This window comes from Paraburkholderia sp. OAS925, assembly GCF_040543975.1.
Lineage (GTDB): Bacteria > Pseudomonadota > Gammaproteobacteria > Burkholderiales > Burkholderiaceae > Paraburkholderia > Paraburkholderia graminis.
Genome location: NZ_JBEUNO010000001.1, coordinates 920,599 through 976,601, shown reverse-complemented (window position 1 = coordinate 976,601; position 56,003 = coordinate 920,599). Strand labels below are relative to the sequence as shown.

Below are 56,003 nucleotides of genomic sequence, written 5' to 3'. Positions count from 1 at the left end.
GAAACCGCACGACACCAGCATCATGCGCTTCACGCGATGCGCCGGCGTCGAGAATTCGCCGACGAGCGCCATCGCGTTCGGCATGATGCAGCCGAGGCCAAGACCCGTGATGAAGCGCAGCGCGATCAACGCGGGGATCGTCGCGACGAAGGGCGTGGCGAGCATCGACAGCGCGAAGAAAAAGGTCGCGCCGATCAGCACCGGACGACGCCCGATGCGGTCGGCCAGCACCGACAACCCCAATGCGCCGAGCAGCATGCCGAACAGGCTCGCGCTGAAAACCGGACCGAGCGCCGCCTTCGACACATGCCATTCGCCGATCACGCTCGGCGCGACATAGCCCATGGCCTGCGCGTCGAAGCCGTCGATGACGAGGCACAGTCCGCACAACGCGAGCAACATCAATTGAAATGCCGGGTGATGCGTTTCGCCGAGCACCTGCTCGACTTCGATCACGTTGGCGGCGGCTGCGGCCGGCTTGGCGCTCATGAGGGTTGTCTCCGGATAGGGTCTTCGAACGCTTACGCGAGAATTTACGCATAGTAAAACGAATTACGTTAAGTGAAATTAACGTATACCCTGGAGCTTGCGTGACACACGCGCCGCGGCCCGCGCAGACAGGCATCCGCGGGATATGGTTATCAGCATTTTGTTCATGTGACGGCGGTGCGGACTGCTACCATCGGAAGATGCGGTGTACGCGCGTTGTCCCGGCGCCGACACGCCACCAAGTGATCCATTCGCCTAAATGATTCCGCCGACCATCCCCACTCTCGTTGCGCGCGCCAGTGACCATCCCTTTCTCGGCAAACATCTGGCGATGGGCTCCGGCAGCCACGGAGACTTCGCGCTCGCGCGCTTTAACGACCTCGAACTGACGAGCGGCTACGAGCCGATCTTCGACATCAGCGTGCATGCGTTGGCGCAGTCGCTGTCGTCGGATGTGGAAAACGTGGATCGTTTCGGCGATGAGCTCGGCTTCCAGGCGGTCACGCAGCGGCTCGACGCCGCGCCGTTCGATATGTTCGACGCGTTCGACCGCATCGGCGACGACCAGCAACTGGTCTCGCTGGATCGCATGTCGCGCGCGCTGCATGCGATCAATTTCTTCGGCGCACAGCGGCACGGCCTGCTATTTCTGCGCGTGCACGAGCGGCTGTTGAAGAGCGTGAAGTACGACCACGGGCGGCATTTTTCGAGCGTGCTGACGTCGTTCGGGCTGAATCCGGCGAGGATCGTGATCGAGCTGCCCGCGGCGGCCGTCGCGCATAAGACTTTTCTCGGCTATCTGACCAAGAGCTATCAGCACTACGGCTTCAAGGTCGCGGGCAATCTGTCAAACGCGGGGCAGATTCTGTCGGTCTCCGATACGGCGCGGCTCGACTTCCTCAAGATGGATGCGGCAGTGGCGTTGCGCGACGCGACGGTCAAGCCGTTAGTCGGCTACGCGGGCCGGCTGCGGATTCCGCTGATTTTTAATCGCGTGATGGACGAAGCACAGTTCGAAGCGTTGCAGCAATACGATGTGCGCTTTGTGCAGGGGCCGCTGTTTAATGCGCATTATCATGATCGGGCGGCTTGAGCGTGGCCTGATCCCGGCTTGATTTGCGCCACGGACTGCTAGCCCACGTCTCCCAGACGCCGCGCAAGCGCCTTCAATCTCGGCGCTACTTTCTCGCGAAACACATCTTCTCCCATCGACGAAGCCGGCCCGCTGCAACTCAGCACGAGCCAGCGTCCTTCGCGCGGCTCGCGAAACGGCACCGCAACGGCGTTCACGTCGTCGTGCCACGCGCGAAACGAATAACAGCAGCGCTCCTCGGCGAACGCCGCGATCTCCTTCACGGCCTCGGCCACCAGCGCCGCGCCGCCCTTGCCCGCCGCTTTCTTCAGCTCGGCGAGCAGCGCGTGGCGCACGTCGGCAGGCTGCACGGCGAGATACGCGCGGCCCATTGAGCTCGTCAGCATCGACAGTTTCGAGCCGGGCGCGAGGCCGAGCGTGAGCGCCGTTTCGCTGCGAATCGTGTCGAGATAGATCATGTCGAGTCCGTCGCGGCAGCCGAGCGACACCGCCGCGCCGACTTCGCGCGCGAACGCGCGCATATGCGGGCGCGCGAGTTCCAATGTGTCCGTGCCGGACAGCAACGCGAAACCGAGCGACAACACGCCGGCATCGAGCGCATATTTGCCTAGCGCCTCGTCGAGCCGCAGATAACCGAGCACGGTCAGCGTGTACGCGAGACGGTTGACGGTCGCCTTCGGCAAACCCGTGCGTTCGACGAAATCGCGGTTGCCGAGCATCGTTTCGCCCGGCTTGAAAGCGCGCAGTAGCTCGAGCCCGCGCGCAAGGGCGACGACGAATTTGCGCTCGTCGAGCGGCTCGGTGAAAGTGGCTGCGGGCGTCATCGGGTGATACACTCGGGTGTCGTTTGCAAAACATTGTTTCGCATAGCGGAACTCAAGTCAAGCTTGGATTACGCAAGAATCAGGAGATATGTCATGGCCGAGGCCGCGCAGTTTCACTGGGAAGACCCGTTGCTGCTGGATCAGCAGCTCACCGAAGACGAACGCATGGTGCGCGACGCCGCCGCCGCGTATGCACAGGACAAGCTCCAGCCGCGCGTGCTCGAAGCGTTCCGTCACGAGAAGACGGACATCGAGATCTTCCGCGAAATGGGCGAGCTCGGCCTGCTCGGCCCGACCATCCCCGAGCAATACGGCGGGCCGGGGCTCAACTATGTGGCGTATGGGCTGATCGCGCGTGAAGTGGAGCGCGTGGATTCCGGCTACCGGTCGATGATGTCGGTGCAGTCGTCGCTCGTGATGGTGCCGATCTACGAATTCGGCTCGGAGGCGCAGAAGCAGAAGTATCTGCCGAAGCTCGCCACCGGCGAATGGATCGGCTGCTTCGGGCTCACCGAGCCGAATCACGGCTCCGATCCGGGCAGCATGGTGACGCGCGCGAAGAAGGTCGACGGCGGCTACTCGCTGTCGGGCTCGAAAATGTGGATCACGAATTCGCCGATCGCGGATGTGTTCGTCGTATGGGCGAAGCTCGAGGAAAACGGCAAGGACGCGATTCGCGGCTTCATTCTCGAGAAGGGCTGGAAGGGACTGTCGGCGCCGACCATCCATAGCAAGGTGGGTTTGCGCGCGTCGATCACCGGCGAAATCGTGCTCGACGAAGTGTTCGTGCCCGAAGAGAACCGCTTTCCCGAAGTGAGCGGGCTGCGCGGTCCGTTCACCTGCCTGAACTCGGCGCGCTATGGCATCGCGTGGGGCGCGCTCGGTGCGGCCGAATCGTGCTGGCATACCGCGCGTCAGTATGTGCTCGATCGCAAGCAGTTCGGCCGGCCGCTCGCGGCCAATCAGTTGATTCAGAAGAAGCTCGCCGACATGCAGACGGAAATCACGCTCGGCCTGCAAGGCGTGCTACGCCTTGGCCGCATGAAGGACGAAGGCACCGCGGCCGTCGAAATCACGTCGATCATGAAGCGCAATTCATGCGGCAAGGCGCTCGACATCGCGCGGCTCGCGCGCGACATGCTGGGCGGCAACGGCATTTCGGACGAATTCGGAATTGCGCGGCATCTGGTGAATCTGGAAGTCGTGAACACCTATGAAGGCACGCACGACATTCACGCGCTGATTCTCGGCCGCGCGCAAACGGGCATTCAGGCGTTTTTCTGAGGCTTGTCTGAGCATGTACGGAGCGCCGCTTGCGTCGATAACGGCGCGCTCTGGCGAGCAATAAAAGAAGGCCGGTTCGCAATGAACCGGCCTTCTTGCATTTGACGACGCGCCGGGGTTTTCCCGACGCACCGAACGCGAGCTTACTTGTTCGGCTGCGGCGTCATGCGCAGATACGGACGCAGTGCCTTGTAGCCCTTCGGGAACTTCTGCTTGATCACTTCTTCGTCCTTCAGCGACGGCACGATCACCACGTCGTCGCCCTGCTTCCAGTTGCCGGGCGTCGCGACCGAGTGGCTGTCCGTAAGCTGCAGCGAATCGATCACGCGCAGAACTTCGTCGAAATTGCGCCCCGTGCTCGCCGGGTACGTGATGATAAGACGCACCTTCTTCTTCGGATCGATCACGAACAGCGAGCGCACGGTGAGCGTTTCGTTCGCGTTCGGGTGAATCATGTCGTACAACTCGGACACCTTGCGGTCGCCGTCGGCCAGAATCGGGAAGCCGACGCTCGCGGCCTGCGTTTCATTGATGTCCTTGATCCACTCCTTATGCGACTCCGCGCTGTCGACCGACAATGCAATGGTCTTGACGTTGCGTTTTGCGAATTCGTCGGCGAGCTTGGCCGTCAGACCGAGTTCAGTGGTGCAGACCGGCGTGAAGTCGGCCGGATGCGAGAACAGGACGCCCCAGCTATCGCCGAGCCATTCATGAAACTTGATGCGGCCGATACTCGACTCCTGCTCGAAATCCGGTGCGATATCGCCAAGACGTAGACTCATTTGCATCTCCTTAAGGTTCTGAAAAACTGGCGTGGGCGTGTGCCCGTGTGGTTCCGCAAAGATAAAGCATACGGCAGCAACCGTACATGGCGAACCAACATCGGCTCAGTACTTTATGCGGTTTTGTAATTTTCGCCGATTTAGTGGAAACTTTGCGGGACAGATCAACTCCATCATGCACTAACATCAACTGCGGAAGTGGCGCAGTGGATGTTCGGGGAGTTTCGCCTCGCCGGGAACGGTTCGTGCATTCGCTCGGTGCAACCGGGCAGTGCGCTCGCCAGTCGCCGTTTCTTTGGTTACGATTCACGCGTGGCGTGAGACGAAGGGGGAGCTGTCAATGTCGGAAGTCAACAAGGAGAGATTGATGTCGGATATCAAAACCGTCCTCGCGGACGCGGAAGACCTGCTGAAACAGGCCGCAAGCGCAACGGGCGAGCGCGCTTCGGAATTGCGCGAAACGGCGCTGTCCCGCCTGAAGCAAGCCAGGGAAAAAGCGGCCGACGTGCAGGTCGTCGTAGTCGAGAAAGGCAAGAAGGCTGCTCGCGCAACCGACGACTACGTTCACGAGCACCCGTGGGCATCCATCGGCATCGCTGCGGGCGCCGGCGTGCTGCTGGGTCTCCTGATCAACCGCAAGTAACACTGCACCGCAGGTGCCGGACACGCGATGTCCGGCATGCCAGCCAATCGAGCGGACCGGCGCACGTCAGGCCGGTCAGCTTATCCCGGCGCGCACGTTTGCCACGCGCCGCTTCGGCCAACCCGCGCAACGCCCACAGCCATGACGATCGACACACAATCGCAGCGCGAACAACATAGTCCGTTACGCCGCATCATCAGTTCGGTGTCGGCGATTCTGCAAACGCGTCTGGAACTGATCGGCATTGAACTCGCCGAAGAAAAGGATCGCCTCCTCGGCGTGCTGTTCCTCGGCCTTGCCGCGATGATGCTGACCACCATGGCCCTGATCGCGCTCACGGCGCTGATCGCGATTGCGTTCTGGGACACCTACCGATGGCAGGCGCTTGCCGGAATCACGCTCGTCTACGCGATTGCCGGACTGGTGTGCGCGCTGAAAGCGCGCAGCGGGCTGCGCAATGCGCCGATGGTGTTCGATGCCACCATCGCCGAATTCGAGAAAGACCGCGACGTGTTTCGCAAACCGTAGCGCGGCGAACGAGTGTGGTGCTTTGCGAGCCGTTCGTTGCACTGTTTGTTGCCCTGTTCGTTGCGCTGTTCCTTGCCCCTCTCACTGCCGACACGCCATGAGCCATAGCTACTCCAGCACCGCCTACCGTAACAAGCGCCAGCCGGCGAGAGACTTGAGCGCACCGCAGTTGCGCGAATTGCGCAAGGAACTGCTGCTCGTGCGCGCGGACGTCGAGCGCATGGAATTCGCTCAGGCCACGCTCGAATTACGCGAGGCCGTCACCCACTTCAGTTGGCTCAAGTTCATCGTGCCAGGCTTCGGCGGGCTGCGCATGGGCAGCGGCGCCAAGGCTAGCCTTCTGAACGCCGGAACCATCGGCGCACTTCTGAAGCAATATCCGGTGATCAGTTCGATCGTGTCGCTCGTGCTCGCGAAACCGTTGCGCGCGACGTTCGCAGCCGGTGCGAAGCCCGCACTCAAGTGGGGCGGTCTCGCATTCGCCGCGTGGGAAGCGTATCGCGTATGGCAGCAGATCAAGGGCGAGTCGCGTGCTTCGGCAAGGTCTGGCGACGAGGGTTGAATTCGTCGCTTATGGCTCCTGGTATCAGACAGCTTCCGGCGCGAGCAGCAGCCCCGTTGCTAGCCTGTGGCCCAACACTGCGCGGTCAGCGGTGCCGAACCGTTTCCCGCAGTCTTATTGCTTCGCATGCCGGTCGCGTCGAGCGTAAAGACGCCGCACGCGTCGTCTCGCATCGGTCCCGATTCGTCGGGCGCCGCTTCGATCGAATAGCCGCCGTTTGCATCGTCCGCCGGCAACACGCGCAACCGATAAACAGCCGAGCCGAATGACGGAGCCTGGTTGAAGCCGGGCGGCAGCGCAAGAACGCTGTCGCTTGCCGCGCCCTCGACGAATTGCGCCGCGCGCAACAGCGCCGATGCCGCGTCCATCCGATACGTGCGCGCAATATGGCTGCGATACGAAGGCACCGCGAACAAAGCCAGCACAGCGACGATCGCGAGCGTGATGATCAGCTCGAGCAAGGTGAATGCGGATAGATGCAGCCTTCTCATTTGCAACCTCGCTAAAAGGGCCGTGCGGCGACACGCCGCCAATGGCGCTCGATCCGCTCGCCGTCGATAACTAGTTGCATCTGCAGCCATACCTGCGACTCGCGCTTGTTGCCGAAGCCGCGCGCCGTCAACAGATACGCGCGTGCATCAGGGCGGCCAGGGAGACGCCACTCTTCGGCCACGCATTGCGGCGCGCGCAGCGAGCCGGGCCATTGCGCCAAAGGTGTCGCAGCGGCGCCTTCGAACGTGGCCTCGACTTTCCATTGCGCGGGCTCATGAGCGGCGGGCTGCGATGCGATCACACCCAGGCCCGTGGATGCAACGGCGCTGCGGGCGCATAAGGTCAATGCCGAATCGGCGGCGTGAAAGGCCTGCAAATAGTCGCGCACGTTTACCGCGCTACGCGCTGCCGCGAGCGATGCCTCGAACCACGCCGCGGACGTCGCGAGCAGCATCGCGGAAATCAGCAGGACGATGGGTAATACGGTGCCGCGCTCCTGCATGCGCGGGGCGTGTCTGCGGAGGCGGCGAGGTCGATCCGATTGCTTTACGGAGCTGCGCCCAGTTTCATTCACGTGACGGCATTCGGTCGTGATTTGTATTTCGCTCACGACAAGCCCCCTGCGTAATTGCGCAACGCAACTCGCCGCCAGAACGCTTGCCGCGGACGCAGATCCGTCGCGATACCGCTTACGCCGTCGCAATCGACATAACGTGAGCGCTGCCCTTGCGGCGCGCCGCGCACTAGCACGCAGAGGTCAACCGCGACCACGTTGGCCCACTGGTCGGCCGTCACCGCCGAGGCGTCGAGTGCGTTCGCCGCGCCGGCAAGCCAGTACTTGAGACGCAGCCGCTCCACACCTTCGACAAGCGGTTGCGCGGACCCTGTCTTGCCGTTGCCTTCGCAGTAAAGTTCCGGCTCGCCGGTCGAGCTGCTCGCCTTCGCGTAAAAGCGATTGACCACCGGCACGCCGCGATCGCCGAGCGCAGCGCTATTGCCCGTAACAGCTTGTCCGAGGCAGTCCGTCGTCTGCCCCGTGGCTGACGGCCAGGTCGACACGCTGTCCCCGACGTATCGCACCGCGACGCCGTCTGATTTGCCGGTCAACGTCTCGCACGTCGGACGGCTGTCGTCCGTGCCTGTCGGATGCCCGCCCGAACAGCCGAACAACGGCGTTGGCGCTCGATATTGCGTGGCGTCGGCCGGCACGAAGCCCGCCATCTGCAACTGCTGCCCAACGACGGTCAACGCGGTCAAGCCGGCATCGCGCATACGCAGCGCATTGTTCGCGCGGTCGAAGGCGGCGCGCTGCGTCGTGTAAAGCGACACGGCGCCCGCGGTCACGATGAGTCCAAGCGCAAGAGCGATCACGAGCTCGATCAGCGTATGGCCGCGCACGTCATGCGCATGCACATGCGGCATCATTTGACGAACGCCAATGCGACGCAGGAAAAGCCCACGGGCGCATCCACTCCGCCGCACGGCTCGGGCTTGTCGATCACGTCGTCGGCGGCGTGCGGCGCGTTGCGCGGAGCCGTCCAAGTGACGCGGGCCGCCGACACACCTCCTATGCCGATCACCGACGCGTCGCCGCCCGGCAGCAGCGTCGCCGCACGCGAGCGCCATGCGTTAAGCGCGGCGTCGTTCGCTGACGGCGCAGACACCGCTTCAGCGACCGAATCGGCGATCCATGCGGCGTGTTCGCGCATCGACATCGCTCGCGCCTCGCGCGCCATCCACAATTGCCCGGCGATGAGACCGAGCGCCGTGACTGCCATCACCGCAACGGCCAGCATCACTTCGATCAACGAACTACCGCCGCGCTTGTTGCAACTGCGGTGAGGCCGTGCCTGCAGCCGCCGCAAAGACCTTCTGACCAGCGGGCTCACGACGCCGCCCCACACGCGCCGTCCGTAATTCGCGTGCGACCACCCGCCGCGATGCGAATGCAGCGCCGCCACTTATCGCCCTGCGTTGCTTTCGATGGCGCTCGCGGCGCAACGTCGAAGCTGCGAAACGTGCCGATCAGTTGTCCGGCGGGCGGTGTGAACGTGAGATTCGTCTGCGTGCCGGCGATGCTCACCGCCGCAACCGAGGCATGCGCGCGCAACAGCGTAGACGTGCCGCCGCGCTCGGCCAATACGGCCCAGCCGCAAGACCAGTCGGCGACGCCATTGCCGCACGGCTGCCCGGCGGCAAGACAGTGACGCGCCGCGTCCGTCCTGCATACGATCACCCGGGCGCCGCGGCGCAATGCCTCACTGCGTGCATACGCAAGCGTGGACACGAGCGCGTTCGCACGTGCGTCGACCTGATCGCGCACCTGCCAGGCTACGAACGATGGCGTCGCCATCATCACGATCACCGCGAGCAGCGCGATCACGACCAGCGTTTCGACAAGCGTAAATGCGCCGCATGGCGACGAAGCGATTGCATGTTGTTTCATCTGCATCCCTGAACGTTTTCAAAGAATGCAGCCAATCTAGCGATTCGCGGACCGCTCAACAATCGGCCGAATGGCCAGGTGGTATTCAGACGCTACCGCACGCGAGAATTCACGCGACGAACCACAATCGGAGCGGCAAATGCAGAAACGTCAAGCCACGCGGCAAAACAGAAACGACAGGAAGTGCCGGGCGGCGGGCTTCCGATCAGCGCTTGCGGGAAGGCTTGGGAGGAGAAGAGGCGCGGCGGAACTCTTCGATCACGTCTTCGAATTCGGAGACGTCTTCAAAGCGCCGGTAGACAGAGGCGAAACGAACGTAGGCAATGGTGTCGAGCGCGCGCAACTCGTTCATGACGAGTTCGCCGAGACGTTCGCTGCGCACTTCGCGCTCGCCGCTGCCCAGCAGTTGATACTCGATACGGGCGACGGCCGCGTCGATCGCGTCCGCTGCAACCGGACGCTTGCGCAGCGCCAGTTGCATGCTCGCGACAATCTTGCGGCGATCGAATTCCGTGCGGCTGCCGTCTTTCTTGACGACCGCCGGCAACGCCAACTCGACCCGCTCATACGTCGTAAAACGCTTGTCGCAGGCCGGGCAGCGGCGGCGCCGGCGAATCGTCGCGCCGTCTTCCGAGACACGCGAGTCGACGACCTGCGTATCGGCGTGACGGCAGAAAGGGCAATGCATGGCGGCTTAGCGGTAGACCGGGAAGCGCTGCGTCAACTCGGCGACCTGACCACGCACGCGTTCGATCGTGGCGGCGTCTTCCGGGTTGTCGAGCACATCGGCAATCAGGTTACCCACCTGCTCCGCTTCCTTGACGCCGAAGCCGCGCGTGGTCATGGCCGGCGAGCCGAGACGGATACCGCTCGTCACGAACGGCTTTTCCGGGTCGTTCGGAATCGCGTTCTTGTTGACCGTGATGTGCGCTGCGCCGAGCGCGGCTTCCGCAGCCTTGCCGGTAATCTTCTTCGCGCGCAGATCGACCAGCATGACGTGGCTTTCGGTGCGGCCCGAGACGATGCGCAGGCCGCGCTTCACCAGCGTTTCCGCCAGCACGCGAGCGTTTTCGACAACGTGCTGCTGATACGTCTTGAACTCCGGCGACAGCGCTTCTTTGAATGCGACAGCCTTGCCGGCGATCACATGCATCAGCGGACCGCCCTGAATGCCCGGGAAGATGGCCGAGTTGATCTGCTTCTCGAATTCGGCCTTCATCAGGATCACGCCGCCGCGCGGGCCGCGCAGGCTCTTGTGCGTGGTGGTCGTGACGAAATCCGCGTGCGGCACCGGGTTCGGATAGACGCCCGCGGCGATGAGGCCGGCGTAATGCGCCATGTCGACCATGAAATACGCGCCGACCGACTTCGCGATCTTCGACAGACGCTCGAAGTCGATGCGCAGCGCGAAAGCGGACGCGCCTGCGACGATCAGCTTGGGCTTGTGTTCCTGGGCGAGCTTTTCGGCAGCGTCGTAGTCGATGTCTTCCGCTTCGTTCAGGCCGTAGCTGACCACGTTGAACCACTTGCCCGACATGTTGACGGGCGAGCCGTGCGTCAGGTGGCCGCCGTGCGCGAGGCTCATGCCCATGATCGTGTCGCCCGGCTTGAGCATCGCGAAGAACACGCCCTGGTTCGCCTGCGAGCCCGAGTTCGGCTGCACGTTGGCGGCTTCGGCGCCGAACAGTTGCTTCACACGGTCGATCGCAAGCTGCTCGGCCACGTCGACATATTCACAGCCGCCGTAGTAGCGCTTGCCCGGATAACCTTCGGCGTATTTGTTGGTGAGTTGCGAGCCTTGCGCAGCCATCACAGCCGGGCTCGTGTAGTTTTCCGACGCGATCAGTTCGATGTGCTCTTCCTGACGGCGGTTTTCCTGCTCGATCACCTTCCACAGTTCAGGGTCGACGTTGGCGATGGTGCTTTGGGCTCTGTCAAACATACGGATTCCGTTGAGTGTTTTCAGGTTGACCGGATCGTGCGCCGAATCTTGCGTAGAGGGTACGCGGCGCTGCTGGCGGCTGGGCTTGGCCTGACGTGGCGGAGGAAGAGTCGCCGCACACGCAAGGCAGGACAGCCACCGTCAGCGCAGATGAATGCGCGCGGATCACGGCTGCCCAGGCGAACGGCAAAACGGCACCCCGCGCTTCACGGTGGGTTTTTCCACCTTGAACCCGATTGTCAAAACCGGTTCTATCGCCAGTCACGCAGGGATGAGCGCGTTAGTTTATTGGAAGAGGATCGAATAGGCAACCGGCTTTCGGCCGCCGCAAAGGGCGCCGAAAAAGACCCGGCAGAAGGCCCGACAGGCAGTGCCGAACCGTGCCGCGAAAGCCTGTCCCGCGGCGGCTGCGCAGTTCTCGCGACGCAACTGCTCCGGCTCGTTGATCCTTGCCGCAGCGCCGCATTGGAAGTAGGCTTGGGGCCTTTCTCTCCTACCGACCAGGGAACTGCAATGATCGTGTTCGTCACCGGGGCGTCCGCAGGATTCGGCGCCGCCATCGCTCGTGCCTTCGTGAAAGGCGGCCACCGCGTCGTCGCCACCGCCCGCCGCAAGGACCGCCTGCAAGCGCTCGCCGACGAACTCGGCGACGCTCTCCTGCCCTACGAGCTGGACGTGCGCGACCGCGCGGCCGTCGAGGCGGTGCCCGCCTCGTTGCCGGCCGACTTCGCCGCCATCGACGTGCTCGTCAACAACGCCGGCCTCGCGCTCGGCGTGGAGCCGGCTCATAAAGCGAGCCTGGACGAATGGCAGACGATGATCGAAACGAACTGCACCGGGCTCGTTCAGGTCACGCATGCACTGTTGCCCGGCATGGTCGAGCGCAACCGCGGCCATGTGTTCAACCTTGGCTCGGTCGCGGGCCACTGGCCTTATCCGGGCGGCAACGTCTACGGCGCGACGAAGGCATTCGTGCGGCAGTTCAGCCTGAATCTGCGTGCCGACCTTGCCGGCACCGCGCTGCGCGTGACCGACATCGAGCCAGGCCTGTGCGGCGGCACGGAGTTCTCGAACGTGCGATACCGCGGTGACGACCAGAAGGCCGGCAAGGTCTACGAGAACGTGCAGCCGCTCACGGCCGAGGACATCGCCGATTCGATCTACTGGATCGCCACGCGCCCGGCGCACGTCAACATCAACACGATCGAACTGATGCCGGTCGCGCAATCGTTCGCCGGTTTGAGCGTTCATCGCGGCTGAGGCCCGCCAGGCCGCGCGCACATCTTGAAACAGACCTCGCGGTGTGCGTTCCGGTAAAATGCGCCGCATGAATATGACGACAAGCCAGCCAGGCGCGGAAATCGGCCACACGTGGGGCATCCGCGTGTATTACGAAGATACCGACGCCGGCGGCATCGTGTTTTACGCGAACTACCTGAAGTTCTTTGAACGGGCGCGCACCGAATGGCTGCGCGCCTGCGGGATCGACCAGAACCGGCTCGCGGACGAAACGGGCGCCATTTTCATCGTCCGTAGCACGGCGGTCGATTATCGGGCGCCGGCACGTCTCGACGACGTGGTGAAAGTCGTCAGCCGCATCGAGCGCCTCGGCAAGGCATCCGTCGACTTCGTGCAGGAAGCGTGGCGCGACGGCACGTTGCTTGCTACCGGCTCGATCCGGGTCGGCTGCGTCGAGCGCACAGCGCTGCGCCCCGCCGCTATTCCTTCGCCGGTGCTGGCCGCTTTGCGGCGCGGACCCGGCGTCAGCGAGGGCGGCGTGTCAACGAACGCAGGCTGACTCCCGTTGTTACGGCGCCAGTGAACTCGCATCGATCAAGCAGCACCAAGCATGGTTCGGCTTGCGTCACCGCCGAAGCTTCCGTTTTGCTCACGGCAAGCTTCGTGTGGCCTTGCAAAGCCGGACGCCCCCTTTCGGGACGATAAAACGAACCTTTATGAACACTACACAAGATCTGTCGATCGTTTCTCTCGTACTCAATGCGAGCCTGCTGGCGCAGGCCGTCATGGCCCTCCTGCTGCTGCTGTCGCTGTTGTCGTGGACTTTCATCTTCCGCAAGTGGTTTGCGATCCGCCGGGCGCGCGCGCAAACTGAGCGTTTCGAACGCGATTTCTGGTCGGGCGGCGACCTGCAGGCGCTGTATCAAAGTGCCGCGAATAACCGTCACACCATCGGCGCGCTAGAGCGAATTTTCGAATCCGGCATGCGCGAATTTCTCAAGGGCAAGGAGAAACGCCTGAACGACCCGGGCGCGATTCTCGACGGCGCGCGCCGTGCAATGCGTGCCGCGTTCCAGCGTGAAATGGACGTGCTTGAGGCCAACCTCGCGTTTCTCGCGTCGGTCGGTTCGGTCAGCCCGTATATCGGTCTGTTCGGCACGGTCTGGGGGATCATGAATGCGTTTCGCGGACTCGCCAACGTGCAGCAGGCCACGCTTGCGAACGTCGCGCCGGGCATCGCCGAGGCATTGACCGCCACCGCGATCGGCCTCTTTGCCGCGATTCCCGCGGTGGTCGCGTATAACCGCTACGCGCACGACATCGACCGTCTGGCGATCCGCTTCGAGACCTTCATCGAAGAGTTCTCGAACATCTTGCAGCGCCAGGCGCACTAAGGAGTCCACGATGGCAGGCTCTCGCTCCTCCAGCATGCGCGGCGGCCGCTCGCGCCGCGCGATGTCCGACATCAACGTCGTGCCGTATATCGACGTGATGCTCGTGCTGCTCGTCATCTTCATGGTGACCGCGCCGCTCGTCGCGCCGTCCATCGTCAATCTGCCGACAGTCGGCGGCGCCGCGCCGCAGCAGCAAACGCCGCCCGTGATCGTCAACATTCGCGCGGACGGCAACATGAGCGTCAAGTACAAGGACGACGCGGGCGCGCAGCAGCAGGAGGACATGACGAAAGCCGGGCTTAACGGCTTCATCGCCGACCGCGCGCAGTCGCATCCCGATCAGCCTGTCGTGATCGCCGCCGACAAGACCGTGAAGTATGAAGTCGTGATGAATGTGATGTCCGAGCTCAAGGCTCGCGGCGTCAAACGCGTTGGATTGCTCGTCAAATCGCAATGATCCGTAAGAACACCGACTATCCGCTCCAGCCACCGCGTGAACGCGGCACCGGGCGAGCCTTTGCGTTCGCGCTGGTGATGCATGCGCTGCTCGGGTTCTTCCTGTATCACGGCATCCAGTGGCAAAACAGCACGCCCGAAGGTGCCGAAGCGGAACTGTGGACCGAGGTGCCGGACAGCGTGATTCCGCGCCCGGTCACGCCGCCGCCCGTACCTGTTGCGCCTGCTCCGCCGGTGCCCGACGAACAGGCCGACATCGCGCTGCAGGAAAAGAAGCGCAAGCAGCAGGAAGCGGCGCGCGAGGCGCAGCTCGCGGAACAGCAGCGTCAGCAGAAGCTCCAGGCTCAGCAGGAAGCCGAGGCTAAGCGCGAGCAGCAACTCGCGGCCGAACAGGCAGCGCAACTGGCTGCGCAGAAGGCCGCGGCGGCGAAGCAGAAACAACTGCAACAGCAGCAACAGGCGGACAAGCTCAAGCAACAGCAACTGGCCGAGCAGAAAAAGCAGCAGCTGAAAGAACAGCAGGACGAGCAGCAGAAACAGGCCGAAGCCGAAGCGCAGAAGAAGGCTGATGCGCAAAAGGCGGCCAAGGCAAAGGCGCAAGCCGAAGCCGCGGCGCAGGCGAAGAAACTCGACGCGGAACGTCGCGCGCGCCTCGCGCAAATGCAGGGCATGGCCGGGCCTCCGGGCTCGACCGGCAATGGCCTCGGCAAGAGCGGCACGGGCAGCGGCTCGGGCGGCAATGCGGCATCGCCCGGTTATGCGGACAAGGTTCGGCGCGTGGTGCGGCCGAACATTTCGTGGGGTGGCGAGACCGAGGGTCTCGAGACCGTGATCGCCGTTCGTTGCTCGCCGACCGGCACGCTGTTGAGCGCGACCATCGCGCACAGCAGCGGCAATGCGGCGTGGGACGATGCCGCGCTGCGAGCCGTTCAGCGTTCCGATCCGATGCCTCAGGACATCGACGGAAAAACGCCGGGGAGTTTCAGGATCACGTTGCGGCCGGCCGGTTGACGGCAGCCTGACAGTGGGTGACAGCAGGCCCCGCGCCCCTTTCGGCGCGGCGCACTCGGGAACGAAATAGTTGTTTTCCGGTCTGTCTGCTGTCGCGAAGCTTTAGTAAAACCGTTTTTGGGGAATCCATACAGCATGAGTTTGATGACCAAGCTAGGCCTGCGGACACTTGTAGCGTCGTGCCTGATCGCCGCCGGCGGCGCCGCGAACGCGCAACTCAACGTGCTCGTCACGGGCGTCGGGTCCACCCAGTTTCCGATCGCAACGGCGAACTTCGCCAATGAAGCGAACTCGCCGCAGCAGGTCAGCACCATCGTGCGTCAGGACCTGCAGCGCAGCGGCAAATTCACCAACATCGACGCGGGTTCTGCGCCCGTTCCCGAAACGGCTTCCGTCGATCTCGGAAGCTGGAAGGCGAAGGGCGCGAATGCGTTCGTGGCCGGCAGCGTGAACCGCCTGCCGAACGGCCAGTACGAAGTGCGCTTCAAGCTGTACGACACGGTCAAGGGCGAAAGTCTCGGCGGCCTCGTGCTGGTGAGCCCGGAAAGCGGCCTGCGCATGAGCGCGCATAAAGTGGCCGACTACATCTACGCCAAGCTGATGGGCGGCCGCGGCGCGTTCGCCACGCGGCTGTCGTATGTCATCAAGAGCGGCAACCGCTATCAGTTGCAGATTTCGGATTCGGACGGCCAGGACGCGCACATCGCGCTGTCGAGCCCCGAGCCGATCATCTCGCCGGCATGGTCGCCTGACGGCACCAAGGTCGCTTACGTTTCGTTCGAGAAGAAGAAGCCGATCGTCTATATTCACGATCTGCCTACGGGCCGCCGCATCGTCGTGTCCGATCAAAAGGGCAATAACAGCGCGCCCGCATGGTCGCCGGACGGCCGCACGCTCGCCGTCGCGCTCTCGCGCACCGGCAACACGCAGATCTTCGCGGTCAATGCGGACGGCAGCGGCCTGCGCCGTCTAACACAGGGCAGCTCGATCGACACCGAGCCGACCTTCTCGCCCGACGGCCAGTCGATCTACTTCACGAGCGACCGCGGCGGCCAACCGCAGATCTACAAGATGTCGGCGCAAGGCGAAAGCGCCGGCGGCGCACAGCGCGTCACGTTCACCGGCAGCTACAACACGAGCCCGCGCGTGAGCCCGGACGGCAAGCAACTCGCGTATATTTCGCGCGTCGGCGGCGGCTTCAAGCTGTATATCCAGGACTTGCAAGGCGGAACCGCCACGGGCCTGACGGACACGACACATGACGAATCGCCGAGCTTCGCGGCGAACGGTCAGTACATTCTTTACGCCACTCAGGTGAACGGCCGTGGCGTATTGGCCGCGGTTTCGACCGACGGTCGCACCCGGCAGGTCCTGTCAGTGCAGGGAGGCAGCGTACGCGAGCCGTCCTGGGGCCCTTTCATGCAATAACGTTGACGCAATAACTGATGCAATAACACAAGGAGAGTACAAAATGATGTCCAAACTTCGCTTCGCATTTGCAGTCCTCATGGTCGGCGCATTGGCCGCGTGTCACTCGGGCGTCAAGCTCGACGAAAACGCTAACAAGGGCGGCGCAGTCTCGACGCAGCCGAACCCGAACGATGTCGCGCAAGTGAACGTCGATCCGTTGAACGACCCGAACAGCCCGCTCGCGAAGCGCAGCATTTACTTCGACTTCGACAGCTACTCGGTGAAGGACGACTACCAGTCGCTGCTGCAGCAACACTCGCAATACCTGAAGAGCCATCCGCAACGCCACGTGCTGATCCAGGGCAATACCGACGAGCGCGGCACGAGCGAGTACAACCTGGCACTCGGCCAGAAACGTGCTGAAGCTGTGCGCCGTTCGCTGTCGCTGATGGGCGTGACGGACTCGCAAATGGAAGCCGTGAGCCTCGGCAAGGAAAAGCCGCAAGCCACGGGTCATGACGAATCGTCGTGGGCACAGAACCGCCGCGCCGACCTCGTGTACCAACAGTAAGTAACGGGTGATGAGCCGAATGACGCATCGTTTCTCCTGGCTGCGATTTGCCGCAGCGGCCTGCGTCGCGGGCACGGTCTTTACGGCTGTGCCCGCGCACGCCGGCATCTTCGACGACGATCAGGCCCGCCAGGCCATTCTCGATCTGCGGGCGAAGACCGATAGTCTGTCGAGCCAGTTGTCGGCAGCGCAGCGCACGATCCTCGATCAGTCCAACCGTCTCGACCAGTTGAATCAGCAGGTCGCGACGCTGCGCGGGCAGAACGAGGACATGGGCAATCAGCTCGCCACGCTGCAAAAACAGCAGAAGGACTACTACACCGACCTTGACACGCGCCTGAAGAAATTCGAGCCGCAGCAGCAAACGGTCGATGGTGTCCAGGGCGAAGTTCAGCCGGGCGAAACCGATGCGTTCAATGCGGCTTCACAGCAGTTCCGCAACGGCGACTTCAAGAACGCGGCGGCGTCGTTCCGTAGCTTCATCGCCAAGTTTCCGAGCAGTCCGTATCAGCCGACCGCGCAGTACTGGCTCGGCAATGCGCTGTATGCGCTGCGCGATTACAAGGGCTCGACGGCGACCTGGCAGGGTGTCGTGAAGAACTATCCGCAGCATCCGCGGGCGCCGGAGGCGTTGCTCGCAATTGCGAACAATCAGCTCGAGCAAGGCCAGAAGGCTGCGGCCAAGAAGACGCTCGAGCAGATCGTCGCGCAATACGGCGGATCGGACGTCGCACAGTCCGCACAGAGCAAGCTGTCGCAGATCAAGTAGGCGGTTTGGTGGTCGTCGCGTTGGCGTAGCCGGTCGTTGAGCAGTTGAGTTTTTGCTTGAGTCGTTGCTTGAGTTGTCGCTTGAGTCGTCGGCTGTAACGCGCAGTGTCTGCAAAGTGTCAGAAAGATAGTCACGCGCGCCTCTCGCTGGAAAGCCCGGGTCTCCACATCGGAAGCCCGGGCTTTTCACTATCCGGATTGCTTCGCACAGTCATTGGCGGATGCGCGGAATGGGTTGACAGCCCCTTCGGGCCGTCGATATAATTTCGCTTCTCTTTTGGGTCGTTAGCTCAGTTGGTAGAGCAGCGGACTTTTAATCCGTTGGTCACAGGTTCGAATCCCGTACGGCCTACCAAAAGATTCAAGGGCTTACACGCGTCAGCGTCGTAAGCCCTTTTCTTTTTGCGTCGCAGTTTCTCTGCTCGCTCCAGAAACGCCCAAGCCCGAACCCAAGTCCAAGCAAAGCCCAAAAAAGCAGAAGCCTCCGCTCAACTCTCTGCACTTTTCCACAGCACCCCAACGCCCGTTCACCAACGCAACTTCGCACATTCCGACAACGCTACGGACTCCGAACGTCAGCATTTATTGAGACATAAAGACGTGCAATGATCGCCGCAGTCTGACTCAGCCGCTGTCAAGCAGCGCAGGCAGACGCTCTCGCAACACCGCAACGTGCGGCGCTTTCATTCCATCGATATGACCAATTTTCTGTTCGATCTCGCCTCGAATCTTGCGTTGCTGGCAATGGTGCTGGTTGCATGCCATCTGTGTAATCGTCTGATACCGGGCGCTGCGCTAAACGGTTCGCGCGTCTTTGCCGCGCTCGTGTTCGTCGCGGTGCTGCTCGACGCGGCCCTCACCTTTCTCGTGTTCGCGGACGCCCGAACCCGTTATGGCCAGTTCAGCACGTCGACGGCGTTTTTTACGCGTAGCGCGGCGTACGCGCTCGCTGTCGTTGCCGCGTTTGTCTGGAGCAGTCGCAGCCGTCGCAACGTGCTCGCGAAAGCAGGCGCGGACAAAGCGCTCGTCATCCCGACATCGCCGTACACGGAATCTCATTTGCCGATGTGAACCGCCGCGTCCTTAACGTGTCGGTGGTCGCGCAAAATAAAAACGGCGTCGCGTAAAATCGCGACGCCGTTTGTTCATGCAGAAACCTGAGCGATGCCGGTTTAGCTCGGCTTCGACGCGTTCTTGCGCGTCATCTTCCACAGCGCGCCGAGCACGACCGGCACAATCGCCGCGCCAATGCCGACCAACACGATCACATTCAGGTATTGGCGGATGAACGGAATGTTGCCGAAGAAATAGCCGAGCAGTACGAGCAGCAACACCCAGAACAGCGCACCGGCGATATTGAAAAGCTGGAACCGGCTGACCGTCATCTCCGACGCACCGGCGACAAACGGCGCAAACGTGCGCACCACCGGAATGAAGCGCGCGAGCACGATCGTCTTGCCGCCGTGCTTTTCATAGAAGTCGTGCGTTTTCTGCAGCGCGCGCCGATCCAGGAAACGCTCGAGCATGGGAATGCGCGAGTTGAAAACCTTGGGACCGATCGATCGTCCGATCATGTAGTTGACGGTATTGCCGGTCGTTGCCGCGACGAACAGCAGCAGAATCAGCAAACCGAGATTCATCTGTCCAGCCGCGCAAAACGCGCCGCCGATGAACAGCAGCGAATCGCCCGGCAGAAACGGCAGAATCACAAGCCCCGTTTCGCAGAACACGATCAGGAAAAGGACCGCATAGACCCAGGCGCCGTACACGTGGATGAATTCCCCAAGGAACTTGTCGATGTGCAGCACGAGGTTGGCGAGATGTAGCAGCGTGTCCAAAAAGCGTCCTTTATCAAGCGAAAATGAGCGTGGCGGGAAAATCCGGCGGAGTTTTACTGGCGATCGCGGCAAGCGTCGCCGACCCCGCAAATTGACCGCGTCATGATACAGAAAGTGCCCGGTCGATCCTGGAAAATCTCCGGCACGTTTACGCCATTCCAGGACGGCCGCGCCGAATCGCTATAATTTCGCCATGTCCGAATTCCCCGAAACGCCCGCCCGCGCCGACGCCTCCGCCGCTGCTGCCAGCACACAGAGCACGCCGAGTGCGCCGGGCACGCCCGCGCCGCGGCCGCTGCGCGCGATCCAGCCGCTGCCCGATCAGCTTATCAGCCAGATTGCCGCCGGCGAGGTGGTCGAGCGGCCGGCATCGGTCGTGAAGGAGTTGCTGGAAAACGCACTCGACGCAGGCGCGCAGACGTTGCGCATCATGCTCGATGAAGGCGGCGTCAAACGTATTTCGATTACCGACGACGGCTGCGGCATTCCCGAGAACGAACTGGCGCTCGCGTTGATGCGCCACGCGACCAGCAAGATCCGCTCGCTCGCCGAACTCGAGGCAGTGGCCACGCTCGGGTTTCGCGGCGAGGCGCTCGCGTCGATTGCATCGGTCGCGCAAATGACGATCACGAGCCGCACGGCCGATGCGCCGCACGCGATGCGCGTCGATGCGCAAACGGGTGTGCTGAGCCCCGCCGCAGGCACGCAAGGCACCACGATCGAAGTGCGCGAGCTGTACTTCAACACGCCGGCGCGCCGCAAATTCCTGAAGAGCGAACAGACCGAACTCGGGCATTGTCTCGAGCAGATTCGACGCGCCGCGCTGGCGCGTCCGGACGTCGCGATTTCGGTGCTGCATAACGGCAAGGCGGTCGAGCATTGGAACGCGAGTGAACCGCCGGTCCGGGTCGCGAAGATACTCGGCGAAACTTTCGCGACTGCTCATCTACCGCTCGACGAGTCGGCCGGCCCGCTCGCCGTCTACGGTTGCGCGGGTCTGCCGACCGCAAGCCGCGGGCGCTCGGATCAGCAGTACTTCTTCGTCAACGGCCGTTTCGTGCGCGACAAGCTGCTCACGCACGCGGTGCGCGCCGCTTATGAAGACGTGCTGCACGGCGATCGTTATCCGTCGTATGTGCTGTTTCTCGATCTGCCGCCCGAAGCGGTCGATGTGAACGTGCATCCGTCGAAGATCGAAGTGCGCTTCCGCGATTCGCGCTCGATTCATCAGTTCGTTTTTCACGCGGTTCAGCGGGCGTTGGCGCGTCATGCGGGCGCGTCGCCCGAAACGACGGCGGGCGGGCATGCGGCGCATTTGCAGGCGTCGGCGGGCGGAGCGGTTTCGTTGGGGACCCCGGCGTTTGGGGCGTCGTCCTTTGGCACGTCGCCGTCTGGCGCGTCGCCCATTAGCGGGGCGGGGTTTGGCGCGTCAGCGTCAGCCGCAACCGGTGCAGGCGGTGCCGCAGGCGGCTTCGGTGGGAACGCACCGAGCGGTGCGGTGGGCAGCGGCTTCAACGCGTCGCAGCCGGGCAACACCTGGATGCGCCAGTCGCGCATGACGCAGGGCACGCTGCCCGTCGCGCAGCCGCTCGCTTTCTACGACGCGCTGTTCGGCCGCAAGGACAACAGCGGGGTCGCGCAGCAAGGCGCGACGCTTTTCGAAGCACGCGATTCCGCCGCCGAAGGCGCGTCGCCGTATAACACGTCGGCGCCCTACGCCTCGCCCACGTTCAATCCCGCCGACGATCAGCCACTCGGCTTCGCGCTCGGCCAGATTCACGGCATCTATGTGCTCGCGCAGAATGCGCACGGGCTCGTGATCGTCGATATGCACGCCGCGCACGAGCGCATTCTGTACGAGCAGTTCAAGAATGCGCTGGCCGATCGCACGATCGCCGTGCAGCCGCTTCTGATTCCGCAGACGATGCAGGCCGATGCGGTTGAAATCGGCACCGTCGATGAAGAGCGCGACACGCTCGATGCACTCGGCTTCGATCTCGCCGTGCTGTCGCCGACCACGCTCGCCATCCGTGCAGTGCCGGCGCTGCTGAAAGACGCCGATTTGCAGGCGCTGGCGCGCGCGGTGCTGTCCGATCTGCACGCGTACGGCGGCTCGCGTGTGTTGACCGAGCGTCAGCACGAACTGCTCGGCACGCTCGCATGCCATCACGCGGTGCGCGCGAACCGGCGTCTGACGCTCGATGAAATGAACGCGCTGCTGCGGCAGATGGAGGCGACCGAACGCGCCGATCAATGCAATCACGGGCGTCCGACGTGGTATCAATTGACGCTGTCCGATCTCGATCGGCTGTTCATGCGCGGGCAGTGACGGTGGGGGTTTTGGTGCGCGTGGTGGGCTCGATGGTCTTGACGCGCGCGACGCCCGCGATGTTCTCGATGCGCCTGATGTTCTCGATGCGCTTTGTACGCTTGGTCCGCTCGATGGTCCTGATGCGCGCGACGCCCGCGATGTTCCCGATGCGCCTCATGCTCTTGATGCGCTCGATGTGCTTTGTGCGCTCGGTCCGCTCGACGGTCTTGATGCGCGTGACGCCCGCGAAGTTCTCGATGCGCCTCAACCCCTCGATGCTCTTGATGCCCGCGACGCGCTCGATGCCCTTGATGCCTTCGATGCTCTTGATGCCCGCGACGCGCTCGATGCCCTTGATGCCTTCCATGCGCCTGGTGTTCTCAATGCGCCTGATGCGCTCGATGCGCTTAACGCCCTTCATGCCTTTGGCGCCCTCGATGCTCCCGACGCCCGCAACACACCTGATGCGCTCCACGCACGCAACCCCCTTAATACGCTCAACGCCCCCAGCGTCCGACTCTCCCCCGCCGGCCCGCCCATGACCGCCCGCCCCCCCACGCCCATCCCCTGCCTACTCGGCCCGACCGCCTCAGGCAAGACCGCAGCCGCGCTAGCACTGGCCACCCGGCGCCCAATCGAAATCGTCAGCGTCGATTCCGCACTCGTCTATCGTCAGATGGACATCGGCACCGCAAAGCCGACCGCCGAAGAACGCGCGATCGCGCCGCATCATCTGATCGATATCGTCGACCCGGCCAACGCCTACTCAGCCGCCGAATTTCGCGCCGACGCGTTGCGCCTCACGGCCGAGATCCAGGCGCGCGGCCGGCTGCCGCTGCTGGTGGGCGGAACGATGCTGTACTACAAGGCGCTCACGCAGGGGCTCAACGACTTGCCCGCCGCCGATCCCAACGTGCGCGCGCAACTGGACGCCGACGCCGCGCGCGACGGCTGGCCGGCGCTGCATGCGCGCCTCGCCGCCGTCGATCCCGCGACAGCCGCGCGCCTCGCACCCAATGACTCGCAGCGCATCCAGCGCGCGCTCGAAGTCTTCATGCTGACCGGCGAGGCGATGTCGACGCTGCTGGCCGCGCCCGCGCGCACCGACGATGCCGCGGCCGATTGGCGCTTCGTGCCGATCGCGCTCGAGCCTTCCGACCGGAGCGTGCTGCACGCGCGCATCGAGCGGCGTTTCGACGCGATGCTGGAAAACGGTTTCGTCGATGAAGTGGTGAAGCTGCGGGAACGCGGCGATCTGTCGCCCGAGATGCCGTCGATGCGTTGCGTCGGCTACCGGCAAGTCTGGGAATATCTGGACGGCGCGGTCGACTATGCAACCATGCGCGACAAAGGCGTGTTCGCGACGCGGCAATTGTGCAAGCGGCAGCTCACATGGCTGCGCAGCATGGACGAGCGCGTGGTGGTGGACTGCTGCGATCGAGAAGCAACGGCGCGCGTGCTCGAGGTGATTGAAGCGTTGACGTAAAGCGTAAAGCGTAAAGCGCGGGATATGAAGCAACGCCGTGAGGCGCGAAAAGCGTGAAAGCAAACCGGCGAAAGCAAACCGGCAAACGCAAGCCGGCAAATCACAGCCCGCGCGGCGCAATCCATCGCAACGCCGCGCGAACCACCGACCTTTTAAACCACAACCGTCTGCGCTTCACCCGCAGCGCTTTCGCGAATCACGCCGATCTTCCACACCTGCTCGCCGGCCGCCGACAACAGACCGATCGCGGCATCTGCGTCCGCAGCCGACACGACGACTGCCATGCCGATCCCGCAATTGAACACGCGATGCATTTCCGCGTCCGCGACGCCGCCGTGCTTTTGCAGCCACGAGAACAGCGGCGGCAGCGGCCAGCCACGATGATCGAGTTCGGCCGTCAGACCTTCGCGCAAAACGCGCGGAATATTTTCGACGAGCCCGCCGCCCGTGATGTGCGCCATGCCCTTCACGGCGATCTGCTGCATCAGCGCGAGGAGCGGCTTCACGTAGATATGCGTGGGCGCCATCAACGCGTCGGCGAGCGAACGGCCGTCGAAATCCGCGTTCAGATCGGGCTGCGCGCGCTCGATGATCTTGCGCACGAGCGAAAAACCATTCGAGTGGATGCCGCTCGAAGCGAGGCCCAGCACGACGTCGCCGGGGGCGATCGTGCTGCCGTCGATAATCTTGCTCTTTTCGACCGCGCCGACCGCGAAGCCCGCCAGATCGTATTCGCCGTCGGGATACATGCCCGGCATTTCAGCGGTTTCGCCGCCGATCAGCGCGCAGCCCGCCAGTTCGCAACCATAAGCGATGCCCTTGACCACGGTCGCCGCCGTGCCCACGTCGAGCTTGCCGCACGCGAAGTAGTCGAGGAAAAAGAGCGGCTCCGCGCCTTGCACGAGAATGTCGTTCACGCTCATCGCGACCAGATCCTGGCCCACGGTGTCGTGCTTGTTCAACTGAAAGGCGAGGCGCAGCTTCGTGCCCACGCCGTCCGTGCCCGACACCAGCACGGGTTCCTTGTACCGCTTCGGCACCTCGAACAGCGCGCCGAATCCGCCGATGCCGCCCAGCACGCCGTCGCGCATCGTCTTTTTGGCAAAGGGCTTGATTGCGTCGACGAGAGCGTCGCCCGCGTCGATGTCCACGCCAGCGTCCCGATACGACAGACCTTGGGCCGAATCAGTGGAATTCGGGGCGGATTTCGGTTGATTCATGGGGGGAGCGCTCGAAGGTCGGTAAAATGCGATTTTACCCGATGCCGATCGAGAGTTGGCGCTTCAGCGCTTACTCCGGTCCCATAGAGAGTTGCCGGCCGGCTGGCTGGAATTTGATCATCCGGTTCCGACGACACCAGGGAAACAACTTTGCAACAGAATTCCTCGATACTGACTCCGGTGCAGCGCCGCGCCTTCATCTGGCTCGCTATTGCGCTCGGCGTCGGCATTCTGCTGTGGCTGCTGAGTCCGGTTCTCACGCCCTTTCTGCTCGGCGCGATTCTCGCCTACATCCTGCAGCCCGGCGTCGCGTGGATGGTGCGCCGGCGCGTGCCGCGCGCACTCGCCGCCTTGCTGATGATGCTGCTTTTCACGTTGCTGATGACGCTGCTGGTGCTGCTCGTGTTCGCCGTCATCCAGAAGGAAGGGCCGCAGTTGCGGCAGCAGGTGCCGCAGCTTTTCGCGCATGTGAATGCGTGGCTGCAACCCAAGCTCGCCATGCTCGGCCTCGCCGATTCGCTCGACTTCGCGAGCGTGCGCGACATGGTGATGGGTCAGCTTGAAGGCAGTGCGCAGACGGTCGCACGGTATGCGTGGACGTCGATCGTGACAAGCGGCAACGTCATGATGACCGTGGTCGGCAATCTCGTGATGGTGCCGCTCGTGCTGTTCTATCTGCTTTACGACTGGAACCGCATGCTGCTGCGCATGCAGAGCGTGGTGCCGCGGCGCTGGCTCGACAAGACGCTGCAACTCGCGCGCGACATGGATCAGATGCTGTCGCAATACCTGCGCGGCCAGTTGCTCGTGATGGGCGTGCTCGCCGTGTTCTACGCGGCCGCGCTCAGCATCGCCGGCTTCGAGATTGCGTTGCCCGTGGGCATTTTCACGGGGCTCGCCGTGTTCATTCCGTATATCGGCTTCGCGACCGGTCTTGCGCTTGCGCTGCTCGCGGCGCTGCTGCAGTTCGGCAACTGGTACGGCTTCGGCGCGGTCGCGCTGATTTACGGCGTCGGGCAGATCGTGGAGAGCTTTTATCTCACGCCGCGTCTCGTCGGCGAGCGAATCGGCCTGCACCCGCTCGCGGTTATCTTCGCGCTGCTCGCGTTCGGGCAGTTGTTCGGCTTTTTCGGCGTGCTGCTCGCGCTGCCGGTCAGCGCGATTCTGTCGGTGGCGATGCGCGAGTTGCGGCAAAGCTATCTGCAAAGCACGCTCTATAACAATTGATGTTCTGCTCCGGCGTCCCGGCTCAGCGGGACACTTCGCGGCTTCAGCCTTACTTTCGGCATTAACCTACTGTGCTTCGTCAACTGACGCTCGATCTCGGCACGCCGCCGCCATCGACATTCGACAATTTTTTCGCCGGCGCGAACGCCGAGCTGGTCACGCGCCTGCGTGAGCTCGATAGCGCGCTCGCCGCCGGGCCGGTCGCCGATCGCACGTTCTACATCTGGGGCGAAGCGGGCAGCGGCCGCACACATCTGCTGCAAGCACTCGTGCACGAAGCGCCGCGCGGACATGCGCGCTTCGCCGGTCCGCAAAGCAGCCTCGCCGCGTTCAGTTTCGATCCGCGCGTCGCGCTGTATGCAATCGACGATTGCGACGGCCTCTCCGCCGCGCAGCAGGTCGCCGTGTTCAATCTCTTCAACGAAGTGCGCGCGCATCCGACCAGCGCGCTCGTCGCCACCGGCAACGCGCCGCCGATCGGCATGACGGTGCGCGAAGATCTGCGCACGCGGCTCGGCTGGGGCCTCGTGTTCCATCTCGCGCCCTTGCCCGACGAAGGCAAAGCCGCCGTGCTGAAGCACGCGGCCCGCGAGCGCGGCATCATGCTCGCCGACGACGTGCCCGCCTATCTGCTCACGCACTTTCGCCGCGACATGCCGAGCCTGATGGCGCTGCTCGACGCGCTCGACCGCTTCTCGCTCGAACAGAAGCGCGCGGTCACGCTGCCGCTCTTGCGCACGATGCTGGCTTCGCCCGGCCAGGACGGCCCCGCCGCGTCGTCCGCCGCTTCAAGTAAAATAGACCCCCATGGCTAATCTCGCACTCTTCGACCTCGATCACACGCTCATTCCCACCGACAGCGACCACGAATGGGGCCGCTTCATGGTGAAACACGGCATGGTCGACGCCGAAAACTTCGCCCGTGACAACGACCGCTTTTACGCCGACTACAAGGCCGGCAAGCTCGACATTCACGCCTATCTGATCGCCATGCTCACGCCGCTCGCCAAGTACACGCGCGCGCAACTCGCGGACTTTCACGCGCAGTACATGCATGAAGTGATCACGCCGGCCATCCTTCCGGCGGCGGTCGAACTGGTCAAGCGGCACCGCGAAGCGGGCGACCTGTGCTGCGTGGTCACGGCCACCAACGAATTCATCACCCGTCCCATTGCGAGCGCGTTCGGCGTCGACACGCTGATCGCCTGCGAAGCGGAAACCGTCGACGGCCAGCCGCATTCGGCCTACACGGGCCGCCCCACCGGCACGCCGAGCTACAAGGAAGGCAAGATCGTGCGCACCGAGGCATGGCTCGCATCGCTCGGCAAAAGCTGGAGCGACTTCGAGCACAGCTATTTCTACAGCGATTCGCACAACGACATTCCGCTGCTCGAAAAGGTCACCGACCCAATCGCGACCAATCCGGACGACACATTGCGTGCTCATGCACAAGCCAAGGGCTGGCGCATCCTCGAACTCTTTCAACCCCAGTGATCAAAAAACTCATTCGCAAGCTATTCGGCCAGGACACAGCATCCGCCGACGACACGCTGCCGGCTGAAGCCGACGCAGACGAAACCGGCAGCGCACCGGCACACCATGCACAAGGCGCCGCGGGCGCGGGCCGCGCGCGCCGCAAGCCGGCTCGCGGCGGCGCGTCCACCAAACCACAGGTGCCGGACCCCGACGTGCCGGTCATCATTCCGCACGACGTGCACGGCATCGACCCCACGCTGATCTCGCGCAACGCGATTCGCGTGACCGAAGGGCTTCAGCAGGCGGGGCACCGGGCGTTTATCGTCGGCGGTGCGGTGCGCGATCTGCTGCTCGGCATCAAGCCGAAAGATTTCGACGTCGCGACCGACGCCACGCCCGAGCAGGTGCAGAAGCTGTTTCGCCGTGCGCGCATCATCGGCCGCCGGTTTCAGATCGTGCATGTGCAGTTCGGCCAGGAAATCATCGAAACGTCGACGTTCCGCGCGCTGGTCGATCCGCCCGCCGCTGACGCTGCGCCGCCGCGGCGCCTGAAGCGCGACGAGCTCGATCGCCGCACGCACGCGGTGGACGCGAGCGGCCGCGTGCTGCGCGACAACGTGTGGGGCGAGCAGCACGAAGACGCCACGCGCCGCGACTTCACGATCAACGCGATGTACTACGATCCGGCCACGGAGACCGTGCTGGATTATCACAACGGCATGGCCGACGTGCGCGCGCGTCTGTTGCGCATGATCGGCGATCCGGCCACGCGTTATCGCGAAGATCCGGTGCGCATGCTGCGCGTCGTGCGTTTCGCGGCCAAGCTCGACTTCGAGATCGAAGACGCGACGCGCGACCCGATCGCGAAAATGGCCGATCTGATCAACAACGTGCCGGCCGCGCGTCTCTTCGACGAGATGCTGAAGCTCATGCTGTCCGGACACGCGCTCGCCTGTCTGAAGCGCTTGCGCCAGGAAGGTCTGCATCACGGACTGTTGCCCTTGCTCGACGTCGTGCTCGAGCAGCCGACCGGCGAAAAATTCATCACGCTCGCGCTCAACAATACCGACGCACGCGTGCGCGCCGGCAAGCCAGTGTCGCCGGGTTTTCTGTTTGCAACACTTTTGTGGCACGACGTACAGCAGCGCTGGCAGAAATTCGAAGCGAACGGCGAGTATCCGGTGCCCGCGCTGCATCGCGCGATGGACGAAGTGCTCGACATGCAGACCGAGAAACTCGCTATCCACAAGCGTTTTTCGTCCGATATGCGCGAGATCTGGGGCTTGCAGTTGCGCCTCGAAAAACGTTCGGGAAGAAGCGCGCTGAAGCTGCTGGAACACCAAAGATTTAGAGCGGGGTATGATTTCCTCCTGTTGCGCTGCGAATCGGGCGAACTCGACGAGTCGGTCGGAGCGTGGTGGACGGAGTTCATCGAAGGAGACATCGCGGCGCGTGAGGCATTGCTCACGCAAGGCGGGAAGGACCGAAGCCCCAGAAAACGACGGCGGCGCGGCGGTGGCGCCAGAAACCGCAAACCGGGCGACGGAATGGAGGGCGGCACGCCAGCCGAACGCACAGACGCCGAAGCGGGCCACGACAGCCCGCACGAAGACTGAAGCAGCGTTCGCTAACGCAGCGCTGGTTCATGCAGCGTCGGCTGAAGCCGTCGAACGATAGTTGCAGGAAGTTATGCCATGACGGTTGCTTATCTCGGCCTCGGCGCGAATCTCGGGGACGCGCGCCAGACCCTGAAAGACGCGGTGGTGTGCCTCGCACAACAGCACACCATCACCGTGCTCGCCAAGTCGAGCCTGTATTGCACTGCCCCGATCGACGCGGGCGGTGACGACTATTTCAACTGTGTCGTGAAGATCGACACGACGCTCCCCGTGCGGCATCTGCTTGCGCTGTGCCACAAGATCGAGCATCAGTTCGGCCGTGAACGGCCCTTTCGCAATGCACCGCGCACGCTCGATCTGGACATCCTGCTCTTCGGCGATCAATCCATCGACGAAGCCGACTTGATCGTTCCGCATCCCCGTCTTGTCGAACGCGCGTTTGCGCTGGTTCCGCTCGTCGAGATCGACGCCGCGCTGATCATTCCGCGGCATGGCCGCGCTGACGCGCTGCTCGACGGCGTACGCGAACAACGCATCGAGAAGGTCAAAGGGCCTTGCCAGTGCCCGACGCTCAACGCCCTCAACGCCGGCAAAGGCCGCTGCGAATGAATTCACCGCCACTCACCGTCACCGCGCCGCAATTGCGGCCTCCGTTCGGCTATCTTGCGATCGAAGGGCCGATCGGCGTCGGCAAGACATCGCTCGCGCGGCGTCTCGCGCAACGCTGGTCGATGCAGGAATTGTTCGAGCGGCCCGAAGACAATCCCTTCCTCGAACGCTTTTATCGCGACACCACGCGTTATGCGTTGCCCGCGCAATTGCATTTCGCGTTGCAACGCGCGCAGCAGGCGCAGGACGTGAACGCGGTACAACTGGCCGGCACGCCGCTCATCGCCGATTTCATGACGCAGAAGAACGACATCTTCGCGCGTCTCACGCTGCAGGAAGACGAGTGGCATTTGTACCGCGCGCTCGCCGCGCGGCTCGAAGTGAGCGCGCCGGCGCCGGACTTCGTCGTGTATTTGCAGGCGAGTCCCGAGGTGCTGTTCTCGCGCATTCAGAAGCGCGCGGTGCCTATGGAATTGCAGATTTCCGACGCCTATCTGCATGCGCTCTGCGACGCGTATAACGAGTTCTTCTATCACTACGACCGCACGCCGGTGCTGACGGTCAACGCCGAACATCTGAATCCGCTCGACTCCGACGCGGACCTTGCGCTGCTCGCCGAACGCATCGAAACCATGCGCGGCCGCAAGGAATTCTTTGTCAAAGGCACGTCGCTTTAAGCGGCGCGCGCCCCTCTTTCAACGGATCGACCCATGACCTATTTGCAGGAAGCGAGCCGGAACGCGATCACCGTGCCGAAACTGCAGGCAATGCGCGATGCGGGCGAGAAAATCGCCATGCTCACCTGTTACGACGCGAGCTTTGCGGCGCTGCTCGATCGCGCGGGCGTCGACGTTTTGCTGATCGGCGATTCGCTCGGCAACGTGCTGCAAGGGCAGACCACGACGCTGCCGGTGTCGCTCGCCGATATTGCGTATCACACGGCCAGTGTGGCGCGTGCCCGGCCGTCGGCGTTGATCGTCGCCGACTTGCCGTTCGGCACTTACGGTACGGCGGAACAGGCGTACCGAAGCTCCGTCGAACTGATGCGCGCCGGCGCACAGATGGTGAAGCTGGAAGGCGGCGAGTGGCTTGGCGACACCGTGCGCTTTCTGGTCGAGCGCTCGATTCCGGTGTGCGCGCATGTTGGACTGACGCCGCAGTCGGTGCATGCGTTCGGCGGCTTCAAGGTGCAAGGCAAGACCGAGGAAGGCGCGAACCAGTTGCTGCGCGATTCACTCGCGATGCAAGCGGCGGGCGCGCAGCTCATCGTGATGGAAGCCATTCCGACGCTGCTCGCCAGCGAAGTCACGAAGCAGTTGCGTATTCCGACGATCGGCATTGGCGCCGGGCTCGATTGCTCAGGTCAGGTGCTGGTGTTGCATGACATGCTGGGGATTTTTCCCGGCAAGCGACCGCGCTTCGTGAAGGATTTCATGCAGGGCCAGCCGAGCATTCTCGCGGCGGTTGAAGCCTATGTGCGTGCGGTGAAGGATGGGGCGTTTCCTGGGCCCGAGCATACGTTTTGAGGGTTTGGGTGGCGCGGGATTAGGACCGTTCTAACGGATAACCCGCGCCGGCAGCGCTCCGCGCAGCGCATTGCAGATCATCAGCGCTTCGGCGTTCAACAGATCCGCCTGCGTCAGCACTCTTTCTTTCGCCTGCAAGCTCGCGTCGTCCTCGAGCAGCACGCTTCGCATCACGCCCGGCAACACGCCCGACCCGAGCGGCGGCGTCCACCACTTGCCCGCCAGCTTCACAAACACGTTCGACCGCCCGCCTTCCGTCAACTCGCCTCGTTCGTTGAAGAACAGCGTGTCGAACGCGCCTTTCGCCTCGGCCTCGCGCCAGCCGCGGTCATATTCGGCGCGGCGCGTGGTCTTGTGGTGCAACAGCGGATCGCCGGATTGCATCGTCGGGAAGCCGTGATCCGTTGCGAGCAGCACGCCGACCGTCGAGTCGGCCAACGGCGTCAGGATCGCAGCCGTGATCTGCGTTGCGCCATTCTTGGCTAGTGCGAGACGCATGCGATGCGCAGTCTTTGCAGGCAACGCCGCGCATTGTTCCGCAATCTGTGCGCGCACGGCTTCGGCATCGAATGGAAAGCCCAACGCCGCGGCACTTGCCGAGAGTCTCGCGAGATGGCGCGACAGATAACGCACCCCATCTTCGCGCGTCGCGTGCATGGTTTCGAACAGTTCGAATCCCGGCTCAGCGCCGGTCAGAAAGCGCGCTTTCAATCGACACTCCGCGTATTCGTCTTCGGCGACGCTGTCGAGCACGATGCCCGCGCCGATGCCCATCGTGCCGCGCAACGAGCCTGCTTGCGCCGACGGCTTCAACGTCAGCGTGCGAATGGCGACCGACATGCAGAAGTCGCCGCACGCATTTCCACCCGAGCCCGCCGGTTCCGACGCGGCCGCGTCCAGCCAGCCGATCGCGCCGGTATAGAGTCCGCGCGGCGTGCTCTCGAGTTCGTCGATCAACTGCATCGTGCGATGCTTCGGCGCGCCGGTGATCGAGCCGCAAGGAAACAGCGCGCGCAGTATGCCGGCGAACGACGTGCCGGGCCGCAAAGCGGCCTCCACCGTCGACGTCATCTGCCAGACCGACGCATATGGCTCGACCGAAAAGAGCGCCGGCACCTTGACCGAGCCCGTCTGCGCGACACGCGACAAATCGTTGCGCAACAGATCGACGATCATCACGTTCTCGGCGCGATTCTTCGGATCGCTGCCAAGGAATTCTGCGACGCCGCGATCCGTTGCGGGATCGTCCGAGCGCGGCGCCGTGCCTTTCATCGGACGGGCGCGCAACGTAGCGCCCTGCTTCTCAACGAACAGCTCGGGCGAACACGACAGCACCCACGCGCCGCCCGGCAGTGCGATCAACGCGCCATAGCGGACCGGCTGCCGCGCCCTCAACCGCCGATACAGCGCGACGGGCGAGCCGAACACGTCGAAGCCAAGACGGTATGTGTAGTTGACCTGATACGAATCGCCGGCGTGCAGCGCGCTGTGAATCGCGCCGATCGCCGCGTTGAACTGCTCGGGCTCGACGCTCTCGCGCACATTCGCCGTGCCCGCCACCGACGGCTCAGCAAGACCCCCGTCTTCGTTCACGAGCCACGCGTCGACTGCATCGCGCGAAAGTTTTTCGCAACGTTCGAACAATAAAAAACGCAGCGTGGCATCGCCATGCTGCGTTTTGAACGACGGACCCGATTCCCCGTCGAGAAGATGCCGGCCGAATTCATAGTCGGCGAGCACGACGGCATGCAGACCGAGCCGCGCGTCCGCTACCGCGGCTTCGCACACGGCTTCGAGCTGCGCGGCGTTCGCGCACACGCGCTCATGCACGAGGCGCGTGTACAAACGGCTTGAGCGGCGCGCCGCCGACGCGTCGCAATCATCGAGCAATGCAAACACTGCGCCGCGCTCATCTGCCGTCATGCTGACCGCCAACCTCAAACCGCCATTAATCGAAGAAGCTCTTCACCCGGTCGAACCAGCTCTTGCTTTGCGGGCTATGCCGCGCGCCGCCTTCCACCAAGGCCTTCTCGAATTGCTTGAGCAGATCGCGCTGCGGTTCGGTGAGCTTGACCGGCGTTTCGACCTGCACATGCACGTACAGGTCGCCGGGAATGCTCGAACGCAGGCCCTTGATGCCCTTGCCGCGCAACCGGAACGTCTTGCCCGATTGCGTGCCTTCGGGCACCGTGAAGCTCGCGCGGCCGGCAAGCGTCGGCACTTCGATCTCGCCGCCCAATGCTGCCGTGGTGAACGGAATCGGCATCTGGCAATGCAGATCGTCGCCGTCGCGCTCGAACACCGAGTGCTGCTTGATGTGAATCTCGACGTACAGATCGCCCGACGGTCCGCCGTTGATGCCCGGTTCGCCGTTGCCGGCGGAACGGATGCGCATGCCGTCGTCGATCCCTGCCGGAATCTTCACTTCGAGCGTCTTGGTTTCCTTCACCTTGCCCGCGCCGTGGCAGTGACCGCAAGGCTCGGGAATATAGGTGCCGGTGCCGTGACACTTCGGACACGTTTGCTGAATGCTGAAGAAGCCTTGCGACATGCGCACCGCGCCCGAACCGCTACAGGTCGGACAGGTTTCCGGCTTCGTGCCGGGTTTCGCGCCCGAGCCGTGACAGACTTCGCACGAGACCCAGCTCGGCACGCGGATCTGCGTTTCGTAGCCGTGCGCCGCCTGCTCGAGCGTGATTTCCATGCTGTAGCGCAAGTCGGCGCCGCGATACACCTGCGGGCCCGCACGGCCACCGCCGCGCGCGGCGCCCCCGGCCGCCTGGCCGAAGATGTCGCCGAAGATATCGCCGAACGCATCGGCAAAACCGCCGAAGCCTTGCGCGCCGGCTCCGCCCATGTTCGGATCGACGCCCGCGTGACCATACTGGTCATACGCGGCGCGCTTTTGCGAGTCCGAGAGCATTTCGTAGGCTTCCTTCACCTCCTTGAAATGCTCTTCCGCATCCTTGTTGCCCGGATTGCGGTCGGGGTGATGCTTCATCGCCAGCTTGCGATAAGCCTTCTTGATTTCGTCGTCGCTCGCGTTCTTTGCGACGCCCAGAACCTCGTAGTAATCCCGTTTCGCCATATCGGTTCAACGCCCCTCGCGCAATGCCGCGCGGTGGCTCCTCTTGAATGCTGGAGTCTCACGACTCGTCCGGCCGCTGTTTCATGCCGCCTGAATACGGCAAAAAACAACGCCCTCCATAAAACAAATGTGCCCGGAGAGCCTAAAAGGCTCGCCAGGCGTGATAACCGCTCTTGCACGTTCCCGCGTCCGGATGGGCGCGGTCCCTTGTGCAGCCGGGCCGCACACAAAACCCGTGTGCGGCTTTACGGTCGGAATGCGACCTGGCTTTAGTCTTTCTTGACTTCCTTGAAGTCGGCGTCGACCACATCGTCCTGCGGCTGGCTCGCGCCACCCGCCGATGCACCCGCGCTCGCGCCCGCCGCGCCTGCTGCCGCAGCTTCGGCGCCTTGCGCAGCCTGCATGTCGGCGTACATCTTCTCGCCCATCTTCTGCGAGGCCGTGGCCACTGCTTCGATCTTGGCTTCGATCGCCGCCTTGTCGCTCGAACCGCTCTTCAGCGTTTCTTCGAGGTCCTTCAGCGCGGATTCGATCTTTTCCTTCTCGGCAGCTTCCAGCTTGTCGCCGTATTCGGTGAGCGCCTTCTTCGTGCTATGGACCAGCGCGTCGCCCTGGTTGCGGGCATCGGCCAGCTCACGCAGCTTGTGATCTTCTTCCGCGTTGGCTTCGGCGTCCTTCACCATCTTCTCGATTTCGGCTTCAGACAGACCCGAGTTCGCCTTGATCGTGATACGGTTTTCCTTGCCGGTCGCCTTGTCCTTCGCGCCGACGTGCAGAATGCCGTTTGCGTCGATGTCGAAGCTCACCTCGATCTGCGGCGTGCCGCGCGGTGCCGGCGGAATACCTTCCAGGTTGAACTCGCCGAGCAGCTTGTTGCCCGCTGCCATTTCGCGTTCGCCCTGATACACCTTGATCGTCACGGCGCTCTGGTTGTCGTCGGCCGTCGAGTAGACCTGCGAATGCTTGGTCGGGATCGTGGTGTTCTTGTTGATCATCTTCGTCATCACGCCGCCGAGCGTTTCGATGCCGAGCGACAGCGGGGTCACGTCGAGCAGCAGAACGTCCTTGCGGTCACCCGACAGAACCTGACCTTGAATCGCGGCGCCAACGGCCACGGCTTCGTCCGGGTTCACGTCGCGGCGCGGGTCCTTGCCGAAGAATTCCTTAACCTTTTCCTGCACCTTCGGCATGCGGGTCATACCGCCGACCAGAATCACGTCGTCGATTTCGCCGACCTTCACGCCTGCGTCCTTGATCGCCACGCGGCACGGTTCGATCGTGCGTTCGATCAGCTCCTCAACCAGCGCTTCCAGCTTGGCGCGCGTGATCTTCAGATTCAAATGCTTCGGACCCGACGCGTCAGCCGTGATGTACGGCAGGTTGATTTCGGTCTGCTGGCTCGACGACAGCTCGATCTTGGCCTTTTCAGCCGATTCCTTCAGGCGCTGCAGCGCGAGCACGTCTTTCGACAGATCGACGCCTTGCTCTTTCTTGAACTCGCCGATGATGTAGTCGATGATGCGCTGGTCGAAGTCTTCACCGCCGAGGAACGTGTCGCCGTTCGTGGACAGCACTTCGAACTGCTTCTCACCGTCGACGTCCGCGATTTCGATGATCGACACGTCGAACGTACCGCCGCCCAGGTCATACACGGCGATCTTGCGGTCGCCCTTCTCGTTCTTGTCGAGACCGAACGCGAGCGCGGCTGCGGTCGGTTCGTTGATGATGCGCTTGACTTCCAGACCGGCGATGCGCCCCGCATCTTTGGTTGCCTGACGCTGGCTGTCGTTGAAGTACGCGGGAACCGTGATCACGGCTTCGGTGACCGGCTCGCCGAGGTAGTCTTCAGCGGTCTTCTTCATCTTGCGCAGCACTTCCGCGGAGATCTGCGGCGGAGCGAGCTTCTGATCGCGCACTTCGACCCATGCGTCGCCGTTCTCGGCCTTCATGATCTTGTACGGCATCAGGCCGATGTCTTTCTGAACTTCCTTCTCTTCGAAGCGGCGGCCGATCAGGCGCTTCACCGCGTACAGCGTGTTCTTCGGGTTCGTGACCGACTGACGCTTGGCAGGCGCGCCGACGAGAATCTCGCCGTCTTCCATATACGCGATGATCGACGGCGTGGTGCGCGCACCTTCCGAGTTCTCGATCACCTTGACCGAATTGCCTTCCATGATCGCCACGCACGAGTTGGTCGTGCCGAGGTCGATACCGATGATTTTGCCCATTTTTACTAATCTCCTGACTTTGATCGCTGCGGGAAGCGCCCTGTTTGCCGTTCGGCGGCAAGGCGATCCGCCCTGAATTCACACTGCACTGAACATAAGTGCGTCCGCATCGTTTTCAAGACCTCTTTTGCGATGCGGTCTTTAATTTTTTTCAATCGGCCGGCGTTTCACCCGGCGTTTGGCCAGAAACCGCCTGAATCTTCTGCCGCGCCGCGGCGACAGCGGCCTGGAACTGCCCAAGACCGTGCCAGCCGGTTGCGCGGCCAAGCCGTTTGCCGCGATGAAAAAAGAACCACGTAGGCACGCCGTGAAGCATGAAGCGCCGCCCGAGCTCGCGGTGCTCGTAGACATTGCTGTGAAACCACCGCAGACCGAGCGCCCGGATCGCCTCAGGTTGCGCCAGCATCGCCTTCTTCGCGATCTCGCAATTGAAGCAGTCGAGGCCCCAGAAGAACACCACCGCGAGTTCGTCGCCTGCTTCGGCGAGGCCCGCGTCGAACGATTCGGCGCTCAGCTCCTTCATGTCGAAGACCGAAAACGCGGTTGCGTCGACGGGAATGTTGGCCATGATCGGGTTACCTGGTGTCTACGTGGACCTGGCGAACTGCCTGCGACGGGCGCTTACTTCGGCGCGGCCACCGTCACGAGCGCCGGACGCAGCACGCGGTCGGCGATCACGAAGCCCTTTTGCAGCACGGCGACCACCGTGTTCGGCTCCTGATCCGCCGGCACCATCGAAATGGCCTGATGGCGATGCGGGTCGAACTTCTCGCCCACCGGATTCAGTGCGACGACGCGGCCCTTCTCCAGCGCGCCCGTGAGCTGGCGCAGCGTGAGCTCGACGCCTTCGCGCACTTTCGCGAGGTCGTCGGAAGAATGGGCGACGGCAGCTTCCAGGCTGTCGATCACCGGCAGCAGGTGCTCGGCGAAGCTCTCGATAGCAAATTTATGCGCCTTCGCGACGTCTTCCTGCGCGCGGCGACGCACGTTCTCGGTCTCGGCCTTGGCCCGCAGGAAGCTCTCCTGCAACTCGGCGATCTTGGCCTGCGCTTCAGCCAACGCAGCTTCGGCACCCGTGGCTGCCGGCGTGTCCGTGGCGACGCTCGCCGCGGCTTCCTGCTCGGGAGTGACCGCCTCGGCGGCCGGGCGCTCGGTTTCGTCCGCGGGCGTGGGATTCTGGCTCGTCGGGTTCTCTTGCGTGTTTTCCATGTCGCTGAAAGTCGTTAAAGATTTAAAAGCCAACGGCGGCGGCAACGCATGAATGCGCCGCGACTTTTGTGCGTTGCAAAATCGCGACAAACATTCGAACGCGCCACCGCGTATCGGAACGGCAGGTGGGGCCGCAAGCGCCCATTTCAAGCGCCTCGGCCGAAATTTTCAGAGCGGGCGCCGCTGGCGGAAACGCGCGGTTACAACCATTAGCGCGGCGCAATCAGATTCAGATTGAGCGCGAACAGCAAGTGACCTATGCTCCAGTAACGCAGCGGAAAAACCTCGTTAACCCTAATCTGACGTAATCCTTTCCGCCCTCTTGCAATTTCCACCCGGCTAGCTCGTTTCTTTGCTGCAACATCCCATAAGGGGGTACCGTGAAACTGACCTTTGCAATCTCGGTGGTCGCACTGGTACTCGTTGCGGGCACCACGACCATCTGTATGTCCGGGGCGGTCAACGACCACACCACCGAATACGGCGGCGTGAACGCGACCATGGAACAGCTGTTCAATCCCCACCTGAAAATCTGTCGATAGTGCGGCGGTCGCGCTTGGTCGGGCGGCCATGCAATGCCTCGGCCGGCTCGCGATAAGTTTTGCGGCGCTCCTGCTCGGCCTTGCGTTTTTCGCGGCTTTCGTCGGTCTCGGCGTAGAGCGTCTGCGCGACGGTCGCCGGACCGCGCACCTCGCACACGCCCAGCACCTGCACCTGCCACACGAAGCGCTCGATCTCGATCTCGACCAGGTCGCCGACCCGCACGTCCTTGGCGGGCTTCACATTGGCCCCGCCGATGCGCACGCGGCCTTTCTCGACAGCATCCGCCGCGAGCGAACGCGTCTTGAAGAAGCGCGCCGCCCAAAGCCATTTGTCGATGCGCAGTTTCGCGCCCGGTTCGGTTGAAATCCTGTAGTTCATGAAGTCTCGTCAAGCCGCTGTGTTATGCGGCACGGGTACTGCCTGCACCGGCCAGCCTTGCAGATTCTGCGCGACGATTTCGCCGAGCGCGGCGATCCATGCCTGCGACGCGTTCACACACGGAATGCGGTGAAATTCCTTGCCGCCCGCATGCAGGAATTCGTCGCGCACTTCCATGCCGATTTCTTCGATCGTCTCCAGGCAGTCGGCCGTGAAGCCCGGACAAAACACATCAGCACGCCGCACGCCTGCCGCGCCGAGTTCCTTCAACGTGGGCGCCGTGTAGGGCTGCAGCCACTCGGCCTTGCCGAAGCGCGACTGGAAGGTGATGCGGCATTCCACCGACGTCAGGCCAAGCGCCTGCATCAGCAACGCGCCGGTTGTCTGACACTGCTCGTGATACGGATCGCCGAGATCCAGCGTGCGTTTGGGCACGCCATGAAAGCTCAACACGAGTTTGTCGCCCGCCGCGAAATCCGGCTGGCCATGAAGATGCCAGTAGTGACGCACCTGCGCCGCGAGCGCCGCGATATATGCCGGATGATCGGCGTATTGACGCACCGTGCGGATCTCCGGCTGATTGCGCATGCGCTTCATCGCGGAGAAGGCGTCGTCGAAAGCGGTCGCCGTGGTCGACGACGAATACTGCGGATACATCGGCACGAGCAGCACCCGCTCGGCGCCCGCGAGCTTGAGCTGATTCAGCATCGCCGGAATGCCCGGCGTGCCGTAACGCATCGCGTATTCGACGAGCACCGTGTAGTCGTTCAACTGCAGCAGATGGCGCAACGCTTCCACCTGCTTTTCCGTATAGACGCGCAGCGGCGAGCCTTCGGGCATCCAGACGGCCGCATATTTCTTCGCGGACGCGCGGCCTCTGAACGGCAGGATCAGCAACCGCAGAATGATCTGCCACAGCAGCGCCGGAATCTCGACCACGCGAGGGTCGGACAGGAACTGCGCGAGATAGCGGCGAACCGCCCGCGGAGTTGGCGCGTCGGGCGTGCCGAGGTTAATCAGCAGCACGGCAACACGGTGCGACGTGGCGTTCTGCGAAGGCCGCTCGAGGTCGAAGCGCATAGGCTATAGCCGGATAACCGCAGTGAGCGGAGGGTTGAACAGGTGAGATTCATTATAGCGGTGCGCCCTATGGCGGCGGCCTTCGTGGCCGCGCGCCCCAGGCGCCCCTGGCCGTTCGGCTAATTGGCAAGCGGCGCGCGCTCGCGCATGATGTGCCGCATCGACCGCCGCGGCGTTGACCGCTACTGCTGACTTACTGCTGACTTAGCGTGAGCGAAAGCAGTCTTGCCGTGATGTCCACAATCGGGATGACGCGGTTGTACGCCATCCGCGTCGGGCCGATCACGCCGAGCGTGCCGACGATCTTGCCGTTCACCTCGTAGGGCGCGGTGACGACGCTCATTTCCTCGATAGGCACGAGGTTGGACTCGCCACCTATGAAGATCTGCACGCCGGCCGCATGACTCGACACATCCAGCAACTGAAGGAGACTGGTCTTTTGGTCGAACACATCGAACAGCTTGCGCAGGCGCGCCATGTCCGAGGAAAGATCGGCTACTTCGAGCAGATTGCGCTCGCCCGAAATCAGCACGGTCTCGCCGGTGTCGGATTCGTCCGTGCTCGCCGTGACGGCCGCGTGCATGAGCGTGGTCATGTCGCCGCGCAACTGGTCGATTTCTTCGCGCAGGCGGCGGCGCACTTCGTCGAAAGACAGGCCGGCGAAGTGCGCGTTGATGTAGTTCGAAGCCTCCACGAGCTCGGACGGCGAAAAGTCGCGCTGGGTCGCCATCATGCGGTTTTGCACGTCGCCTTCGGGCGTCACGATGATGAGCAGAATGCGCTTGTCCGACAGCCGCATGAACTCGATCTGCTTGAACACGTGACTGCGCCGCGGCGTCAGCACGACACCGGCGAACTGCGACAGATTCGAGAGCACGCTCGCCGCGGCCGCGACGATTTTCTGCGGCTCGCCTGCCTGCAGCGTAGTCTTGACCGTGCGGGTGACGGCTTCTTCGTCCGCGGCGGATTCGACCGTGAGCATGGTGTCGACGAACAGCCGGTAGCCGCGCGGCGTAGGAATGCGTCCCGCCGAAGTATGCGGACTGATGACGAGCCCGAGATCCTCGAGATCCGACATGACGTTGCGGATGGTTGCCGGGCTCAACTCCAGGCCCGAATAGCGCGACAACGTGCGCGAGCCGACCGGCTGACCTTCGGCAATGTAGCGCTCGATCAGCGTTTTCAGGAGGGTTTGTGCGCGAGGATCTAGCATGACGAAAAATTTTAGCTCAATGAGGCGACTACCGCGAGCGCCGACGGCGCCCATCACCGGCGAATTTCCCGCCGCCCGCCGGGACCGCGCCTTGCGCTCGTTCCAGCACAACGTGCCGCATTGTGTCGGGCGTGCCGCCGGCCCCGTTGCCGACGGTCCGGCCAGCCGCGCGCCGGTGCGGTTTGCGCGGCGCGCATGTCATCAAGGCTTCACCATTCTAACGATAATCCCGCACTGCGCTCACGGCCCGCTGCGAACGGCCGGCCGCCGCGTCCCGGCCCCGTTCTTTTCAGGCCCTACCTATGGTGTAATGCCGGCATGCAAGTAACCAGCCAGTTCAAGACTGTCGCGCTCGTCGGGCGCAACAATACGCCGGGCATCCGCGACCCGCTGACCGCGCTCGCCACGTGCATCGCGAAGCGCGGCTTCGAAGTCGTTTTCGAAGCCGACACCGCGGCCGAAATCGGCGTAACCGACTATCCGGCGCTGCGCCCGGCCGAAATCGGCGCGCGCGCCGACGTGGCTGTCGTGCTCGGCGGCGACGGCACGATGCTCGGCATCGGCCGGCAACTGGCGCCGTACCGCACGCCGCTCATCGGCATCAATCACGGACGGCTGGGCTTCATTACCGACATCCCGATCTCCGACATGAGCGTGACCGTGCCGCAAATGCTGGCGGGCAACTTCGAGCGCGAGGAACGGGTGCTGCTCGAAGCGCGCATCATGCGCCAGGGCAATCCGATCTATCACGCGCTCGCGTTCAATGACGTCGTGGTCAATCGCAGCGGCTTTTCGGGCATGGCGGAGCTGCATGTGTCGGTGGATGGCCGCTTCATGTACAACCAGCGTTCGGACGGACTGATCGTCGCCACGCCGACCGGCTCGACGGCGTACGCGCTGTCGTCGCAAGGGCCGATTCTGCATCCGCAACTGCAGGGCATCGTGCTCGTGCCGATCGCGCCGCATGCGCTGTCGAACCGGCCGATCGTGCTGCCGGACGATTCCAAGGTCAGCATCCAGATCGTTTCGGGGCGCGAGGTGAACGTCAATTTCGACATGCAGTCGTTCACGTCGCTGGAACTCGGCGACTCAATCGAAGTGCGCCGCTCGCGTCATACGGTGCCGATGCTGCATCCGGTCGGCTACAGCTATTTCGCGACGCTGCGCAAGAAGCTGCACTGGAACGAATACCCGTCGCACGAGGAAGATCCCAAGCCGTGACCGGCGCGGACGCCGGACCGCAAGCGCTGCTCGTAAAACCCGATACCAAGCTCACCGACAAGCACAAACGACTTCCATGCTTCGCCACCTCTCGATACGCGACTTCGTCATCGTCGCCGCGCTCGACCTCGAATTCGACAGCGGCTTTACCGTTTTCTCCGGCGAAACCGGCGCCGGCAAGTCGATCCTGATCGACGCGCTGGCGCTCGCGCTGGGTGCGCGCGCCGACGCGAACGTCGTGCGGACGGGCGAGACCCGCGCCGACATCACCGCCGAATTCGACACGCACGCGCAAGTGGACCAGTGGCTCGACGAGCAGGCGTTGAGCGCGGCTGCGGCGGACGGCCAGCACGGCGGCACTGTGATGCTGCGCCGCGTGGTGGATGCGAACGGCCGCTCGCGCGCGTTCATCAACGGCACCGCGGCGACGCTCGCGCAACTGCGCGAAGTCGGCGAAATGCTGGTGGATATTCACGGCCAGCACGCGCACCAGTTGCTGATGCGGCCCGACGCGCAGCGCGAGCTGTTCGACACGCATGCAGGGCTGACCGAGCTGTCCGCGAGCGTCACGCGCGCGTGGCGCTCATGGCGTGAGAAAGTGCAGGCGGTCGAGCACGCGCACACCCGCGACCGCGAATTGCAACTGGAACGCGAGCGTCTGGCGTGGCAGCTTGCCGAGCTGGACAAACTCGCGCCGCAGCCGGGCGAATGGGAAGAAGTCAACGCGGAGCATCGGCGGCTGTCGCATTCGGCGAATCTGATCGACGGTGTGCAAGGCGCGCTGAATGCTTTGTCCGAATCGGACGAGGCAATGATCACGCACCTTGCGTCGATCGTCTCGAAGGTGCGCGACCTTGCCGATATCGACCCGGCCTTGAACGACGTGCTGGCCGCGCTCGAACCCGCCGAGATCCAGCTTCAGGAAGCCGCGTATTCATTGAGCCATTACGCGCAAAAGCTGGAACTCGACCCGGACCGGCTCGCACAAGTCGAAAAGCGCCTCGACGCATTGCATTCGGCGGCGCGCAAGTTCCGTTTGCAGCCCGAAACGCTGCCCGAGGAACACGAGACGCGCCGCGCGCAGCTTGCCGCGCTCGACGCCGCCGCGGATCTCCACAGCCTGCACGCCGCCGAAGCCAAAGCGCGCGAGGACTTCCTCGCCGAAGCAAAGAAACTTTCGAAGGCGCGCGCCAAGGCCGGCAAAGCGCTCGGCGCCGCGGTCACCACGGGCATGCAGGAACTGTCGATGAAAGGCGGCAGCTTCGAGGTCGCGCTCGTGCCGTTACCCGAAGGCGGCGCGCATGGCCTGGAGCAGGTCGAGTTCCGCGTCGCGGGTCATGCGGGCGTGCCGCTGCGGCCGCTTGCGAAGGTCGCGTCGGGCGGCGAACTCGCGCGTATCAGCCTCGCGCTCGCCGTGATCGCGAGTGCCGCGAGCCCGACGCCCACACTGATCTTCGACGAAGTGGATACGGGAATCGGCGGCGGCGTCGCCGAAGTGGTCGGACGGCTGTTGCATCAACTCGGCGAAGCGCGCCAGGTGCTTTGCGTGACGCACTTGCCGCAGGTCGCCGCGCGTGGCGATCATCATTTCCAGGTGGCGAAAGCCGGCAACGGCAAGGGCGGTACGGTGAGCAGTGTCGTTTCGCTCGACAAGGCGAACCGCGTCGAAGAAGTCGCGCGCATGCTCGGCGGCCTGGAGATCACGCCGACCACGCGCAAGCACGCGAAGGAAATGCTGGCGGCGTAGGTGGGGGTTGAGGGCGGCGGTCGGGCTCCGGGCCGTCGCTGGCCGTTGCAGGCCGTTGGCTCCGGTCGCCGCTGGCCGTCAGTCGACCGCAGCGACCCGTCGCCCGTTACCCGCCCCCATCCTCAAAAATCCCACCTCACCCCCGCCCAAACACCCGCTCCCAAAGCCCAAGCACCGCATCTCTCTCGGCCGCGACCAACCCCGGTTCCACCCGCGCCTTCTCCATCCCATCGAGCCGCAGTTTGTGCTGCAGCTTCCGGTACGTGCGATAAGCGGCGCCGACTGTCTCGGCTTCCGCCTCGCTCATCAGCCCAAGACGCGACACCTCGCGCAACAGCGCAATGTTGCCGGTATTGCGGATCAGCTCAGGATCGCGCGCCGCGTGCAACAGCACCCAATACTGCACGGTGAACTCGATATCGACCATCCCGCCGCGATCGTGCTTGAGGTCGAACAGCGTCGTGTGGTTCGGATGCCCGGCGGCGACGCGCTCGCGCATCTCCACGATTTCGTCCGCAAGCTGCGCGGCGTCGCGCGGCGTCGTCAGCACCTGTTCGCGGATCGCCTCGAACTGCGCGCCGATCTGCGCGTCGCCCGCGCAGTAGCGCGCGCGAGTCAGCGCCTGGTGCTCCCACACCCACGCGGTGTTGGCCGCGTCGCCCTCGCGCAACTGATAACGGCGGAACGCGTCGAGATCGGTAACGAGCAGGCCCGACTCGCCGTTCGGCCGCAAGCGCAGATCGACGTCGAACAAGGTGCCCGCGCCGGTCGCGGTCGTCAGCCACGTAATCAGGCGGCGCGTGTAGGTGGAGTAGATATCCGAAGCGGCATCGTCGGGATCGTCGTAGAGAAAGATCACGTCGAGGTCCGATGCATAACCCAACTCCTTGCCGCCCAGCTTGCCGTAAGCGATCACCGCGAATCGCGGCGCGTCGCGGTGGCGCTTCGGCAACTGCTTCCAGACGGCTTCGAGCGTGACGTCGAGCACGGCATCGGCGAGTTCGGACAGACGGTCGCTCACATGCTCGACGCTCAGCTTGCCCGCGAGGTCGATCAGCAGAATACGGAACACCTCGGCCTGGTGCGCGTGGCGCAGCAAGTCCATCTGCTGCTCGACGCCGTCCGCCGCGGCCAGCCGCAAGCGCAGCGTGCGCTTGAACTCGGGCCAGTCGAACGGCGTGTTCAGCGCTTCGTCGTCGAGCAGTTCGTCGAGCAGTTGCGGATGGCGGATCAGATAACCGGCTGCCCAGCGCGACGCGCCCAGCACCGACAACACGCGATGCAGCGCTTGCGGATACTCGGTGAGCAGCGCGAGGTACGCGCCGCGCCGGCCCACGGCTTCGAGCAGATCGAACAGACGCGCGAGCGTGTCGCCGCGCCGCTCGGGCGGCTCGAGCGTGCGCGCGGCTTCGAGCGCGCGCTGCGCGACGATGTCGAAGCGCTGCCGGCTGCGCTCCGCGAGTCCGGCATAGCGCGACGATTGCCAGACGCCGCGCAGCCGCGCGAGCAGATCGGCGGGCTCGGCCACGCCCAGTTCGACGAGACGCGCATGCAGCGCCTCCGCCGCGCTGTCGTCCGCGAGCGCGCTGCTCCAGACCCACACTGCCGCGCCGTCTTCGGGCGCGCCGCAGCCGTCGCGGCCCGCTCACCTTGTCGGCGAAAATCTGGTCGAACTGCTGTTCGACGAATTCCCGATGCGCGTCGAGCCGCTCCATCAGCATCGGATAGTCGTCGCAGCCCATTGCGCGCGCGAGCGCCACGCGTTCCTCGGAATCGACCGGCATCGCGTGCGTCTGCGCGTCGTTGCGATATTGCAGCCGATGTTCGAGCTCGCGCAAAAAGCGATAAGCCTGTGAGAGCTTCACGCACACCGACGTGTCGATCAGCCCATGCGTCGCGGCGTGCCGCAACACGGCGAGCGTGGGGCGCACGCGGAAACCGGCGTCCTGGCCGCCGCGAATCAGTTGGAACACCTGCGCGCTAAATTCGATTTCGCGGATGCCGCCGCGTCCGAGCTTGATGTCGTCGGCCTTGTCGGGACGCATCGACGCACGGCGTTGCGCCTCCTGGCGAATCTGCAAATGCAGCGCGCGGATTGCGCTGATCACGCCGAAGTCGAGATAACGGCGGTAGACGAACGGCGTGACGATCGCATCGAGTTGTTTCGACAGGCGCTGCGCCGCGTCGCTCGTCCCTTCGGACACGAGCCGGCCTTTGATCCACGCATAACGCTCCCACTCGCGGCCCTGCACGTAGAAATATTCCTCGAGCATGCCGAGGCTGCACACGAGCGGTCCCGAATCGCCGTTCGGACGCAAACGCATGTCGACGCGAAACACGTAGCCGTCGGCGGTCACTTCGGCGAGCGCGCCGATCAGGCGCTTGCCGAGGCGCGTAAAAAAGTCTTGCGTGGCAATCGGCGCGCGCTGGCCGCCCGCCGTCTCGCCGTCCTCTTCGTAGATGAAGATCAGGTCGATGTCCGACGAGACGTTCAGCTCGCGGCCGCCGAGCTTGCCCATGCCGACGACGCCGAGCGTGAGCCGTTCGCCCTGCGGGCCGCGCGGCTCGCCGAAGAGCGTTTCGAGTTCGGCGGACAGCACCGTGAGCGAGCGCTGGATCGTGGTCTCGGCGAGATCCGTCATCGCGCCGGTGACTTCGGCGACGTCCGCCTCGCCGGCCAGGTCGCGCTCCATCACCGCGCAGAAGACCTCCGTGCGCAACTGGCGCAACGCGCGCTTCAATGCGGCCTCCGTCAACGGCGCGTCGGCGCCGCCGGCCGCTTCGGCGCACAGCGCGTCGAAGCGGGCGTCGATGCGCTCGCGCGTCAACGGCCCGGACGCAAGCTCCGCCACCTGCGCGACGAGCTGCGGACGGGCCGCCACGGCGCGCGCCGCGTAATGTGAATAGCTGGAACTCAGGAGAGTGGCGTGAGTCATCAAAGGTCTGGCTCGCTCGTTGCTTGATTGGCATGAACCGCGGATCAGCGGCTCGTCGCACGACGGTTTGCTGCGCGCCGATGTGGGTCGTGCAGCGGGCCCCTGACAGGGTTTTCCGGAAGTCCTGTCGACGCTTTCCCGTGTGTTACATTTCGTCGTTAATCCGCAAAACTACCATACGCCCACCCGCCGCAGCATGTCCGAGCGAAACGAATCCGCCGACCCGCAGGAAACCGGGCCGGCCCGGCCTGTGAGCGGAAGCGACCACGTCGTCTTGCGCCGGACGCTCCACGTTGTTCTCGCGCTCGCGCTCGTCCTCTATTTCATCGCGGCGGGGCTGTTTCTCGGCTTGCGCTACGTGGTGCTGCCGCGCGTCGACACGTTCCGGCCGCGAATCGAAGCGACCGTCTCCGACAAGCTGCATGCGCAGTTCACCATCGGCAAACTGGCGCCGCATTGGAGCGGGTTTCAGCCGGGGCTCGACATCACGAATCTGGTGATCCGCGACCATGACGGCAAACCCGCGCTCACCATTCCGCACGCCACCGCGACGCTGTCCTGGCGCTCGCTCTGGCAATTCCATCCGGCGCTGTCGAGTCTGATCGTCGACCAGCCCGACGTGCTGATTTCGCGCGGCGGCGACGGCGTGCTGTCGGTCGCCGGCGTGCCGGTGCCGACGCGTCATAGCGGCAACGACACGTTGTCGACGTGGCTCGTGCGCCAGCAGGCGATCGTCGTGCGCGGCGGCGTGCTGCGCTGGCGCGACGCCCAGCGCGACGCGCCGGAGCTCGCGCTGCGCGACATCCGCATCGCCATTCTCAACGACGGCTACGATCACCGCCTCGCGCTTCAGGCGCCGCCCGACGGCCAGTTGCTGCGCGGCCCGCTCGATTTCCGCACGCATTTCCGGCACGCGCCGCTCGCCGCGATCGGCAAGCCGATCAACTGGAAAGGACAGGCGTATGTCTCGACCGGGCCAGTCGATCTGCCGACGCTCGCTCGCTACATCAAATTCCCGATCGAGACGTTTGCGGGCCGCATCGACAACGCAATCTGGGTCGATTTCGCCGACGGCCGCATGACTTCGGCAAGCGGGCAAATGGCCGGCGCCGACGTCGCGCTGCGAGTTCGGCCCACGCAGCCCAAGCTGCTGTTGCCGATCGCGAATTTCGGCTGGCGCCTGCAAGCGCAGCAAGGCGATTACGAGCTGCAACTGAACGACATGCGCGCCGAACTCGGACAGCCGCCGCTCGAGGACGGCACGCCGCTCACGCGCACGCTCGCGTTCCAGACGCTGAACGGGCACTACCGGACGGCTTCGCAGCAACACGGGCAGTTCATCAGCGTGTCGGGCGATCGCGTCGACCTGGGCATACTCGCGGAGTTCAGCCGCGCGCTGCCGCTGCCGCGTGCGCTCCTGAACAGCCTCGTGCGCTATAACCCGCGCGGGCTCGTCGCCAACTACCTGATCGAAGTCGAGCGCGGCAAGCCGGAATCCGGCGAGCCGGGCGGCGACCGTCATGGGACCGGCGCGGAGCCGATCGAGCGCTACCGCTTCACGGGCGACCTGCAAGGCATCAGCGTCGCCGCGCAGGAGCCGCCGCCGGGGCTCACGGCGCGCAATCACCCGCGCGCCGGCATTCCGGGCATCGAAAATCTGTGGGGCCGCGTGGATGCCGATCAACGCCGTGGCACCGCCACGCTCGACACGTCCAACGTCGCGATCACGCTGCCGGGCGTGTTCGACGATCCGCGCCTCACGCTCGACCGGCTGCATGGCCGCGCCGACTGGACCATTTCGCCGAAGGCGCCCGGCGAGAACCATCCGGCGTTCACGGTGAAGCTGGCCGAGCTAGGCGTCTCCAATGCGGACGTCGCGGCTACAGCAAGCGCGGACTACAGCAACCCCGGCCACGGCCGCGGCTCGCTGGATCTGACCGCCGACTTCGAGCGCGCTCAGGTGTCGCGCATCGTCCGCTATCTGCCGACCAGCATCAGCGAGAAGCTGCGCATGTATCTCGGTCATGGCTTGCAGGCCGGCATGTCGCGCGGCGCGAAGATCGAAGTGCATGGCGACCTCACCAAATTCCCCTACTCGCGCGATCCCGAAGCGGGCATCTTCCATATCGTCGCGCCGTTCAAGGGCGGCAAGTTCGACCCGTCGCCGTACCCGCCGCGCAACATGCGCAACGGCACGCCGAACGTGTGGCCGGCGTTCGACGGCATCGACGGCGTGTTCGAGATCAGGCAGAACGTGCTGCGCTTCGACATCGACCGGGCACGCTACAAGCGCGTCGCGCTGCACGGCGTGAACGGCAGGATCGACGACCTCGGCACGCGCGAGTCGAATCTGGTCATCAAGGGCGACGGGCTCGGGCCGCTCGCCGACATGCTCGACTACGTGAACGAAAGCTCGCTTGGCATCATGGCGCGGCATCAGACCGAGAAAATCCGCGCCGAAGGGCCGGCGTCGCTCGCGCTGAAGCTGACGGTGCCGCGCACGCCGAAGCCGTATATCGGCGTGGAAGGCGCGCTCGGTTTCCAGAACAATCGTTTGAGCGTGGCTAATGTGCCGCCGCTGTCGCAAGTGAAGGGCAAGGTGCGCTTCACCGAGCGCAGCGCGCAGACCGAGCGGCTCACCGCGCAGTTCCTCGGCGGCGATGTGCGGGCGAGCGGCGGGCTGAAACAGGACGGCACCTACGCGCTCGACATGAACGGCCATATCGCCGTCGAGGCCGCGCGCGGCCTCGATCTGCATGGCCCGGCCGCGCAGGTCCTCACGCGCATGAGCGGCAGCGCGCCGTATGCGCTCACGGTGCGCGGCGCCAAAGGCAAGCTGCCGCAACTGACCGCGAACTCCGACCTGACCGGCCTCGCGCTCGACTTCCCCGCGCCGTTCAACAAGCCGGTCGGCACGCCGATGCCGCTGCGCGCCAGTGCCGGTCCGTCGACGCTCGCCGGCGAAAGCGGACTCGAGCGCGCCGAGCTCGACTTCGGCCCCATCGCCGCGCGCTATCTGCTGCATTACGACCCGAAAAGCCCGCCGACGGTGGTGCGCGGCGCCATCGGCGTGAACCGGCCGGCCGACTTGCCGAGCGAAGGCGTGATCGCCGCCGTGGACGTCGACGCATTCGACGCCGATGCGTGGCGCGCGCTGATTACACAACTGCGCAGCAACGAGGCGCCCGCCGCGCCCGTCCCGCCCGCAACCCCGAATCCGACCGTCGCGCAGTTTCTGCCAAGCCGCTTCGCGCTGCACATCGGCACGCTGACGCTGCTCAAGCGCCACTGGGAGAGCGTGATCGTCGGCGCTTCGCACGCGGACGGCAAATGGCAGGCGAACATCGCGTCGAATCAGGTGTCCGGTCACGTTTCGTGGCTGCCGGGCGCCGACAAGGCATCGCCGGGCACGCTGCAGGCGCGCTTTGCACGCGTCGTGATTCCGTCGGTCGCCGACAAGGATCTGCTCGGCCAGGCGATGTCGGCGCCGGCGCAAAACATGCCGTCGATCGATCTGGTCGTCAACGAGCTGATCGTGCGCGACCGCGACATCGGCCGGCTTGAAGTGCTCGCGCACAACTTCAACGAAGACGGCGTGCCGGTCTGGCAACTGGACAAGCTCGATATCGCGAATCCTGCGGCCACGTTAACCGCGACGGCGAACTGGCGCACCTCCACGGAACTCGGCAACGCCGCGGACGAAAGCACGCCGCGGCGCACGGTGTTCGATTTCAAGCTCGACATCAAGGACGCGGGCGGCCTGCTCGAGCGCTTCGGCCAGCCACGCACGCTGAAGGCGGGCAGCGGCACGCTCAACGGCAAGATGGTGTGGCGCGGCGGCCCGACGGCGATCGACTATCCGACGCTCAACGGCAATATCGCCGTGGATCTGCGGCATGGGCAGATTCTCAAGGTCGATCCGGGCGTCGCCAAGCTGCTCGGCGTGCTCAGCCTGCAAAGCCTCGCGCGCTTCGCGACGCTCAATTTCCGTGACGTGATCGGCGAAGGTCTGCCCTTCGAGCATGTCACGGGGACGGCGCAGATTCGCAACGGCATCGGCCGCACGGAAAACTTCGAGATGGTGACCGCGCCGGCCCGCGCCGAGATGAAAGGCTCGGTCGACCTGGCGCAGGAAACGCAGGACATGCACGTCAAGATCGTGCCGACGGTGAGCGCCGGCGCGGCGGTCGTCGCGGCCGCGGTGATCAACCCGCTGCTCGGGCTGGGCGCGCTGGTGGCGGACCTCGCGTTCAGCAAATCGGTGTCGCACGCGTTCGCGCGAGACTATGCGATAACGGGCTCCTGGTCGAAACCGCACATCGAGCGGGTCAAGAGCGATCGGGGTAAGATGGACGCTCCAGCTTCGACCGCCGGCGCGAACTGAGCCTGCAAGTTAGCGCGTAACCGTGGCTTCGTTCATCGCGATCGGACGGCTTCGGTCAGCGCATCGAGTAGGCGCTTTCGAGTGACGCACACCGGCGGCACGAGCCTGCCCTGAACGACGTATGCGGCGCCGGCTGTCGCGCCGCCTTGCCGGGAGTTTTCCGAAACGCTCATGAGCGAAACACACGTCTCTTCGTCTTCATCCCACGCTTCGTCCGACACTGCGCTTGATAGTGCGCAGCGCGAACGGGCGAGCAGTCAGTCAAGCAGCTTCCGGGTCGCCGCGCTGCAAATGGTGAGCACGCCGGATCGCGAGCGCAATCTCGCCGACGCCGAACGTCTGATCGCCGAAGCCGCCGCCGACGGCGCGCAGCTCGTCCTTCTGCCCGAGTACTTCTGCTTCATGGGCTTCAAGGACACCGACAAGCTCGCGGTTCGCGAAGCGTATCGCGACGGCCCGATCCAGCGTTTTCTCGCCGATGCCGCGCGCCGCCACAAGGTATGGGTGATCGGCGGCACGTTGCCGATCACGGCGCCGGAGCCGTCGCGCGTATTGAACACGACGCTCGTGTTCGACCCCGAGGGTAACGAGGCCGCGCGCTACGACAAGATCCATCTGTTCAACTTCGAAAAGGGCGAGGAATCGTTCGACGAGGCGCGCACCATTTGCCCCGGCGGCGAAGTCCGCACCTTCGAGTCGCCGTTCGGCCGCGTCGGTTTGTCGGTCTGCTACGATCTGCGCTTCCCCGAGCTGTACCGGCGCCTGGGCGATTGCGCGCTGATGGTGGTGCCGTCGGCGTTTACTTACACGACGGGCCGCGCGCATTGGGAAATGCTGCTGCGCGCGCGCGCCGTCGAAAACCAGTGCTACGTGCTGGCCGCGGCGCAAGGCGGCAAGCATGAGAATGGCCGCCGCACGTGGGGCCACAGCATGCTGATCGATCCGTGGGGCGAAGTCGTCGCGGTGCGCGACGAAGGCGCCGGCGTGGTCGCGGGGACGCTCGAACGCACGCGCATCGACGAGGTGCGGCAGAGTCTGCCCGCATGGCGTCATCGGGTGCTGAGCTAGAACACGTGACATTGAAACTGCGGCGTCCGTCACTCATATAGTGAGCGTGGCGCTAACCGAATCCTTCGTATCGAGCAGAACATACTTCGCATGAACATCATCGAACCTGGTATCCGCAATCTCGCCACCGCCAAGGACATCCTCCTGACGCCCTACGGTCTCGACGAATCGCTGCTCACCCGCACGCTCGCCGAGATCTTCACGCATCGCGTCGATTACGCGGACCTGTACTTCCAGGCCACGCGCAGCGAAGCGTGGAGCCTTGAGGAAGGCATCGTGAAGTCGGGCAGCTTCAGCATCGACCAGGGCGTCGGCGTGCGCGCCGTGTCGGGCGACCGCACGGCTTTCGCCTATTCGGACGATCTGTCGCCCGAGGCGATCCGTCAGGCGGCGATCGCCACGCGCGCCATCGCGAAGGCGGGCGGCGGCAAGCAGAAGATCAAGGTGGCGTCGTCGCTGACAGGCATCGCCGGGCGCGATCTGTATCTGCCCGCCGACCCGCTGCATTCGCTCGACGCCACCGCCAAGGTCAAGCTGCTCGAGCGCATCGAACACATGGCGCGCGGCCGCGACCGGCGCATCCAGCAAGTGATGGCGGGCCTCGCCGGCGAATACGACGTCGTGCTGGTCGCGCGCAGCGACGGCGGCTTCGCGGCCGACATCCGGCCGCTCGTGCGCGTCTCGGTCACGGTGATCGCCGAACAGAACGGCCGCCGCGAAATTGGCAGCGGCGGCGGCGGCGGCCGCTTCGACTACAGCTATTTCACCGACGAAGTGCTGTCGCGTTACGTCGACGACGCGGTGCACGCGGCGCTGGTGAATCTCGAAGCGCGCCCCGCTCCGGCCGGCGCGATGACGGTCGTGCTCGGGCCGGGCTGGCCGGGCGTGTTGCTGCACGAGGCGATCGGCCACGGGCTCGAGGGCGACTTCAACCGCAAGGGCTCGTCGGCATTCGCGGGACGCATCGGCGAGCAGGTCGCGGCGAAGGGCGTGACGGTTGTCGACGACGGCACGCTGCCGAATCGCCGCGGCTCGCTCAATATCGACGACGAAGGCAATCCGACGCAGTGCACGACGCTGATCGAGGACGGCATTCTGAAGGGCTACATTCAGGACACGCTCAACGCGCGCCTGATGAAGATGCCGGTCACGGGCAACGCGCGTCGTGAATCGTATGCCGCGCTGCCCATGCCGCGCATGACGAACACGTACATGCTCAACGGCGACAAGGACCCGCAGGAAATCATTCAGTCGGTGAAGAACGGCTTGTATGCGGTGAACTTCGGCGGCGGCCAGGTCGACATCACCAACGGCAAGTTCGTGTTCTCGGCGTCCGAGGCGTACATGATCGAGGACGGCAAGATCACGTACCCGGTCAAGGGCGCGACGCTGATCGGCAGCGGCCCGGAATCGCTCAAATACGTCAGCATGATCGGCAACGACATGAAGCTCGATTCGGGCGTCGGCGTGTGCGGCAAGGAAGGCCAGAGCGTGCCGGTGGGCGTCGGCCAGCCGACGCTGCGTATCGACCGGATGACGGTGGGCGGCACGGCCTGACGAGACTCCGGCCGCACGATTCATGCGTGAAAGCGCTGGATCGTGCGGCTTTTCCGCATTTTTAGACCGCATAGCTTGCCAGCCGAGCTTCCCCGGGTTATAAAGTCAATCACCCTTTTTTGACCAGCGACTCCATTTCGCCATGTCCGCCAAGTTTTACTTTTACTTTTTTTGGTATCTCAGACCGCTGGCGGATCGAGAGGGGTGTTAGTGCACGCAGAACACCGAGAATTCCCGAAAAACCGCCAGCGAGTCTGGCGGTTTTTTTTCGCCTTCAGTCTTTGCTCATTCAGCCTTTGAACACTTTGCCTTGCACGCGCCGCCCGCGTGAACACGCTACGAACCGATTCAGGAGAACAACATGCCCCCGCACAACACCGACGATGTCCGCATTCGAGAATTGAAAGAGCTCACGCCCCCGGCGCACCTGATCCGCGAATTTGCCTGCGACGAAGCAGTGTCCGACCTTATCTACAGTTCGCGCACCGCCATGCATCGGATCCTGCATGGCATGGACGACCGCCTGATCGTGATCGTCGGACCGTGCTCGATTCACGACACCAAAGCGGCAATGGAATACGCGGGGCGTCTCGTCGAACAGCGCAAGCGCTTTGCGGGCGAACTCGAAGTCGTGATGCGCGTGTATTTCGAAAAGCCGCGCACGACGGTGGGCTGGAAAGGCCTCATCAACGACCCGCACATGGACAACAGCTTCAAGATCAACGAGGGTTTGCGCACCGCGCGCGAGCTGCTGTTGCGCATCAACGAACTGGGTCTGCCGGCGGGCACCGAGTACCTCGACATGATCAGCCCGCAATACATCGCCGATCTGATCTCGTGGGGCGCGATCGGCGCGCGGACCACCGAGTCGCAAGTGCACCGCGAACTCGCGTCGGGACTGTCGTGCCCGGTCGGCTTCAAGAACGGCACGGACGGCAACGTCAAGATCGCCGTCGACGCAATCAAGGCCGCGTCGCAGCCGCACCATTTCCTGTCGGTCACGAAGGGCGGGCACTCGGCGATCGTATCGACGGCGGGCAACGAGGACTGCCACATCATCCTGCGCGGCGGCAAGACGCCGAACTACGATGCTGCGAGCGTGAACGCGGCGTGCTCGGACATCGGCAAGGCCGGACTCGCGGCGCGCCTGATGATCGACGCAAGCCACGCGAACAGCTCGAAGAAGCACGAGAACCAGATTCCGGTGTGCGCGGACATCGGCCGCCAGATTGCTTCGGGCGACGAACGAATTGTCGGCGTGATGGTGGAGTCGCATCTGGTGGCGGGCCGCCAGGACTTGCAGGAAGGCTGCGCGCTCACGTACGGTCAGAGCATCACCGATGCATGCATTGGCTGGGACGAAAGCGTCGCCGTGCTGGAAGGTCTCGCCGACGCGGTCAAACAGCGGCGCGTGGCGCGGGGAAGCGGCAACTGATTTTTTGTTTTGTGGTTTTACCGTTTGACCGCATCGCAAGAATGCGGTTTGCAGCGTTAAGAAACCCGGCTCGTGCAGTTCACAGCCGGGTTTTTTTATTTCGTTGGCCGAACGGACGAATGGTGGAGATGCCGCCGTCTATGTACCGTAGCAGTTCATCGCCGGGTCGCGAATGACTTGACCAGGCGGGAATTTGCGTATAATATTTTGTACATTGAAGGCGGTTATGACGCTGGAAAAAGAAGTTCGCTGGCTAGGCTCCAGCTATCGCGATTTGCTCGCCTTTCCAGAAGAGGCACGTCGGCAAGCCGGGTTTCAGATCGGCAAGATCCAGGCGGGTCTCGACCCTGACGACTGGAAACCGTTCGACTCGGTGGGTCCTGGAACGCGCGAAATTCGCATCCGGGAAGAGAACGGCATTTATCGCGTGATGCACGTCACGAAGTTTGCAGAAGCGCTTTACGTGCTTCATTGCATGCAGAAGAAAACCCAGAAGCTCGCGCCGCACGACAAACTGATTGCCGAAACGCGGTATCGCGCCATCATTAACGATAGGAAACCTTAACAAATGACGATCGACACCAAAATTCGTCACGTGACAAAGCCCGGCGCAAACGTGTTTCTCGAACTCGGCTTTTCCGCCGACGAGGCGAAGCGTCTGCACGCGGCG

The 56,003-nt window shown here is 63.9% G+C and carries 53 protein-coding genes, 1 tRNA gene, 1 pseudogene and 1 riboswitch (2 of these 56 only partly in view); of the genes and pseudogenes, 33 read left to right on the top strand and 22 right to left on the bottom strand.

Annotated features, from left to right (window positions below):
- Positions 1 to 489 carry the 5' portion of an MFS transporter gene (locus ABIE53_RS04385; RefSeq protein ID WP_053857549.1) on the bottom strand. It extends 876 nt beyond the left edge of the window, so only the first 489 of its 1,365 coding nucleotides appear in the window; its start codon is at positions 487 to 489; the stop codon falls past the left edge of the window.
- A 259-nt stretch (positions 490 to 748) separates the two neighbouring features.
- Between ABIE53_RS04385 and ABIE53_RS04380 the strand changes: the two genes are divergently transcribed.
- Entirely contained in the window at positions 749 to 1,582 is an 834-nt protein-coding gene (locus ABIE53_RS04380) for an EAL domain-containing protein (protein ID WP_006047843.1), read from the top strand.
- Between the two features lie 38 nt (positions 1,583 to 1,620).
- On the opposite strand, the gene ABIE53_RS04375 is transcribed toward ABIE53_RS04380, so the two are convergent.
- Complete coding sequence (locus ABIE53_RS04375; RefSeq protein ID WP_107707304.1) at positions 1,621 to 2,406, bottom strand: IclR family transcriptional regulator; 786 nt, start codon at positions 2,404 to 2,406, stop codon at positions 1,621 to 1,623.
- Positions 2,407 to 2,499: 93 nt separating this feature from the next.
- Between ABIE53_RS04375 and ABIE53_RS04370 the strand changes: the two genes are divergently transcribed.
- Positions 2,500 to 3,690: an acyl-CoA dehydrogenase gene (locus ABIE53_RS04370; RefSeq protein WP_006047845.1), complete on the top strand. Its 1,191-nt coding sequence runs from the start codon at positions 2,500 to 2,502 to the stop codon at positions 3,688 to 3,690.
- A 143-nt stretch (positions 3,691 to 3,833) separates the two neighbouring features.
- On the opposite strand, the gene ABIE53_RS04365 is transcribed toward ABIE53_RS04370, so the two are convergent.
- On the bottom strand, positions 3,834 to 4,472 hold the full coding sequence (locus ABIE53_RS04365) for a peroxiredoxin (RefSeq protein WP_006047847.1): 639 nt from the start codon (positions 4,470 to 4,472) through the stop codon (positions 3,834 to 3,836).
- A gap of 340 nt (positions 4,473 to 4,812) precedes the next feature.
- On the opposite strand from ABIE53_RS04365, the gene ABIE53_RS04360 reads away from it, so the two are divergent.
- The 3 genes from ABIE53_RS04360 to ABIE53_RS04350 all read left to right on the top strand — a co-directional run bounded on the left by ABIE53_RS04360 (position 4,813) and on the right by ABIE53_RS04350 (position 6,205).
- Positions 4,813 to 5,115 carry an ElaB/YgaM/YqjD family protein gene (locus ABIE53_RS04360; RefSeq protein WP_006047848.1) on the top strand — a complete coding sequence of 101 codons (303 nt, stop codon included), beginning with the start codon at positions 4,813 to 4,815 and terminating at the stop codon, positions 5,113 to 5,115.
- Between the two features lie 141 nt (positions 5,116 to 5,256).
- Positions 5,257 to 5,643: a phage holin family protein gene (locus ABIE53_RS04355; protein WP_006047849.1), complete on the top strand. Its 387-nt coding sequence runs from the start codon at positions 5,257 to 5,259 to the stop codon at positions 5,641 to 5,643.
- 97 nt (positions 5,644 to 5,740) lie between these two features.
- Positions 5,741 to 6,205, top strand: a complete 465-nt coding sequence (locus ABIE53_RS04350; protein ID WP_006047850.1) for a DUF3318 domain-containing protein — start codon at positions 5,741 to 5,743, stop codon at positions 6,203 to 6,205.
- 59 nt (positions 6,206 to 6,264) lie between these two features.
- Here the strand turns inward: ABIE53_RS04350 and ABIE53_RS04345 are convergent, their stop codons facing one another.
- The 7 genes from ABIE53_RS04345 to glyA form a co-directional block, all read right to left on the bottom strand.
- Positions 6,265 to 6,696 (bottom strand): type IV pilin protein, encoded by a 432-nt coding sequence (locus ABIE53_RS04345; protein ID WP_006047851.1) that lies wholly within the window; start codon positions 6,694 to 6,696, stop codon positions 6,265 to 6,267.
- An 11-nt stretch (positions 6,697 to 6,707) separates the two neighbouring features.
- The gene (locus ABIE53_RS04340) at positions 6,708 to 7,199 is read right to left on the bottom strand and encodes a pilus assembly PilX family protein (protein WP_107707305.1); all 492 of its coding nucleotides are present in this window, start codon (positions 7,197 to 7,199) and stop codon (positions 6,708 to 6,710) included.
- 104 nt (positions 7,200 to 7,303) lie between these two features.
- Positions 7,304 to 8,122 carry a PilW family protein gene (locus ABIE53_RS04335; protein WP_107707306.1) on the bottom strand — a complete coding sequence of 273 codons (819 nt, stop codon included), beginning with the start codon at positions 8,120 to 8,122 and terminating at the stop codon, positions 7,304 to 7,306.
- Positions 8,119 to 8,493: a hypothetical protein gene (locus tag ABIE53_RS04330; RefSeq protein WP_258196096.1), complete on the bottom strand. Its 375-nt coding sequence runs from the start codon at positions 8,491 to 8,493 to the stop codon at positions 8,119 to 8,121. The genes ABIE53_RS04335 and ABIE53_RS04330 overlap by 4 nt, the downstream gene beginning before the upstream one ends.
- 89 nt (positions 8,494 to 8,582) lie before the next feature.
- Positions 8,583 to 9,143, bottom strand: coding sequence for a GspH/FimT family pseudopilin (locus ABIE53_RS04325; protein WP_181324839.1), 561 nt, complete (start codon positions 9,141 to 9,143; stop codon positions 8,583 to 8,585).
- 205 nt (positions 9,144 to 9,348) lie between these two features.
- Positions 9,349 to 9,831, bottom strand: a complete 483-nt coding sequence (gene nrdR, locus ABIE53_RS04320) for a transcriptional regulator NrdR (protein WP_006047856.1) — start codon at positions 9,829 to 9,831, stop codon at positions 9,349 to 9,351.
- A gap of 6 nt (positions 9,832 to 9,837) precedes the next feature.
- Positions 9,838 to 11,085 carry a serine hydroxymethyltransferase gene (gene glyA / locus ABIE53_RS04315; RefSeq protein WP_029970409.1) on the bottom strand — a complete coding sequence of 416 codons (1,248 nt, stop codon included), beginning with the start codon at positions 11,083 to 11,085 and terminating at the stop codon, positions 9,838 to 9,840.
- 166 nt (positions 11,086 to 11,251) lie between these two features.
- Positions 11,252 to 11,360: riboswitch (ZMP/ZTP riboswitch) on the bottom strand.
- A gap of 238 nt (positions 11,361 to 11,598) precedes the next feature.
- Here glyA and ydfG point away from each other — a divergent pair.
- The 10 genes from ydfG to ABIE53_RS04265 all read left to right on the top strand — a co-directional run bounded on the left by ydfG (position 11,599) and on the right by ABIE53_RS04265 (position 19,005).
- A complete protein-coding gene (ydfG, locus tag ABIE53_RS04310; protein WP_006047858.1) occupies positions 11,599 to 12,345 on the top strand; it encodes a bifunctional NADP-dependent 3-hydroxy acid dehydrogenase/3-hydroxypropionate dehydrogenase YdfG in 747 nt (248 codons plus the stop codon).
- A gap of 58 nt (positions 12,346 to 12,403) precedes the next feature.
- Entirely contained in the window at positions 12,404 to 12,883 is a 480-nt protein-coding gene (gene ybgC, locus ABIE53_RS04305) for a tol-pal system-associated acyl-CoA thioesterase (RefSeq protein WP_006047859.1), read from the top strand.
- 157 nt (positions 12,884 to 13,040) lie between these two features.
- Entirely contained in the window at positions 13,041 to 13,718 is a 678-nt protein-coding gene (tolQ, locus tag ABIE53_RS04300) for a protein TolQ (protein WP_006047860.1), read from the top strand.
- Between the two features lie 10 nt (positions 13,719 to 13,728).
- A complete protein-coding gene (gene tolR, locus ABIE53_RS04295; protein WP_006047861.1) occupies positions 13,729 to 14,175 on the top strand; it encodes a protein TolR in 447 nt (148 codons plus the stop codon).
- On the top strand, positions 14,172 to 15,185 hold the full coding sequence (tolA, locus tag ABIE53_RS04290) for a cell envelope integrity protein TolA (protein ID WP_006047862.1): 1,014 nt from the start codon (positions 14,172 to 14,174) through the stop codon (positions 15,183 to 15,185). The genes tolR and tolA overlap by 4 nt, the downstream gene beginning before the upstream one ends.
- A 135-nt stretch (positions 15,186 to 15,320) precedes the next feature.
- Complete coding sequence (gene tolB, locus ABIE53_RS04285; RefSeq protein WP_006047863.1) at positions 15,321 to 16,613, top strand: Tol-Pal system beta propeller repeat protein TolB; 1,293 nt, start codon at positions 15,321 to 15,323, stop codon at positions 16,611 to 16,613.
- Between the two features lie 43 nt (positions 16,614 to 16,656).
- Entirely contained in the window at positions 16,657 to 17,166 is a 510-nt protein-coding gene (pal, locus tag ABIE53_RS04280; protein ID WP_006047864.1) for a peptidoglycan-associated lipoprotein Pal, read from the top strand.
- Between the two features lie 19 nt (positions 17,167 to 17,185).
- Entirely contained in the window at positions 17,186 to 17,935 is a 750-nt protein-coding gene (gene ybgF, locus ABIE53_RS04275; protein WP_029970412.1) for a tol-pal system protein YbgF, read from the top strand.
- 278 nt (positions 17,936 to 18,213) lie between these two features.
- Positions 18,214 to 18,289 (top strand) — tRNA-Lys (locus ABIE53_RS04270).
- 341 nt (positions 18,290 to 18,630) lie between these two features.
- Positions 18,631 to 19,005: a hypothetical protein gene (locus ABIE53_RS04265; protein WP_192700030.1), complete on the top strand. Its 375-nt coding sequence runs from the start codon at positions 18,631 to 18,633 to the stop codon at positions 19,003 to 19,005.
- A gap of 101 nt (positions 19,006 to 19,106) precedes the next feature.
- Here the strand turns inward: ABIE53_RS04265 and ABIE53_RS04260 are convergent, their stop codons facing one another.
- Positions 19,107 to 19,772, bottom strand: coding sequence for a VTT domain-containing protein (locus ABIE53_RS04260; RefSeq protein ID WP_006047867.1), 666 nt, complete (start codon positions 19,770 to 19,772; stop codon positions 19,107 to 19,109).
- A 193-nt stretch (positions 19,773 to 19,965) separates the two neighbouring features.
- Here ABIE53_RS04260 and mutL point away from each other — a divergent pair, with 193 nt between their 5' ends.
- A complete protein-coding gene (gene mutL, locus ABIE53_RS04255; protein ID WP_107707309.1) occupies positions 19,966 to 22,101 on the top strand; it encodes a DNA mismatch repair endonuclease MutL in 2,136 nt (711 codons plus the stop codon).
- On the opposite strand, the gene ABIE53_RS04250 is transcribed toward mutL, so the two are convergent.
- On the bottom strand, positions 22,085 to 22,504 hold the full coding sequence (locus ABIE53_RS04250; RefSeq protein WP_192700029.1) for a hypothetical protein: 420 nt from the start codon (positions 22,502 to 22,504) through the stop codon (positions 22,085 to 22,087). The genes mutL and ABIE53_RS04250 overlap by 17 nt on opposite strands.
- 117 nt (positions 22,505 to 22,621) lie before the next feature.
- On the opposite strand from ABIE53_RS04250, the gene miaA reads away from it, so the two are divergent.
- Positions 22,622 to 23,569: a tRNA (adenosine(37)-N6)-dimethylallyltransferase MiaA gene (gene miaA / locus ABIE53_RS04245; RefSeq protein WP_107707311.1), complete on the top strand. Its 948-nt coding sequence runs from the start codon at positions 22,622 to 22,624 to the stop codon at positions 23,567 to 23,569.
- A gap of 152 nt (positions 23,570 to 23,721) precedes the next feature.
- On the opposite strand, the gene purM is transcribed toward miaA, so the two are convergent.
- Complete coding sequence (gene purM / locus ABIE53_RS04240; RefSeq protein WP_006047871.1) at positions 23,722 to 24,789, bottom strand: phosphoribosylformylglycinamidine cyclo-ligase; 1,068 nt, start codon at positions 24,787 to 24,789, stop codon at positions 23,722 to 23,724.
- A 150-nt stretch (positions 24,790 to 24,939) separates the two neighbouring features.
- Between purM and ABIE53_RS04235 the strand changes: the two genes are divergently transcribed.
- The 7 genes from ABIE53_RS04235 to panB all read left to right on the top strand — a co-directional run bounded on the left by ABIE53_RS04235 (position 24,940) and on the right by panB (position 31,246).
- Positions 24,940 to 26,016 (top strand): AI-2E family transporter, encoded by a 1,077-nt coding sequence (locus tag ABIE53_RS04235; RefSeq protein WP_006047872.1) that lies wholly within the window; start codon positions 24,940 to 24,942, stop codon positions 26,014 to 26,016.
- A gap of 71 nt (positions 26,017 to 26,087) precedes the next feature.
- Positions 26,088 to 26,831 (top strand): DnaA regulatory inactivator Hda, encoded by a 744-nt coding sequence (gene hda, locus ABIE53_RS04230; protein WP_029970417.1) that lies wholly within the window; start codon positions 26,088 to 26,090, stop codon positions 26,829 to 26,831.
- On the top strand, positions 26,824 to 27,510 hold the full coding sequence (locus ABIE53_RS04225; protein ID WP_006047874.1) for a histidinol-phosphatase: 687 nt from the start codon (positions 26,824 to 26,826) through the stop codon (positions 27,508 to 27,510). Before hda ends, ABIE53_RS04225 begins: the two co-directional genes overlap by 8 nt.
- Positions 27,507 to 29,108 carry a polynucleotide adenylyltransferase PcnB gene (pcnB, locus tag ABIE53_RS04220; RefSeq protein ID WP_006047875.1) on the top strand — a complete coding sequence of 534 codons (1,602 nt, stop codon included), beginning with the start codon at positions 27,507 to 27,509 and terminating at the stop codon, positions 29,106 to 29,108. The genes ABIE53_RS04225 and pcnB overlap by 4 nt, the downstream gene beginning before the upstream one ends.
- A gap of 78 nt (positions 29,109 to 29,186) precedes the next feature.
- Positions 29,187 to 29,720 (top strand): 2-amino-4-hydroxy-6-hydroxymethyldihydropteridine diphosphokinase, encoded by a 534-nt coding sequence (gene folK / locus ABIE53_RS04215; protein WP_192700028.1) that lies wholly within the window; start codon positions 29,187 to 29,189, stop codon positions 29,718 to 29,720.
- Positions 29,717 to 30,397 (top strand): deoxynucleoside kinase, encoded by a 681-nt coding sequence (locus ABIE53_RS04210; protein ID WP_053857538.1) that lies wholly within the window; start codon positions 29,717 to 29,719, stop codon positions 30,395 to 30,397. The genes folK and ABIE53_RS04210 overlap by 4 nt, the downstream gene beginning before the upstream one ends.
- A 33-nt stretch (positions 30,398 to 30,430) precedes the next feature.
- Positions 30,431 to 31,246, top strand: a complete 816-nt coding sequence (gene panB / locus ABIE53_RS04205) for a 3-methyl-2-oxobutanoate hydroxymethyltransferase (RefSeq protein WP_107707312.1) — start codon at positions 30,431 to 30,433, stop codon at positions 31,244 to 31,246.
- A gap of 30 nt (positions 31,247 to 31,276) precedes the next feature.
- On the opposite strand, the gene pabB is transcribed toward panB, so the two are convergent.
- The 5 genes from pabB to grpE all read right to left on the bottom strand — a co-directional run bounded on the left by pabB (position 31,277) and on the right by grpE (position 37,771).
- The gene (gene pabB, locus ABIE53_RS04200) at positions 31,277 to 33,169 is read right to left on the bottom strand and encodes an aminodeoxychorismate synthase component I (protein ID WP_107707377.1); all 1,893 of its coding nucleotides are present in this window, start codon (positions 33,167 to 33,169) and stop codon (positions 31,277 to 31,279) included.
- A gap of 25 nt (positions 33,170 to 33,194) precedes the next feature.
- A complete protein-coding gene (dnaJ, locus tag ABIE53_RS04195) occupies positions 33,195 to 34,334 on the bottom strand; it encodes a molecular chaperone DnaJ (protein ID WP_006047880.1) in 1,140 nt (379 codons plus the stop codon).
- Positions 34,335 to 34,603: 269 nt separating this feature from the next.
- Complete coding sequence (dnaK, locus tag ABIE53_RS04190; protein ID WP_006047881.1) at positions 34,604 to 36,562, bottom strand: molecular chaperone DnaK; 1,959 nt, start codon at positions 36,560 to 36,562, stop codon at positions 34,604 to 34,606.
- A 151-nt stretch (positions 36,563 to 36,713) separates the two neighbouring features.
- Entirely contained in the window at positions 36,714 to 37,130 is a 417-nt protein-coding gene (locus tag ABIE53_RS04185) for a thioredoxin family protein (RefSeq protein WP_107707313.1), read from the bottom strand.
- A 53-nt stretch (positions 37,131 to 37,183) separates the two neighbouring features.
- Positions 37,184 to 37,771: a nucleotide exchange factor GrpE gene (gene grpE / locus ABIE53_RS04180; protein ID WP_006047883.1), complete on the bottom strand. Its 588-nt coding sequence runs from the start codon at positions 37,769 to 37,771 to the stop codon at positions 37,184 to 37,186.
- 380 nt (positions 37,772 to 38,151) lie between these two features.
- On the opposite strand from grpE, the gene ABIE53_RS04175 reads away from it, so the two are divergent.
- A complete protein-coding gene (locus ABIE53_RS04175) occupies positions 38,152 to 38,313 on the top strand; it encodes a hypothetical protein (RefSeq protein ID WP_006047884.1) in 162 nt (53 codons plus the stop codon).
- Here ABIE53_RS04175 and ABIE53_RS04170 read toward each other — a convergent pair.
- From ABIE53_RS04170 to hrcA, 3 genes are all read right to left on the bottom strand, one after another.
- Positions 38,285 to 38,692, bottom strand: coding sequence for an RNA-binding S4 domain-containing protein (locus ABIE53_RS04170; RefSeq protein WP_006047885.1), 408 nt, complete (start codon positions 38,690 to 38,692; stop codon positions 38,285 to 38,287). The genes ABIE53_RS04175 and ABIE53_RS04170 overlap by 29 nt on opposite strands.
- Before the next feature lie 9 nt (positions 38,693 to 38,701).
- Positions 38,702 to 39,772, bottom strand: a complete 1,071-nt coding sequence (gene hemH, locus ABIE53_RS04165) for a ferrochelatase (protein ID WP_006047886.1) — start codon at positions 39,770 to 39,772, stop codon at positions 38,702 to 38,704.
- A 193-nt stretch (positions 39,773 to 39,965) separates the two neighbouring features.
- A complete protein-coding gene (gene hrcA / locus ABIE53_RS04160) occupies positions 39,966 to 40,985 on the bottom strand; it encodes a heat-inducible transcriptional repressor HrcA (RefSeq protein WP_025601566.1) in 1,020 nt (339 codons plus the stop codon).
- Positions 40,986 to 41,303: 318 nt separating this feature from the next.
- On the opposite strand from hrcA, the gene ABIE53_RS04155 reads away from it, so the two are divergent.
- Both ABIE53_RS04155 and recN read left to right on the top strand, forming a co-directional pair.
- Positions 41,304 to 42,206 carry an NAD kinase gene (locus ABIE53_RS04155; RefSeq protein WP_006047888.1) on the top strand — a complete coding sequence of 301 codons (903 nt, stop codon included), beginning with the start codon at positions 41,304 to 41,306 and terminating at the stop codon, positions 42,204 to 42,206.
- A gap of 76 nt (positions 42,207 to 42,282) precedes the next feature.
- Complete coding sequence (gene recN / locus ABIE53_RS04150; protein ID WP_192700027.1) at positions 42,283 to 43,953, top strand: DNA repair protein RecN; 1,671 nt, start codon at positions 42,283 to 42,285, stop codon at positions 43,951 to 43,953.
- A gap of 136 nt (positions 43,954 to 44,089) precedes the next feature.
- On the opposite strand, the pseudogene glnE reads toward recN, so the two are convergent.
- Positions 44,090 to 46,889 (bottom strand): annotated as a pseudogene (glnE, locus tag ABIE53_RS04145) (bifunctional [glutamate--ammonia ligase]-adenylyl-L-tyrosine phosphorylase/[glutamate--ammonia-ligase] adenylyltransferase).
- 196 nt (positions 46,890 to 47,085) lie between these two features.
- Here glnE and ABIE53_RS04140 point away from each other — a divergent pair.
- From ABIE53_RS04140 to ABIE53_RS04115, 6 genes are all read left to right on the top strand, one after another.
- The gene (locus ABIE53_RS04140; protein ID WP_192700025.1) at positions 47,086 to 51,273 is read left to right on the top strand and encodes a YhdP family protein; all 4,188 of its coding nucleotides are present in this window, start codon (positions 47,086 to 47,088) and stop codon (positions 51,271 to 51,273) included.
- A 171-nt stretch (positions 51,274 to 51,444) separates the two neighbouring features.
- Positions 51,445 to 52,341, top strand: a complete 897-nt coding sequence (locus tag ABIE53_RS04135) for a carbon-nitrogen hydrolase family protein (RefSeq protein WP_107707315.1) — start codon at positions 51,445 to 51,447, stop codon at positions 52,339 to 52,341.
- Positions 52,342 to 52,431: 90 nt separating this feature from the next.
- Positions 52,432 to 53,898, top strand: coding sequence for a metalloprotease TldD (tldD, locus tag ABIE53_RS04130; RefSeq protein WP_006047893.1), 1,467 nt, complete (start codon positions 52,432 to 52,434; stop codon positions 53,896 to 53,898).
- A 361-nt stretch (positions 53,899 to 54,259) separates the two neighbouring features.
- Positions 54,260 to 55,333 carry a 3-deoxy-7-phosphoheptulonate synthase AroG gene (gene aroG, locus ABIE53_RS04125; protein ID WP_006047894.1) on the top strand — a complete coding sequence of 358 codons (1,074 nt, stop codon included), beginning with the start codon at positions 54,260 to 54,262 and terminating at the stop codon, positions 55,331 to 55,333.
- Positions 55,334 to 55,559: 226 nt separating this feature from the next.
- Positions 55,560 to 55,898 (top strand): type II toxin-antitoxin system RelE/ParE family toxin, encoded by a 339-nt coding sequence (locus tag ABIE53_RS04120; RefSeq protein ID WP_107707316.1) that lies wholly within the window; start codon positions 55,560 to 55,562, stop codon positions 55,896 to 55,898.
- A 3-nt stretch (positions 55,899 to 55,901) separates the two neighbouring features.
- Positions 55,902 to 56,003 carry the 5' portion of a helix-turn-helix domain-containing protein gene (locus ABIE53_RS04115; RefSeq protein WP_006047896.1) on the top strand. 231 nt of this gene lie beyond the right edge of the window, so only the first 102 of its 333 coding nucleotides appear in the window; it begins with the start codon at positions 55,902 to 55,904; its stop codon lies off the right edge, out of view.

Excerpts from the sequence above, each read along its gene's own strand:
- ABIE53_RS04250 (WP_192700029.1), bottom strand. The coding sequence starts at position 22,504 with ATGAAGGGCGTTAAGCGCATCGAGCGCATCAGGCGCATTGAGAACACC.
- aroG (WP_006047894.1), top strand. The coding sequence starts at position 54,260 with ATGCCCCCGCACAACACCGACGATGTCCGCATTCGAGAATTGAAAGAG.
- ybgF (WP_029970412.1), top strand. The coding sequence starts at position 17,186 with ATGACGCATCGTTTCTCCTGGCTGCGATTTGCCGCAGCGGCCTGCGTC.
- ABIE53_RS04155 (WP_006047888.1), top strand. The coding sequence starts at position 41,304 with ATGCAAGTAACCAGCCAGTTCAAGACTGTCGCGCTCGTCGGGCGCAAC.
- ABIE53_RS04140 (WP_192700025.1), top strand. The coding sequence starts at position 47,086 with ATGTCCGAGCGAAACGAATCCGCCGACCCGCAGGAAACCGGGCCGGCC.
- ABIE53_RS04350 (WP_006047850.1), top strand. The coding sequence starts at position 5,741 with ATGAGCCATAGCTACTCCAGCACCGCCTACCGTAACAAGCGCCAGCCG.
- glyA (WP_029970409.1), bottom strand. The coding sequence starts at position 11,085 with ATGTTTGACAGAGCCCAAAGCACCATCGCCAACGTCGACCCTGAACTG.
- ABIE53_RS04340 (WP_107707305.1), bottom strand. The coding sequence starts at position 7,199 with ATGCAGGAGCGCGGCACCGTATTACCCATCGTCCTGCTGATTTCCGCG.
- recN (WP_192700027.1), top strand. The coding sequence starts at position 42,283 with ATGCTTCGCCACCTCTCGATACGCGACTTCGTCATCGTCGCCGCGCTC.
- dnaJ (WP_006047880.1), bottom strand. The coding sequence starts at position 34,334 with ATGGCGAAACGGGATTACTACGAGGTTCTGGGCGTCGCAAAGAACGCG.
- ABIE53_RS04375 (WP_107707304.1), bottom strand. The coding sequence starts at position 2,406 with ATGACGCCCGCAGCCACTTTCACCGAGCCGCTCGACGAGCGCAAATTC.
- miaA (WP_107707311.1), top strand. The coding sequence starts at position 22,622 with ATGACCGCCCGCCCCCCCACGCCCATCCCCTGCCTACTCGGCCCGACC.
- purM (WP_006047871.1), bottom strand. The coding sequence starts at position 24,789 with ATGAATCAACCGAAATCCGCCCCGAATTCCACTGATTCGGCCCAAGGT.
- grpE (WP_006047883.1), bottom strand. The coding sequence starts at position 37,771 with ATGGAAAACACGCAAGAGAACCCGACGAGCCAGAATCCCACGCCCGCG.
- ABIE53_RS04120 (WP_107707316.1), top strand. The coding sequence starts at position 55,560 with ATGACGCTGGAAAAAGAAGTTCGCTGGCTAGGCTCCAGCTATCGCGAT.
- ABIE53_RS04380 (WP_006047843.1), top strand. The coding sequence starts at position 749 with ATGATTCCGCCGACCATCCCCACTCTCGTTGCGCGCGCCAGTGACCAT.
- nrdR (WP_006047856.1), bottom strand. The coding sequence starts at position 9,831 with ATGCATTGCCCTTTCTGCCGTCACGCCGATACGCAGGTCGTCGACTCG.
- pabB (WP_107707377.1), bottom strand. The coding sequence starts at position 33,169 with ATGACGGCAGATGAGCGCGGCGCAGTGTTTGCATTGCTCGATGATTGC.
- ABIE53_RS04365 (WP_006047847.1), bottom strand. The coding sequence starts at position 4,472 with ATGAGTCTACGTCTTGGCGATATCGCACCGGATTTCGAGCAGGAGTCG.
- ABIE53_RS04265 (WP_192700030.1), top strand. The coding sequence starts at position 18,631 with ATGACCAATTTTCTGTTCGATCTCGCCTCGAATCTTGCGTTGCTGGCA.
- hrcA (WP_025601566.1), bottom strand. The coding sequence starts at position 40,985 with ATGCTAGATCCTCGCGCACAAACCCTCCTGAAAACGCTGATCGAGCGC.
- hemH (WP_006047886.1), bottom strand. The coding sequence starts at position 39,772 with ATGCGCTTCGACCTCGAGCGGCCTTCGCAGAACGCCACGTCGCACCGT.
- ABIE53_RS04360 (WP_006047848.1), top strand. The coding sequence starts at position 4,813 with ATGTCGGAAGTCAACAAGGAGAGATTGATGTCGGATATCAAAACCGTC.
- ABIE53_RS04330 (WP_258196096.1), bottom strand. The coding sequence starts at position 8,493 with ATGCTGGCCGTTGCGGTGATGGCAGTCACGGCGCTCGGTCTCATCGCC.
- ABIE53_RS04335 (WP_107707306.1), bottom strand. The coding sequence starts at position 8,122 with ATGATGCCGCATGTGCATGCGCATGACGTGCGCGGCCATACGCTGATC.
- tldD (WP_006047893.1), top strand. The coding sequence starts at position 52,432 with ATGAACATCATCGAACCTGGTATCCGCAATCTCGCCACCGCCAAGGAC.
- ABIE53_RS04345 (WP_006047851.1), bottom strand. The coding sequence starts at position 6,696 with ATGAGAAGGCTGCATCTATCCGCATTCACCTTGCTCGAGCTGATCATC.
- folK (WP_192700028.1), top strand. The coding sequence starts at position 29,187 with ATGACGGTTGCTTATCTCGGCCTCGGCGCGAATCTCGGGGACGCGCGC.
- ABIE53_RS04170 (WP_006047885.1), bottom strand. The coding sequence starts at position 38,692 with ATGAACTACAGGATTTCAACCGAACCGGGCGCGAAACTGCGCATCGAC.
- tolA (WP_006047862.1), top strand. The coding sequence starts at position 14,172 with ATGATCCGTAAGAACACCGACTATCCGCTCCAGCCACCGCGTGAACGC.
- ABIE53_RS04185 (WP_107707313.1), bottom strand. The coding sequence starts at position 37,130 with ATGGCCAACATTCCCGTCGACGCAACCGCGTTTTCGGTCTTCGACATG.
- pal (WP_006047864.1), top strand. The coding sequence starts at position 16,657 with ATGATGTCCAAACTTCGCTTCGCATTTGCAGTCCTCATGGTCGGCGCA.
- tolR (WP_006047861.1), top strand. The coding sequence starts at position 13,729 with ATGGCAGGCTCTCGCTCCTCCAGCATGCGCGGCGGCCGCTCGCGCCGC.
- ABIE53_RS04355 (WP_006047849.1), top strand. The coding sequence starts at position 5,257 with ATGACGATCGACACACAATCGCAGCGCGAACAACATAGTCCGTTACGC.
- ybgC (WP_006047859.1), top strand. The coding sequence starts at position 12,404 with ATGCGCCGCATGAATATGACGACAAGCCAGCCAGGCGCGGAAATCGGC.
- ydfG (WP_006047858.1), top strand. The coding sequence starts at position 11,599 with ATGATCGTGTTCGTCACCGGGGCGTCCGCAGGATTCGGCGCCGCCATC.
- ABIE53_RS04370 (WP_006047845.1), top strand. The coding sequence starts at position 2,500 with ATGGCCGAGGCCGCGCAGTTTCACTGGGAAGACCCGTTGCTGCTGGAT.
- tolQ (WP_006047860.1), top strand. The coding sequence starts at position 13,041 with ATGAACACTACACAAGATCTGTCGATCGTTTCTCTCGTACTCAATGCG.
- ABIE53_RS04210 (WP_053857538.1), top strand. The coding sequence starts at position 29,717 with ATGAATTCACCGCCACTCACCGTCACCGCGCCGCAATTGCGGCCTCCG.
- mutL (WP_107707309.1), top strand. The coding sequence starts at position 19,966 with ATGTCCGAATTCCCCGAAACGCCCGCCCGCGCCGACGCCTCCGCCGCT.
- panB (WP_107707312.1), top strand. The coding sequence starts at position 30,431 with ATGACCTATTTGCAGGAAGCGAGCCGGAACGCGATCACCGTGCCGAAA.
- tolB (WP_006047863.1), top strand. The coding sequence starts at position 15,321 with ATGAGTTTGATGACCAAGCTAGGCCTGCGGACACTTGTAGCGTCGTGC.
- dnaK (WP_006047881.1), bottom strand. The coding sequence starts at position 36,562 with ATGGGCAAAATCATCGGTATCGACCTCGGCACGACCAACTCGTGCGTG.
- ABIE53_RS04225 (WP_006047874.1), top strand. The coding sequence starts at position 26,824 with ATGGCTAATCTCGCACTCTTCGACCTCGATCACACGCTCATTCCCACC.
- ABIE53_RS04325 (WP_181324839.1), bottom strand. The coding sequence starts at position 9,143 with ATGAAACAACATGCAATCGCTTCGTCGCCATGCGGCGCATTTACGCTT.
- ABIE53_RS04135 (WP_107707315.1), top strand. The coding sequence starts at position 51,445 with ATGAGCGAAACACACGTCTCTTCGTCTTCATCCCACGCTTCGTCCGAC.